This is a genomic window from Luteolibacter ambystomatis (assembly GCF_018137965.1).
Lineage (GTDB): Bacteria > Verrucomicrobiota > Verrucomicrobiia > Verrucomicrobiales > Akkermansiaceae > Luteolibacter > Luteolibacter ambystomatis.
On record NZ_CP073100.1, the window covers coordinates 115,344 to 173,014 of the forward strand.

General features: G+C 62.2%; 51 protein-coding genes (2 of these 51 cut by a window edge). 16 read left to right on the forward strand and 35 right to left on the reverse strand.

The genetic code is table 11. From position 1 onward, the window contains the following. The 9 genes from KBB96_RS00400 to KBB96_RS21120 form a co-directional block, all read right to left on the reverse strand. Window positions 1-760: the 5' portion of a 4-hydroxy-3-methylbut-2-enyl diphosphate reductase gene (locus KBB96_RS00400; RefSeq protein ID WP_211631513.1), read on the reverse strand. Its footprint begins 470 nt before the window's first position; 760 of the gene's 1,230 nt are visible here — the first part of the coding sequence; its start codon is at window positions 758-760; the stop codon falls past the left edge of the window. Window positions 761-800: 40 nt separating this feature from the next. Further along, a complete protein-coding gene (locus KBB96_RS00405; protein WP_211631514.1) occupies window positions 801-1,493 on the reverse strand; it encodes a YwaF family protein in 693 nt (230 codons plus the stop codon). 46 nt (window positions 1,494-1,539) lie between these two features. Continuing rightward, window positions 1,540-4,143: an MGH1-like glycoside hydrolase domain-containing protein gene (locus tag KBB96_RS00410; protein WP_211631515.1), complete on the reverse strand. Its 2,604-nt coding sequence runs from the start codon at window positions 4,141-4,143 to the stop codon at window positions 1,540-1,542. 3 nt (window positions 4,144-4,146) lie between these two features. Next, complete coding sequence (locus KBB96_RS00415) at window positions 4,147-4,557, reverse strand: hypothetical protein (RefSeq protein ID WP_211631516.1); 411 nt, start codon at window positions 4,555-4,557, stop codon at window positions 4,147-4,149. 174 nt (window positions 4,558-4,731) lie between these two features. Further along, a complete protein-coding gene (locus KBB96_RS00420) occupies window positions 4,732-5,604 on the reverse strand; it encodes an SDR family oxidoreductase (protein ID WP_211631517.1) in 873 nt (290 codons plus the stop codon). Between the two features lie 98 nt (window positions 5,605-5,702). Then, window positions 5,703-6,032, reverse strand: coding sequence for a zinc ribbon domain-containing protein (locus KBB96_RS00425; protein ID WP_211631518.1), 330 nt, complete (start codon window positions 6,030-6,032; stop codon window positions 5,703-5,705). Window positions 6,033-6,107: 75 nt separating this feature from the next. After that, window positions 6,108-6,539, reverse strand: a complete 432-nt coding sequence (locus tag KBB96_RS00430; protein ID WP_211631519.1) for a hypothetical protein — start codon at window positions 6,537-6,539, stop codon at window positions 6,108-6,110. A gap of 7 nt (window positions 6,540-6,546) precedes the next feature. Continuing rightward, on the reverse strand, window positions 6,547-8,199 hold the full coding sequence (gene abc-f / locus KBB96_RS00435; RefSeq protein WP_226373603.1) for a ribosomal protection-like ABC-F family protein: 1,653 nt from the start codon (window positions 8,197-8,199) through the stop codon (window positions 6,547-6,549). Window positions 8,200-8,233: 34 nt separating this feature from the next. Continuing rightward, a complete protein-coding gene (locus KBB96_RS21120; RefSeq protein WP_264176981.1) occupies window positions 8,234-8,359 on the reverse strand; it encodes a hypothetical protein in 126 nt (41 codons plus the stop codon). A 135-nt stretch (window positions 8,360-8,494) separates the two neighbouring features. Between KBB96_RS21120 and KBB96_RS00440 the strand changes: the two genes are divergently transcribed. After that, entirely contained in the window at window positions 8,495-9,523 is a 1,029-nt protein-coding gene (locus tag KBB96_RS00440; RefSeq protein ID WP_211631520.1) for a serine hydrolase domain-containing protein, read from the forward strand. Between the two features lie 3 nt (window positions 9,524-9,526). On the opposite strand, the gene KBB96_RS00445 is transcribed toward KBB96_RS00440, so the two are convergent. Together KBB96_RS00445 and KBB96_RS00450 are read right to left on the reverse strand one after the other, a co-directional pair. Then, window positions 9,527-11,140 carry a sensor histidine kinase gene (locus tag KBB96_RS00445; RefSeq protein WP_211631521.1) on the reverse strand — a complete coding sequence of 538 codons (1,614 nt, stop codon included), beginning with the start codon at window positions 11,138-11,140 and terminating at the stop codon, window positions 9,527-9,529. Further along, window positions 11,137-11,790, reverse strand: a complete 654-nt coding sequence (locus KBB96_RS00450; protein ID WP_211631522.1) for a response regulator transcription factor — start codon at window positions 11,788-11,790, stop codon at window positions 11,137-11,139. The genes KBB96_RS00445 and KBB96_RS00450 overlap by 4 nt, the downstream gene beginning before the upstream one ends. 110 nt (window positions 11,791-11,900) lie before the next feature. Here KBB96_RS00450 and KBB96_RS00455 point away from each other — a divergent pair, with 110 nt between their 5' ends. The 3 genes from KBB96_RS00455 to truA all read left to right on the forward strand — a co-directional run bounded on the left by KBB96_RS00455 (window position 11,901) and on the right by truA (window position 16,375). Next, window positions 11,901-13,634: an MbnP family protein gene (locus KBB96_RS00455; protein ID WP_211631523.1), complete on the forward strand. Its 1,734-nt coding sequence runs from the start codon at window positions 11,901-11,903 to the stop codon at window positions 13,632-13,634. Window positions 13,635-13,680: 46 nt separating this feature from the next. Beyond that, entirely contained in the window at window positions 13,681-15,486 is a 1,806-nt protein-coding gene (locus KBB96_RS00460) for a YHYH protein (protein ID WP_211631524.1), read from the forward strand. 109 nt (window positions 15,487-15,595) lie between these two features. Beyond that, a complete protein-coding gene (truA, locus tag KBB96_RS00465) occupies window positions 15,596-16,375 on the forward strand; it encodes a tRNA pseudouridine(38-40) synthase TruA (RefSeq protein WP_211631525.1) in 780 nt (259 codons plus the stop codon). 61 nt (window positions 16,376-16,436) lie between these two features. On the opposite strand, the gene KBB96_RS00470 is transcribed toward truA, so the two are convergent. The 8 genes from KBB96_RS00470 to KBB96_RS00500 all read right to left on the reverse strand — a co-directional run bounded on the left by KBB96_RS00470 (window position 16,437) and on the right by KBB96_RS00500 (window position 24,201). After that, window positions 16,437-17,411, reverse strand: coding sequence for a TauD/TfdA family dioxygenase (locus KBB96_RS00470; protein ID WP_211631526.1), 975 nt, complete (start codon window positions 17,409-17,411; stop codon window positions 16,437-16,439). A 17-nt stretch (window positions 17,412-17,428) separates the two neighbouring features. Beyond that, window positions 17,429-17,680: an acyl carrier protein gene (locus tag KBB96_RS00475; RefSeq protein ID WP_211631527.1), complete on the reverse strand. Its 252-nt coding sequence runs from the start codon at window positions 17,678-17,680 to the stop codon at window positions 17,429-17,431. A 69-nt stretch (window positions 17,681-17,749) separates the two neighbouring features. Then, entirely contained in the window at window positions 17,750-19,228 is a 1,479-nt protein-coding gene (locus tag KBB96_RS00480; RefSeq protein WP_211631528.1) for an AMP-binding protein, read from the reverse strand. After that, window positions 19,225-20,370 (reverse strand): MBOAT family protein, encoded by a 1,146-nt coding sequence (locus KBB96_RS00485; RefSeq protein WP_211631529.1) that lies wholly within the window; start codon window positions 20,368-20,370, stop codon window positions 19,225-19,227. The genes KBB96_RS00480 and KBB96_RS00485 overlap by 4 nt, the downstream gene beginning before the upstream one ends. A gap of 1 nt (window position 20,371) precedes the next feature. After that, on the reverse strand, window positions 20,372-20,506 hold the full coding sequence (locus KBB96_RS21125; RefSeq protein ID WP_264176982.1) for a hypothetical protein: 135 nt from the start codon (window positions 20,504-20,506) through the stop codon (window positions 20,372-20,374). 1 nt (window position 20,507) lies between these two features. Next, window positions 20,508-21,578, reverse strand: a complete 1,071-nt coding sequence (locus KBB96_RS00490; RefSeq protein ID WP_211631530.1) for a hypothetical protein — start codon at window positions 21,576-21,578, stop codon at window positions 20,508-20,510. 223 nt (window positions 21,579-21,801) lie between these two features. Beyond that, the gene (locus KBB96_RS00495; protein ID WP_211631531.1) at window positions 21,802-23,337 is read right to left on the reverse strand and encodes a YifB family Mg chelatase-like AAA ATPase; all 1,536 of its coding nucleotides are present in this window, start codon (window positions 23,335-23,337) and stop codon (window positions 21,802-21,804) included. Window positions 23,338-23,400: 63 nt separating this feature from the next. After that, window positions 23,401-24,201 carry an AraC family transcriptional regulator gene (locus KBB96_RS00500; RefSeq protein WP_211631532.1) on the reverse strand — a complete coding sequence of 267 codons (801 nt, stop codon included), beginning with the start codon at window positions 24,199-24,201 and terminating at the stop codon, window positions 23,401-23,403. A gap of 234 nt (window positions 24,202-24,435) precedes the next feature. Here KBB96_RS00500 and KBB96_RS00505 point away from each other — a divergent pair, with 234 nt between their 5' ends. Both KBB96_RS00505 and KBB96_RS00510 read left to right on the forward strand, forming a co-directional pair. After that, a complete protein-coding gene (locus KBB96_RS00505) occupies window positions 24,436-25,299 on the forward strand; it encodes a sugar phosphate isomerase/epimerase family protein (protein ID WP_211631533.1) in 864 nt (287 codons plus the stop codon). A gap of 12 nt (window positions 25,300-25,311) precedes the next feature. Then, window positions 25,312-26,499 (forward strand): Gfo/Idh/MocA family protein, encoded by a 1,188-nt coding sequence (locus KBB96_RS00510; protein ID WP_211631534.1) that lies wholly within the window; start codon window positions 25,312-25,314, stop codon window positions 26,497-26,499. A gap of 9 nt (window positions 26,500-26,508) precedes the next feature. Here KBB96_RS00510 and KBB96_RS00515 read toward each other — a convergent pair whose 3' ends face one another. Further along, on the reverse strand, window positions 26,509-27,246 hold the full coding sequence (locus KBB96_RS00515) for a hypothetical protein (RefSeq protein ID WP_211631535.1): 738 nt from the start codon (window positions 27,244-27,246) through the stop codon (window positions 26,509-26,511). A 723-nt stretch (window positions 27,247-27,969) separates the two neighbouring features. On the opposite strand from KBB96_RS00515, the gene KBB96_RS00520 reads away from it, so the two are divergent. The 5 genes from KBB96_RS00520 to KBB96_RS00540 all read left to right on the forward strand — a co-directional run bounded on the left by KBB96_RS00520 (window position 27,970) and on the right by KBB96_RS00540 (window position 38,140). Next, window positions 27,970-28,926 carry a hypothetical protein gene (locus tag KBB96_RS00520; protein ID WP_211631536.1) on the forward strand — a complete coding sequence of 319 codons (957 nt, stop codon included), beginning with the start codon at window positions 27,970-27,972 and terminating at the stop codon, window positions 28,924-28,926. A gap of 347 nt (window positions 28,927-29,273) precedes the next feature. Continuing rightward, window positions 29,274-32,228 carry a choice-of-anchor D domain-containing protein gene (locus KBB96_RS00525; protein ID WP_211631537.1) on the forward strand — a complete coding sequence of 985 codons (2,955 nt, stop codon included), beginning with the start codon at window positions 29,274-29,276 and terminating at the stop codon, window positions 32,226-32,228. 10 nt (window positions 32,229-32,238) lie between these two features. Further along, window positions 32,239-32,877: a hypothetical protein gene (locus tag KBB96_RS00530; RefSeq protein WP_211631538.1), complete on the forward strand. Its 639-nt coding sequence runs from the start codon at window positions 32,239-32,241 to the stop codon at window positions 32,875-32,877. Window positions 32,878-33,130: 253 nt separating this feature from the next. Beyond that, window positions 33,131-37,555 carry an Ig-like domain-containing protein gene (locus KBB96_RS00535; RefSeq protein WP_211631539.1) on the forward strand — a complete coding sequence of 1,475 codons (4,425 nt, stop codon included), beginning with the start codon at window positions 33,131-33,133 and terminating at the stop codon, window positions 37,553-37,555. A gap of 69 nt (window positions 37,556-37,624) precedes the next feature. After that, window positions 37,625-38,140 (forward strand): hypothetical protein, encoded by a 516-nt coding sequence (locus KBB96_RS00540; RefSeq protein WP_211631540.1) that lies wholly within the window; start codon window positions 37,625-37,627, stop codon window positions 38,138-38,140. 3 nt (window positions 38,141-38,143) lie between these two features. Here the strand turns inward: KBB96_RS00540 and KBB96_RS00545 are convergent, their stop codons facing one another. The 11 genes from KBB96_RS00545 to KBB96_RS00595 form a co-directional block, all read right to left on the reverse strand. After that, window positions 38,144-39,469 carry a glycoside hydrolase family 183 protein gene (locus KBB96_RS00545; RefSeq protein WP_211631541.1) on the reverse strand — a complete coding sequence of 442 codons (1,326 nt, stop codon included), beginning with the start codon at window positions 39,467-39,469 and terminating at the stop codon, window positions 38,144-38,146. A gap of 35 nt (window positions 39,470-39,504) precedes the next feature. Beyond that, entirely contained in the window at window positions 39,505-39,969 is a 465-nt protein-coding gene (rnhA, locus tag KBB96_RS00550) for a ribonuclease HI (protein WP_211631542.1), read from the reverse strand. An 84-nt stretch (window positions 39,970-40,053) separates the two neighbouring features. Further along, window positions 40,054-41,250, reverse strand: a complete 1,197-nt coding sequence (gene kbl, locus KBB96_RS00555) for a glycine C-acetyltransferase (protein ID WP_211631543.1) — start codon at window positions 41,248-41,250, stop codon at window positions 40,054-40,056. 84 nt (window positions 41,251-41,334) lie between these two features. Beyond that, window positions 41,335-42,162, reverse strand: a complete 828-nt coding sequence (locus tag KBB96_RS00560; RefSeq protein WP_211631544.1) for a DUF4328 domain-containing protein — start codon at window positions 42,160-42,162, stop codon at window positions 41,335-41,337. A 40-nt stretch (window positions 42,163-42,202) separates the two neighbouring features. Next, entirely contained in the window at window positions 42,203-43,471 is a 1,269-nt protein-coding gene (locus KBB96_RS00565) for a glutamate-5-semialdehyde dehydrogenase (RefSeq protein WP_211631545.1), read from the reverse strand. A gap of 67 nt (window positions 43,472-43,538) precedes the next feature. Continuing rightward, the gene (gene proB, locus KBB96_RS00570; RefSeq protein WP_211631546.1) at window positions 43,539-44,312 is read right to left on the reverse strand and encodes a glutamate 5-kinase; all 774 of its coding nucleotides are present in this window, start codon (window positions 44,310-44,312) and stop codon (window positions 43,539-43,541) included. Window positions 44,313-44,327: 15 nt separating this feature from the next. Then, window positions 44,328-44,729: a PIN domain-containing protein gene (locus tag KBB96_RS00575; RefSeq protein ID WP_211631547.1), complete on the reverse strand. Its 402-nt coding sequence runs from the start codon at window positions 44,727-44,729 to the stop codon at window positions 44,328-44,330. Window positions 44,730-44,732: 3 nt separating this feature from the next. Beyond that, the gene (locus KBB96_RS00580) at window positions 44,733-44,969 is read right to left on the reverse strand and encodes a ribbon-helix-helix protein, CopG family (RefSeq protein WP_211631548.1); all 237 of its coding nucleotides are present in this window, start codon (window positions 44,967-44,969) and stop codon (window positions 44,733-44,735) included. A gap of 49 nt (window positions 44,970-45,018) precedes the next feature. Next, window positions 45,019-46,704 carry a putative manganese-dependent inorganic diphosphatase gene (locus tag KBB96_RS00585; protein WP_211631549.1) on the reverse strand — a complete coding sequence of 562 codons (1,686 nt, stop codon included), beginning with the start codon at window positions 46,702-46,704 and terminating at the stop codon, window positions 45,019-45,021. Window positions 46,705-46,738: 34 nt separating this feature from the next. Continuing rightward, a complete protein-coding gene (gene argS / locus KBB96_RS00590) occupies window positions 46,739-48,484 on the reverse strand; it encodes an arginine--tRNA ligase (protein ID WP_211631550.1) in 1,746 nt (581 codons plus the stop codon). A gap of 21 nt (window positions 48,485-48,505) precedes the next feature. After that, window positions 48,506-48,988 carry a PTS sugar transporter subunit IIA gene (locus KBB96_RS00595; RefSeq protein ID WP_211631551.1) on the reverse strand — a complete coding sequence of 161 codons (483 nt, stop codon included), beginning with the start codon at window positions 48,986-48,988 and terminating at the stop codon, window positions 48,506-48,508. A 190-nt stretch (window positions 48,989-49,178) separates the two neighbouring features. Here KBB96_RS00595 and KBB96_RS00600 point away from each other — a divergent pair, with 190 nt between their 5' ends. Beyond that, on the forward strand, window positions 49,179-49,646 hold the full coding sequence (locus KBB96_RS00600) for a hypothetical protein (protein ID WP_226373604.1): 468 nt from the start codon (window positions 49,179-49,181) through the stop codon (window positions 49,644-49,646). A 40-nt stretch (window positions 49,647-49,686) separates the two neighbouring features. Next, window positions 49,687-50,682 (forward strand): hypothetical protein, encoded by a 996-nt coding sequence (locus KBB96_RS00605; RefSeq protein WP_211631552.1) that lies wholly within the window; start codon window positions 49,687-49,689, stop codon window positions 50,680-50,682. 12 nt (window positions 50,683-50,694) lie between these two features. Here the strand turns inward: KBB96_RS00605 and KBB96_RS00610 are convergent, their stop codons facing one another. Beyond that, complete coding sequence (locus tag KBB96_RS00610) at window positions 50,695-52,080, reverse strand: tetratricopeptide repeat protein (protein WP_226373605.1); 1,386 nt, start codon at window positions 52,078-52,080, stop codon at window positions 50,695-50,697. Window positions 52,081-52,296: 216 nt separating this feature from the next. On the opposite strand from KBB96_RS00610, the gene infA reads away from it, so the two are divergent. Next, window positions 52,297-52,593 carry a translation initiation factor IF-1 gene (gene infA, locus KBB96_RS00615; RefSeq protein WP_211631553.1) on the forward strand — a complete coding sequence of 99 codons (297 nt, stop codon included), beginning with the start codon at window positions 52,297-52,299 and terminating at the stop codon, window positions 52,591-52,593. A gap of 78 nt (window positions 52,594-52,671) precedes the next feature. Here the strand turns inward: infA and KBB96_RS00620 are convergent, their stop codons facing one another. Continuing rightward, complete coding sequence (locus tag KBB96_RS00620; protein ID WP_211631554.1) at window positions 52,672-53,451, reverse strand: segregation and condensation protein A; 780 nt, start codon at window positions 53,449-53,451, stop codon at window positions 52,672-52,674. Between the two features lie 100 nt (window positions 53,452-53,551). On the opposite strand from KBB96_RS00620, the gene KBB96_RS00625 reads away from it, so the two are divergent. Beyond that, the gene (locus KBB96_RS00625) at window positions 53,552-55,198 is read left to right on the forward strand and encodes an AsmA family protein (protein WP_211631555.1); all 1,647 of its coding nucleotides are present in this window, start codon (window positions 53,552-53,554) and stop codon (window positions 55,196-55,198) included. Window positions 55,199-55,215: 17 nt separating this feature from the next. Here KBB96_RS00625 and metF read toward each other — a convergent pair whose 3' ends face one another. Continuing rightward, window positions 55,216-56,118, reverse strand: coding sequence for a methylenetetrahydrofolate reductase [NAD(P)H] (gene metF / locus KBB96_RS00630; protein ID WP_211631556.1), 903 nt, complete (start codon window positions 56,116-56,118; stop codon window positions 55,216-55,218). 103 nt (window positions 56,119-56,221) lie between these two features. Here metF and KBB96_RS00635 point away from each other — a divergent pair, with 103 nt between their 5' ends. Next, a complete protein-coding gene (locus KBB96_RS00635) occupies window positions 56,222-57,088 on the forward strand; it encodes an EF-hand domain-containing protein (protein WP_211631557.1) in 867 nt (288 codons plus the stop codon). Window positions 57,089-57,176: 88 nt separating this feature from the next. Here the strand turns inward: KBB96_RS00635 and KBB96_RS00640 are convergent, their stop codons facing one another. After that, window positions 57,177-57,671 carry the 3' portion of a hypothetical protein gene (locus KBB96_RS00640; RefSeq protein ID WP_211631558.1) on the reverse strand. Its footprint extends 198 nt past the window's final position, so 495 of the gene's 693 nt are visible here — the last part of the coding sequence; the start codon falls outside the window, past its right edge — the gene reads right to left on this strand; the stop codon is at window positions 57,177-57,179.

The following is a 57,671-nucleotide window of genomic DNA, read 5'->3' on the forward strand; positions in this document are numbered from 1 at the left end:
TCGTCTGGTTCGCCACACCCACGTGGGCGAGGTGGGCATCGGGATCGAAGCCAGGCGAGATGGCGTCCTGGAACTTGGCGAGGAAGGCTGCCTTGTCCACCTTGCCGCGGATGTAGTCGCAGACGTAGTCGGTATCGGCCAGAGTAAGAATGATGAGGTAGTGGCCCTTGCCATCCTCGCCTTGGGCGCGGGAGGCGGTCGCACGGGTTTCCTCGTGGCCGGCCTTGCCATGGATGATGGAGGTCACTCCTTCCTTGGCGTAGCCGCGGACGCGTCGCCAGACCTTCATCACGTCTCCACAAGTGGTGTCCACGACGTAGCAGCCCTGTTGCTCGATCTTCTCCATGAAGGAGGTGGGGGCGCCGAAGGCAGGGACGATCACCACATCATCCGCGGTGAGGTTGTCGTAGCTGCCGTTCATTTCCTGCCAGGGCAGTGAGACGATGCCCATGTCCACGAGCTGGCGGTTGACCTCGGGGTTGTGGATGATTTCCCCGATCAGGAAAATGCGGCTCTCCGGGAAGACGCGGCGGGCAGCGTAGGCGAGGTCGATGGCGCGTTCGACGCCGTAGCAGAAGCCGAACTGCTGGGCGAGGCGGACGGTGGTGCCGCCCACGGTGAGTTCGCCGCTGTGGTTGCGGATTTTTTCGACGATGCTGGATTGGTAGTGGCGCGCCACTTCGGCGGCGACCAGTTCCATGACCTCGGGACGGCGGACATTGACCCGGGGGCGTTTCGATTTCTCAGCGGCGTCGCTCATTGCTGCGGGGGATATAGACCCGCCCGGGCGGGTCACCAACTCATTTTCCGCGGGGTTTCCGCCCGAGGAAGGGCAGGGAAAGGAGCAGGAACAGCAGAAAGGCAATCCCTTGGAGAGAAAGGAGATACCACGGCCATGGTCCCAGATGGTCGAGCAGGCTGGGATTGGAGGGCTTGCGGGAAGCGAATCCGAAGTTGGAGCCCAGCCAGGTATTCACGCCCAGCGCGCAGAGAATATACACATTCGCCCACATCCACGCCCGGGCCGGACTGCTCCACCACGGGGTACGGGGCCGCCAGCCGTCCGCCAGCGGCAGGAACAGGGCGGTGGCGACAATGGCGAAGTGCTGGATGAAAAAGACCACGAACGGCCATGAGGGAAACCCGATCTGGAGGGCAGGGGTCAGTAGCGCCTGGGTGGTGGCGGCGAGCCCCCAGAAATACGTCAGGTCGCGCAGCGTGCGGCGGTGGGTGAGCAGTGCCAGTCCGGCGATAATGGCTGCCAGATCGCAGAGCTGGAATGGCAGCATGTTGTCGATCCCGGGATCCGCGTGGCCTTTCCACGCCAGCCGGACCATCACGTAAGCGGAGAGGTTGAGGACGGTCAGGATGCCAATCGCGATCCGCTTTGGCTTTCCGCCTTTTCTTCCGGCGATGATCACCGCCGCCGAGATCACCGCGCCGATCGCGAGTGCGATGAAGTGCTGGACGGTGAAGGGGTGGAAGACGGGCACCGGTCAAGCAAAGCGCCTGTTGCGGGCGGTTGCAAGATCCCTGCCGCTAGGACTCCGGAGGAACCGGTGGCTTGCACAGAAACCGGGTGACCAGAGCCGTCCAACCGGTCTGATGGCTGGCTCCGCAGCCGCGGCCGGTATCGCCGTGGAAATACTCGTAAAACAGCACCAGATCCCGCCAGTGGGGATCTTCCGCATAGCGGGCTTCTCCGCCGTGGCAGGGGCGGTGTCCATTGGCATCCGGCAGGACAAGGGAGGCGTGGCGGTGGCTCAGGTCGTCCGCGATTTCCTGCAAGGTGTGCATCGCTCCCGAGCCGGTGGGATACTCCACCTTGAAATCATCGCCATAGAAGTGGTGGTAGCGTTCCAGCGCCTCGATGAGCAGGTAGTTGATCGGAAACCAGACCGGCCCGCGCCAGTTCGAATTCCCGCCGAAGATGTGGGTCACTCCTTCGCCGGGCGCGTAGTTGACCGCGTAGGAGCAGCCATTCTGCTGATGGATGTAGGGATGGTCGCGATGGATTGCGGACATCGAGCGGATGCCATGGGGCGAGAGGAACTCCGCCTCGTCCAGCATGTAGCGGAGCGTGCGGGTCAGGCGCTCCTGCGAGGGGATGGCCAGGAGGCGCTCCTTTTCATGGGAGCACATCGGGCACAGCGTGCTCTGCTGGACCAGCTCCGGATGGTGGTCGATGAACCACCGCATGCGCTTGGTGAAGGAGGGCAGCTTCCGGAGTTGTTCTTCCTCAAGCACCGTGACGGCAATGATCGGCAGCAGGCCCACCAGCGAGCGCACGCGCAGCGGGATGCTGTGGTCACCGAGATTGAGTTCATCGTAGTAAAATCCATCCTGCTCGTCCCACAGGCCCTTGTCGTCGAAGTTGTTGATGGCTTCCGTGATGTGGACGAAGTGCTCGAAGAATTTCGAGGCGAGATCCTCGTAGACGCGGTTTTCCTGTGCCAGCTCCAGCGCCATCGAGAGCATGGTGATGCAGTAGAACGCCATCCAGGCGGTGCCATCGGCCTGATCGATGTAGCCGCCTCCGGGGATGGGCTTCGAGCGGTCGAACACGCCGATGTTGTCGAGCCCGAGGAAGCCGCCCTGGAAGAGGTTGTTGCCCTTCTCGTCCTTGCGGTTGACCCACCAGGTGAAGTTCAACAGCAGTTTCTGGAAAACGCTTTCGAGGAAAAACCTGTCGCGGCTGCCGCGCTGGCCGGTGATCTTGTAGATGCGCCACGCGGCCCATGCGTGGACGGGCGGATTGACCGCGGCGAAGTCGTATTCATAGGCGGGCAGTTCGCCGTTCGGGTGCATGTACCATTCCCGTAGTAGCAAGCCGAGCTGCCACTTGGCGAAGTCCGGATCGATGTCCGCCATCGGAATCATATGGAAGGCCAGATCCCACGCGGCGAACCACGGATATTCCCACTTGTCCGGCATCGAGAGCACGTCGTGGCAATAGACGTGATCCCAGTTGCAGTTGCGGCTCTTGAGCCGGGCGGCGGGTGGTGGCGGCCCGGCGGGATCACCTTCCAGCCAGTATTTCACCACGTAGTGGTAGTACTGCTTGCTCCAAAGCAGTCCGGCATAGGCCTGGCGGGCTTCGGCTCCGGCCTTGGAGTAGAATTCGTCCGCCTCGCGGATGCGGTCGGTGAAAACGGTTTCCGCATCCGGAGCGGGCTCGCCATCGAGCGTCAGGCGCAGGTGGACGACACGGGTTTCACCGGCCGCGAGTTCGAAGCGGAAGTGAGGCGCGCACTTGGTGCCGGTGTTCGCGGAGTTTACCGCGCCAGCTTCGCCGTGGATGACATGACGGTGGAAAGCATCCTTCACGTGCGGAGTCCGATTCGGTTGATCCCACAGGCGTTGTGCGTTCGTGTCGTTTTCCGTGAACAGCACCGGCACGTCCGCATCGAAGGTGAAGCGGTATTCGCCGAGAGTCGCATGGGAGGCGCGGATCACGCCCGGGCTCTCCAACCACAGCCGGGGCTTGGGCGGCGGCTCCTTCCAACCCCAGCTCCAGACATTGCGGAACCAGAGGTTTGGCAGGAGGTGGAGCGTTGCGGCTTCCGGCCCGCGGTTTGCCAGCGTGATGCGGATGCAGATGTCGTCCGGGCTACCCTTCGCATACTCGATGAAGACATCGTGATAGCGGTTTTCATCGAAGACGCCCGTCTCGGAGAGTTCGTATTCGCGCCGGATCAGTTCATCGCGGCGGCGGCCGTTTTCCTGGACGAGGGCATCGTAGGGAAAGGCGGCGTGCGGATACTTGTAGAGGGCTTTCGCGTAGGAATGCGTGGGCGTGGAATCGAGGTAGTAGTAGCACTCCTTCACATCCTCGCCGTGGTTGCCCTCGAGCCCGGTGAGGCCGAACAAGCGTTCCTTGAGAATCGGATCACGGCCATTCCATAGAGCCAGTGAGAAACACAGGCGGCATTCGCGGTCGGTGAAGCCCAGCAGGCCGTCTTCACCCCAGCGATAGGCGCGGCTGCGCGCGTGATCGTGAGGGAATGAATTCCACGCCTCGCCGTCCGCGGAATAGTCTTCGCGCACCGTGGCCCATTGACGTTCGCTCAGATACGGACCCCAGCGTTTCCAGTTATGGATGCGCTTGCAGTCTTCATCGAGTCGGATCTCTTCGGCGGACATGGGTCAATGAGGATAGATCAGCAGGACGATCCACAGGGCGAGAAAGATCGCCGGGATGAAAACCGGCGCGGCAAGCCCGAGCAGACGGATGGGGGCATGATTGATGATCGGCAGATCCTCCGGACCGCAGATGGCGTTCGCCTCCCGGCGCAGGATCGACAGTGACCAGATCGCACCCCACAGCGCCAGCCAGATGAGGGAGATGCAGGCGATGCCACCGAGCGGGATCACACGGACCAGCAGATGGTTCGCCTCCAGATAACCGCCACCGGCGAACTCCTTCGGGGCATTGAGCGAGATCGCGAACGCGCTGAGAAGAAATGCCTGAGAACTCACCAGCCACGACAGGCGCTGGTTGATCAGCGAGTGCTCGTTCTCGATGCGGCGGCGGATGGCTTCGAGCTTGGGGTTCATGGAAGAGGGACGCCGTGCGGGCGGAACGGTGGTCTGAGGAACTTTACTGGGATGACCACTGATTACACTGATTGTACTGATTTTGAAGACATCTGCCGGATTCTTCTCTTCATCAGTACCATCAGTGGTTTCAGATCCAAATCAGATCGGGGCCGTCAATCACAGGAAGAGAATTCAGCCTCCGGTTTCAAATCCCGGGTAGAGGGTCATGCCGCCATCCACGAACAAGGTGATGCCGTGGACATAGTCGGAGTCGTCGCTGGCCAGCCACACGGCGGCGCGACCTATGTCCACTGGTTCGCCGATGCGCTTGTAGGGCACCAGCTTCATCAATGCGGCGTAGTGCTCGGGCGTGTCCCACGCGGCGGTGTTGATCGGCGTGCGGATCGCACCGGGCGCGATCGAGTTCACACGGATGCGCCAAGGCGCGACCTCCTGTGCGATGCTTTTCATCATCAGCATCACGCCGCCCTTGGAACTGGCGTAGTTCACATGTCCTGCCCACGGGATCACTTCGTGAACGGAACTCATGCAGATGATTTTTCCGGCGGCGCAGGAGATTTCCGGACGTACGCCGCGTTTCTTGAATTCACGCACCGCCTCGCGGGCGCAGAGGAACTGGCCGGTGAGGTTCACGTCGATGACCTTCTGCCACTGGGCCAAGGTCATGTCGATGAACGGCGAATCCACCTGGAGTCCGGCGTTGTTGACCAGGATGTCCAGCGTGCCGAACTCGGCACGGACCGCGTCGAACATCGACAGCACGTCCTCCTCCTTGGAAACGTCCGCCTTCACGGCGAAGGCATGCGAACCGGACGATTCGATTTCCTTCACGACTTCCAAGGCGGCGTCTTCCTTGGACGAATAGTTCACGGCGACATTCGCCCCGGCCTGGCCGAGACAGACCGCCACCGCGCGACCAATGCCGGAGCTGGCTCCGGTGACAAGGGCGGTCTGGCCTTCGAGGTGACGCCGGGGCGGCACATTGGGTGCTACGGCCCGGGGATAATCCTGATGATGCGGATGGGGTGGGACGGGATCCGACATGCGGCACCCCTACACATGGAACCGCGGAAAAGCGAGGAGGGTTTGGTTAGAAAGCCGTCAGATTTCCGTCGGAGGTTTGTCAGGGGATGAAGCGGGACTCAGCCGAGAATGTAGGTATCCGTCCCCACATTCATGCCACACGAGTAGCAAGCCTTGGCATCGCTTGCGATGAGCGTACCGCAGGAAGGGCAGTGCAATGTGTGCTCGGCCTCCTGTTTCGGATGTTCCTTGGAGAGTTGTTCAAGGAACGCCTGAGGGGACAGGTTCGATTGGTCCGCGAGGTGTTCGATCAGGGCCCGGTTCAGGGCTCGCAGATGTTCGACCTGGGTTTCGAGGCTTTGGATGCGGCTGCCGACGTCGGTGAGATCGGGAGCCGAATGATTGATTTGGATCTGTTTGTAGACCTCCGTCAGGGACGGGCGGAACATTTTCATGCCCATGTCCGGAGGGTCTCCGGAAACAAGGATCTCCGCAATTACAAGGATCCGGAAATTTGCCAGCCGTTACTTCACCTCCGGAGCGGGGACTGGTGCCGGTTTGCCGGTGGTGAATTGGAGCAGTTCGGGAGGCGCTTTTTTCCAGAGATCGGGAACGGAAGTGCTGGAGACGGCGCGGAAACCGAGATCGGTTTTTTCGTAGAGATGCAGGACCGAGCGGCCGTCGTAGACCCAGATCTCGGACGGCGGTCGGAATTGCACGGCCCACTGGCCCGGCTTGACCGGCATGCCGGAGGTCGAGGTGCCAGTGGTGCTTTCACGGCCCTCCGAGACGAACGTGACCTTCACGCCGAGGGCGTCGTCCTTGATTTTCGTCAACTCGATCCTGGTGCCGGACTTGGCCTCGGTGGTGGTGCCGAAGTCGCGGAGCAAGGGTTCCGCGGCGTGGCTGGGAACACACGCCAGCAAAATTGGCAGAACGATGGCGAAGGGTTTCATCCTTGGTTTACGCCGTCACCGCGCCGCGGTCGTCGTTCAGCCCGCTCTTCTCGAGGAAGTAGTCGTAGCCGCCGGCGTAGCGGGTGACGGTGCCGTTGTTGATGTGCAGCGTGGTTTCCGCGAGCGTGCGGATGAAGTGAACATCGTGGGAGATGAAGACCAGCGTGCCCTCGTAGCTCTTGAGCGCATTCACCAGCGAGTCGATGGAGAGGATGTCCAAGTGGGTGGTCGGCTCGTCCATCAGCAGCAGGTTCGGCGGATCGGTGAGGAACTTCACGAGGTTCAGTCGTGACTTTTCACCTCCGGAGAGAACGCCGCAGCGCTTCTCCACATCGGTGCGGCGGAAGAGGAAGGAACCGAGAATCGAGCGGGCTTCGTCTTCGCGGAGGGTCGGGCAGGACGCCATCACCTCTTCCAGCACGGTGTTGTCTTCATTGAGGGACTCCGAGCGGTGCTGCGAGTAGTAGCCGAGCTTGGTGGCGTAGCCGACTTCGCGCTTTCCGCCGTTGATCGGCAGCACTCCGGCGAGAATCTTGATGAGGGTCGATTTACCCGCGCCGTTCGGGCCGACGAGTACGATCTTTTCGCCGCGCTCCAAGGTGAGATCGAGATCCTTGTAGATCTGCTTCTCACCGTACGCTTGGGAAACCTTGGTGAGCTCCATGACCTTCTGGTTGGAACGCTGTGGCTGCGGGAAGGCGAACTTGAAGGGCTTCCGTGGAGCACGCGGCTTTTCGATGCGCTCCAGTTTCTCAAGCTGTTTCACACGGCTCTGGACCTGTGCGGCCTTCGACGTGACCTGGCGGAAGCGGTCGATGAACTCCTGGGTTGCCTCGATTTCCTTCTGCTGGTTCCGGTAGGCTTGGAGCTGCTGCTCGTAGCGCTGCTCGCGCTGTTCGAGATAACTGCCGTAGTTGCCGGTGTAGGTGATGAGCTTCTGGGCATCCGGGTCGATCTCGACGACGCTTTCGACGAGCTCGTCCATGAAGTCGCGGTCGTGGGAGATCATCAGGATCGCGCCGGAGTAGTTCCGCAGATAGCGCTGGAGCCAGAGCAGGGAGAGCAGGTCGAGGTGGTTCGTCGGCTCGTCCAGCATCAGCAGGTCCGGCTCCATGACCAGGAGGCGGGCGAGATAGGCGCGCATGATCCAGCCGCCGGAGTATTCGCGGGCGGGCTTGTGGAAATCCGTCTCCTTGTAGCCGAGGCCGGCGAGGATCTTCTTCGCCTTCGGCTCGAGCTGGTAACCGTTGAGGTGGGTGAACTGGTCCTGGGCGGCAGCGTAGTCCGGGTGGCCGTGGTCGCCCTTGGCCTCATGCTCGCGCATGGTGCGGAGGATATTCACCATTTCCGGGGTGATGCCGATGGCGATCTCCAGAATGGTTTCATCGCCCGGGTCGCCAGCTTCCTGTTCGAGGTAGCCGGTGATGGCGTATTCGTCACGCTCGATCGTGCCTTCATCCTGGCTGTCCTCGCCGAGGATCATGCGGAAGAGGGTCGATTTGCCGGCGCCGTTCGGACCGACGAGGGCGACGCGTTCGCCCCAGTTGATGGTCATTTCGGCTCCGCGGAACAGGGTGCGTCCGCCGAGGGTCTTGGTGAGCTTGTGAATGCTGAGCACGGCGGGGATGTAGGGCCGGGCGGGCCGGGTGCCAAGTTTCAAGTTCCGCCGTGAGAAATCCGCATGGGATTGGAAATCAGTTGTCGTCCTGGTGGCTGGAGCCTCGGGTATAGGGATCGGACGGATCCGGGAACGACGAGAAGATGTCCCCCACGGCTCCGGCGATTTCGAGGATGAGTTCCAGCAGGGGCTCCAGTGTCATGGCGGTTTCGTTATTGTCCCGGGGAACACCGTGGAACCATTGGAAATCCGGCCCGCGATTCCACGGGCGTCTCACAGTTAGGCGGTCCGGACGGATTTTGGATTTTCATCCCGGGTCCAAATGCCAAAATGGGGGATGCAGACACGTCGTGAATGGCTGAAACTCACGGGGGCCGGACTTTTCACCACCTTGGCCGGATGCGCTTCCTCGCAGGCCGCAGATGCCCCTGCGGCGGGCGGTCTGGGCGCGGTGGCGACCCGCAATGGGGCCAAGGGCTGGGCGCTGTGGGACGGTCATTCCAAGGTTGCGAGCTGGCATACGGATGAACGCAGTGGCTCGCTCAGCATCACGAAGACCCTTGCCGGTCTTGCCGTGACCAAGGCGGTCTCACAGGGGAAAATGTCTCTGGATGAGCCCGCCTACCACACCCTGACCGAGTGGAAGGGCGATGCGGCCAAGCAGCAGATCACCCCGCGCATGCTGCTCCAGCAGGTCTCCGGTCTTGAGAACGGTGGGAATGCCCTCTACCGCCCGGTCGTTCAGGACAAGGGCAAGGCTGCACTCAGCCTGAAGGTGGTGAACCAACCCGGCACGTTTTTCCGCTATGGGGCTTCCCACTGGGAAGTACTGGCGGAGTATCTGAACCGCCGTCTCGGCGGCGGGAACGCTCTCGAGAAGCACCTGAGCCGCAATGTGCTCAATTCGATCGGTCTGGAATCCCCCGAATGGCGGTCGGACCTGAAGGGGCGCTTCTACCTCTCCACCGGCACGAAGTTCACCGTGGAGGACCTCGGGCGGCTCGGTCGGACCTTGGCGAAGTTGTTGCGCGGAGAGAATGCCGATGGCTTTGATGCCGGGGTGTTCGCCAATGTGACACGCCCGTCGAATGCGAATCCGATGTTCGGTGGCGGCCTGTGGAGGAATGTCCAGGTGCGGCGCGGTGGCGCGCACGGGATCGAGGTGGAGGACTCCATCGAACCGGCACCGGCAGGTGGTTTCTGGCCGGGGGCCTGCCTTTCCACGCGGAATCCGGCGGATCTGGTCGGCCTGATCGGCTCGTCCGGCCAGCGGGTGTTCATCTGGCCCTCGCGGAACCGCGTGTTCGCACGCCTTGGTGGCTCGCGGACCTGGAAGGACCGTCCGCTGCTGGAGACGCTGGCGTGAGCCTCACCGTACCGGCGGCATCCGCAGGGTGAAGGTCGTGCCTCTGCCGAGCGTGCTATCCACTGTGAGGGAAGCTCCGTGGGCATCCGCGATACGTTTGCAGATGGCCAGCCCGAGACCCGCGCCGCCGGTGGAGCGGTTGCGCGAGGCATCGGCGCGGTAGAAGCGCTCGAACAAATGCGGCAGATGCTCGGCGGCGATACCAGGGCCGGTGTCGCTGATCGTGAGAATCGCGCCGCCTGCATCCAGACGGGTGCGGACGCGGACCTCCGCGCCCTCCGGGCTGTACTTCACCGCATTGGTGAGCAGGTTCATGATGATCTGCGCGAGCTGGTCGGAATTGCCGCGGCAGGGGGAGGAGCAGAGATCCTCCGATAGACGGATGTTTTTCTCCGCGGCCATCACTTCCATCAGGTGGATGTGATCACGGGCCAGATCGGCCAGATCGCAGGAGCGTACTTCCGTTTCGTGGGGAGCGGCATCGAGGACGGAGAGTTGCAGCAGCGATTCGATCAGGCCGTGCATGCGCTTCGCGGCGCGCTGGCAGATTTCGAAGGCCGCCTTGTAGTCGCTCGGGCTGCGTTCCTTCGAAAGCGCGAGCTGGGCCTGGCCGAGGATGATCGAGACGGGGGTGCGGAGTTCATGCGCGGCGTCCGAGGTGAAGCGGGCCTGCTCGTCGAAGGCGGTATCGAGGCGTTGGAAGGTCGTGTCCAAGAGGGTGGCGAGCTTGCCGAGTTCGCTTTCGGTTTCCTCGGTGCGGATGCGTTCATCGAAATGACCGGCGGCAATACGGGTGGCGGCCGCGCTGATGTGGGCAATGGGGCGCATGGCCCGCGACGCGATCCACCAGCCGATGGCGAGTCCGGCGACGAGCACGCTGCCGCCGGTGCCCGCCAGCTTCCAGGCGAAGTCGTTCATCTCACGGTGGATGCCCGCCATCGAGATGCCAGCCAGCAGACATTCGCCGGGCGGAGTAAACAGGAAAGCCTCGCGGAATCCTTCGCGGGTGCGGATGCCCTTCGCGAAGGCAGGATCATCGGCGGGAGGCCGGATCACTCCGGTGGGCGCGGCGGCGGAGGTATCCAGCAGCGAGCCATGTCTCGTCCATGTCACATAGTAGTAGGGGAGGGCGTCCTTCGGATTGAACAAGGCGTTCATCTGGGCGTTGCGGAATCCCGGCGGAGGGCCCGCAGGTCCACGGTGCTCATCGGGTCGGCCATCGCGCTTGGGAGGCGGGTTGCGGTTCGGATCGTCACGCGGTGGCCCGCCCTCCATGCCCGGTTCATCATCGAGAGGCAGCCATTCCTCATCGTCGGGGCCGGGCTTGTTGGCTACGGCGGGAAGATTGCCATCGTCGGGGCGGGGGCCTTGCCCGCGAGGCTGGCGGCCATCCATAGGACCCGCACCACCCCGTGGCGGACCATTGCCTCCGCCGCCGCCCTGCGTCAATGCGGAGCCGAGCGCGGAGAGGCGGAGTTCCAGTTCATGATCCGTCATCCGCAGGAGATTCGCATGCTCCAACCGATAGGCGGTCACACAAAATCCACCGATGACGGTGAGCAGCAGCAGGCCGTGCCATGCCTGGATGCGCCAGCGGATGGATTTTCTCAAACTCATGCCTCGATGCTGTAGCCTTGGCCGCGGAGGGTGGTGATGAAGGCGGCTCCGAATTTTTTCCGCAGGTTGAAGACGTGGACATCCACGAGATTGGACATCGGGGTGTCATTCTCATCGTGGAGGTGCTCGTAGAGATCGGTGCGGCTGACGATCTTGCCGCGGCGGGAAACCATGAACTCCAGCAGCGCGTACTCACGGCCGGTGAGGGCCACGGGTTGCCCGCCCAGCGTGGCCTTGCGCGCGGAAGTGTCCACCTCCACCTCGCCCACGCGGATCAGGTGGCTGGCATCCCCCTGCGAGCGGCGGATCAGGGCGCGGACGCGCGCGGCCAGCTCATCCAGATCCACCGGCTTGAGAATGTAATCGTCCGCTCCACTATCGAGGCCTTGGATGCGGTCGTTCACTTTGGTCCGGGCGGTGAGCATCAGCACCGGCGTTTTTTTCTTTTGGCGGAGGCGCTTCAGAACCTCGAAGCCATCCATGCGGGGCAGCATCACATCGAGGATGATGGCGTCGTAGTCCCATTCGACCGCCTTGTAGAGGGCCTCCTCGCCATCGGCGGCTTCATCCACGGCATGGCCTTCCTCGCGCATCGCCTGGACCAGGGTGCCGAGGAGGTCGGGTTCGTCTTCAACAACAAGCACTCGCATTCGGGGCGGACTGTATCAGGGCTCCATTAAGACACGATGAATATGTGGGGAGCGGCAGCGGGCCCCGTTCACGCTGGCTTAATGAACCCTGTGGCAGGGTAGCGGCGTTCGTGAAAGTTCCCTCCATCCTTTTCACCGCCATCCTCGCGGGGTTGTCCTGCGCGGAGGCCCAGCACCGGCTCGACGTGGAAGTCATGCCGTGCTTCGGCCCCGCGCCGCTCGCCTTCGACACCCTGGGTCTGGAAACCGGGACACACAGGAGTGTTTCCGTGACCCGATGTGACCTGTTGTTGTCCGCAGCCGCGTTGCAACGCGAGGATGGCGGCTGGATCGGCATGGAGAAATGGTCCGCGTATCTCGGCATGCGCGAGGGCAAGACGCGCTTCGCGCTGCCTAATATCCCGGAGGGGAAGTTCAAGCGGCTGCGGTTTCACATCGGCCTCTCGTCGCAGATGAACCATGGCGATCCCTCCCGGCATGCACCGCGGCATCCGCTCAATCCATTGGTCAATGGCATGCACTGGGGATGGCAGGGAGGTTATGTGTTCGCTGCTTTGGAAGGACGCTGGCGTGGTGCGGATGGAGCGATGGGCGGCTATTCCTATCACCTCGCGAACGACGAGCATCTGATGACGGTGGAGCTACCGGTGACGCTGGATCTCACCCGTGATCAAACGCTGCATTTGACGCTGGATCTCCGGGCCGTGCTCAAGGATGTGGAGATGGCCGAGGACAACTCGACCACGCATTCGCGTCCCGGCGATGGTCTGGCCGGTGAGATATGCACGAAGTTGTCCGCCGCGTTCAGCGTCGGGAACATTTCTCCGACACCGAGCCGTGCGGAGGTTGCGACCAAGGTGAATGCCCGCATCGCCGAGGGAGCCACACCGTATCGCTTCACCTATCCCGCCGGATTCCCGCGGCCGGATCTGCCGGTGGACAATCCTTTGACCGAGGAGGGCGTCGTGTTTGGAAGGAAGCTGTTCCATGACACGCGGCTCAGTGGCAATGGCACACAGTCCTGTGCCTCGTGCCACATCGCGGAGCAGGGGTTGAGCGATCCCCGGCGGTACAGCATCGGTGCGTTCGGTGACAAGGGCACGCGCCAGGCGATGCCGTTGTTCAATCTCGCGTGGAAGTCTTCCTATTTCTGGGACGGGCGTGCGCCGACTCTCCGGGCGCAAGTGCTCCAGCCGATCGGGAATCCGATCGAGATGCATGCGTCGCTGCCGCAGGTTGTGGGACGATTGTCCGTGGATGCCGAATATCGTTCGATGGCGCTGGCCGCGTTCGGTTCGGAAGCGATCGACAGCGATGCGGTCGCGCGGGCTCTGGAGCAATTCCTGCTGACCCTGGTATCCGCCGACTCGAAGTTCGATCGTGCGATGCGGGGAGAGGAAGTGTTGACGGAGGAGGAAGAGCGCGGCGCGCGTCTTTTCAACACGGAATACGACCCAGGCCGCGGTCGGCGCGGTGCGGACTGCTTTCACTGCCATGGCGGCCCGATGTTCCAGAGCATGGCCTTCGCGAACAACGGCCTTGATGCCGGACCGAAGGATGCTGGACGTTCGATGGTCACGGGCTTTTCGGGAGATCGCGGCAAGTTCGCGGTGCCGACGATGCGCAACATCGCGCTCACCGCGCCCTACATGCATGACGGACGCTTCGCGACGCTGGAGGAAGTGATCGGGCATTACAGCCGCGGCGTCGCCCGCAGTGACACGCTCGATGCGAACCTCGCGAAACATCCCGTGGGCGGCATCGATCTCTCCCCCGCGGACAAGCGCGCTCTCGTCGCCTTCCTCCGGACTCTAACTGATGAACATTTCCCAACAGGAAAATGAGCCGTTCACGCTGGCTTAATCGTCCTTCTGACACACTCACGACAGCATGAAGACACTTTCCACCGCAGCTGTTTTCGGACTCACCGTTCTGGCCGCTCGGGCCGATCCGCAGCTCACCTCATGGATCACGGCGTATTCCTCGAAATACGCCCGCATCCATCGCACGGATGCAGAAAAGCTCGCGGGCACGACCTACACCACCTGGACGAATACCCGGAACATCCAGAGCCTGCCGGTCTATTGCGGCATCCAGACCATCACCTATTCCTCGGGCTGGATCTATTTCAATACCTCCGATCTCGCGCCCTACACGATGGGGCCATGGTACGACAACGCGGCACGCACCACCGAATTCGTCAACCTGCCGGTGAACCAGAATCTGAACTACCGGATTCCCCGTACTTCCACGCTGCCCACGCCGCCCGCCACGAAGACCTCCACCAAGGGGATGGAGGATTCGATCGGGTTCTATGTGGACGGGGTGTCGATGTTCGATCCCACGGACGGCTTCACCTACTCCGGTGGCGCCGAGGCCAGTCCCGGTACCGGCCAGTGGCACCGCGATGCCTACTTCAACGAGAGCATCACCTTCGATCCCGGCAACACCCACCAGCAAAACACGGGCAAGTATCACAACCACGCCAATCCGATCGCGCTTCGTTATTTGCTCGGCGATCACGTGGATTTCAACTCCGCGACCAAGACCTACAGCGAATCCACCGCCGCACCTGTGAAGCACTCTCCGATCATCGGCTGGATGCGGGATGGCTACCCGGTTTACGGGCCGAACGGCTATTCAAGTGCGCTGGATTCCAGCAGCGGCATCCGCCGGATGACCGGTGGCTTCGTCAAACGGGATGGTACCACCACCGGCGTGGACAACATCACCACGACGGGCCGCTCGCTTCCCACCTGGGCCACCCGCAACAATGGTGGCATCTCCGCTACCGGGCCGACCGTTTCCACCACCTATCCGCTCGGCCGCTACAATGAGGACTGGGCGTATCTGGGAGATCTCTACAAGTCCGGCTCCACGAAATACGCGCAAGGCGTCGATTTCGACCTGAACGAATACAATGTCCGCTACTGCGTGACGCCGGAGTTCCCCGGCGGCACCTACGCCTACTTCCTGTGCCTGAATGCGGCCGGAGTCCCACAATTCCCCTACAACTCGACGCTCTACTTCTTTGGAAATCCCACCGGTGGCACCGCGACCGCAGCGGAAACCGTGACCTCCTATTTCAACAACGGCGGAGCGAATCTGGTGGAGAAAGCCTCCGTGCCCACGACCAACAGCGGCAATGGCAATGTCACGCTCACCTGGACCAGCGTGGAAGGCGGAACCTACAAGGTGGAGGCCAGCGACGACCTTGCGGCTTGGGCGACCCTGACCTCCACCCAGGCGGCGACCAGCGCCAGCACGACCACCAGCTACGTGGAAGCCGGAGCCGCCACCGCTCATCCGAAGCGTTTCTATCGCGTCAGCCGCGCCGCGCTGGCCAGCTATGACGGTGGCACGGGAACCGGCACCGGTGGAGGCACCGGCACCGAAGGCATCTCCACGGTGAGCCCCACCAGCGGCAATCGCGGCACCCAGGTCACGCTGACGGTGACCCTCAATACCTCTTACAATCCGGCTCCGCCTCCGACCAACGTACAGCCGACTTCGGCAACGCTGGCCAAAACCGGCGCCACCACCATCACGGCCACCAGCTACACCCGGAACACCACCACCGGCATTGTGACCCTGGTCTTCACCATCCCCGCCAATGCCACCACCGGCACCTACACCGTGAACTCCACATTCGGCCCGAATACCTGGTCGTTGGCCAATGGATTCACGGTGAAGTGACCCACGGGTTCCCCCCAAGCTCCGGATCAAGCTCCCCCGCGGTTGCATCGCGTCTTGATCCGGAGCTTTCGGGATGGGCAAGCGGGCGCATGCATGGTTTGAAGTCCCTGTGTCCGCCCTGAAGTTCAAACTCACGATCGCCTTCGACGGCTCCGCCTACCAGGGCTGGCAGTCGCAGAAATCAGGACGGGGGGTGCAGGACCAGGTTGAGGCGGCTTTGGCGCGCCTGTTTCCAAGCGCACCGGGAGTACAGGGATCCAGCCGTACGGATGCGGGCGTGCATGCGCTTGGCATGACCGCGCATTTCGAAGTGCGGCGTGTGGAATTCCGGATGCCGGCGCGGCATCTGGTGTTGGCGATCAACGCATGCCTGCCAGAGGACATCCGTGTGTTGTCCGCGGCAAAGGCCCCTGCGGAGTTCAACGCGCGTTTCGATACGACCGGAAAGCAGTACCGTTACGAAGTGTGGAATCATACGGTGATGAATCCGCTGGAGCGCGCACGCGCCTGGCATGTGCCGCGTCCACTCGACCTGGCGGCGATGCGGGAGGCGGCCGCGCATTTCGTGGGGCGGCATGATTTCCGCTCCTTCACCGCGAACCGCGGTGACGTGCTGGAAGATGCGGTGAGAACCTTGAGCCGCTGCGAGGTGCGGCGGACGGGAGCGCGGATCACCTTCATCATCGAGGGCGAGGGATTTCTCTACAAGATGTGCCGCGGCATTGTCGGTACGCTGGTGCAGATCGGCTATGGCAAGTATCCGCCTGCCGAGGTGAAGGAGATGCTCGCCCGGGAGGACCGGCGGGTGGCCGGGATGAATGCTCCCGCGCACGGGCTGGTCCTGTGGAAGGTGTTTTATCCGCGGACTCAAGTACGATCCCGCCCGTAGATCATTTCCCGATGGTTCATCGGGCGGCTGCCACAAAGCCCGGGGATGCGTTCCACGCGGATCAGCCGAGGGCGACGTAAACCTTGCGCTCGCCGGTGAAACTGCGGCGGCCATGTGAAACGAGGAAGTTGTCGCAGATCAGCACATCACCCTTCTGCCAGGTGAACTGGGTGGTTTCCTCGCGGACGATCCCGCGGACGAGTTCGAGGTCGGACTCGGCGATGACCGATCCATCTCCATAGGTGACGTTCATCGGGAAGTCTTCTTCCGCGAGGACCTCTGCCAGCTTCGCGCGGGTCCCGTTGCTCAGGCCGGATGGATGCCAGTGATCGGCTTGGTTGATCCAGAGCTTCCGCCCTGTTTCCGGATGCGGCAGCAGGGCCGCGCAGCGCAGTACGGTGCGCAGGCTGCCATCCGCCTTCCATTCCCATTCGTAACCGTTTTCCCGCAGCTTGGCTTCCACCTCATCACGATCCCCGCTTTCAAACTGGGCCTGCCAGGTTTTGCCAAAGCCGAAGTGGTTCGGGAGATTGTTGAGATAGAGCAGTCCTTTTTCCTCGAAGCGGGCTTTCAGCTCCTCCGGCAAACGGGCGGTGACGCGGCGAGCATCCGCCAGAGGTGTTTCTCCACCGGTTTCCGACGGCAGGCCGCAGAGAAAGCCGATGATGGCGGGCATCGCGGGCGTGTAGGCGCTCTCATGATGTTGGGAGATCTCGTAGTGCGCCGCCATGTCGGTGGACGTATAGACGAGTCCCTCGACCTTGGTTCTGCGCGAGGCCCCGCCCTGATAGGTTTGCAGGGAGGTGAAGGCGGAGACGAAGGTTTGGAAATCCTGGAGGGCCTCGAAACCGAAGCCGCGGAAAAGCAACGCTCCATGCTGCAACCGCAGCTGGCGAAGCCGGGCGGCCTCCTTGCCCACCCACGCGGTGAGGGATCCGGGCTTGTCGCCGGTATCTCCATCCGGAGTGATCAACAGGGGCAGCGAGTGCTCGCGCGTTGCGGGCACAGGCAGGGAGGCGGCGACGGTATCCATCATGACGATTCGTGCATCGGTCAGGAAGCGGACGCGCCAAGAAAATTGGCGATCCGCTGTGGGCTGTCGAGATTCTCCAGGTTGATCTCGCCCGGCTTGATACGGCGGCCGGATGTCTTTTCGAGCACCGAAATCAGTTCCACCAGATGGAAGGAATCCAGAAGCCCGCTGGAGAACATGGGGGTGTCATCCGCGAGCTCCGCCGGATCGAGTCCGAACTGATCCGCGATGAGGGTGCGGACGGTTTCCGTGCCAAGGGTGGGGGTGGACATGACGGAAGTTAGACTGGAAGATAGGAGTCCGGAACAAGGCAAAAAGGCCTCCCCGCAGGCTTCGTGGAATCATTCCGATCTTGCTTCCACTTCCAGCAGCCAGCGGAGGATTTGCGTGCGGTCCAGTTTGCCATTGGTGTTCAAGGGCATCTTGCCGGGCCAGAGATGGATGGCGTGCGGTTGCTGGTGGCTGGAGAGCGTCCGGCGCAGGGTCGGGCGGATGAGGGAAAAGATTTCATGCCGGGCGGATTCGGTTTCCACTGCGGCGATGATCCGTTGCCCCAATACCTCGTCGGGAACGCCGCCGACCACGGCGTGAACCACTCCGGATATCCCATGCAGCGCATCCTCGATCAAGGTGGCGCTGGTGCGGTAGCCGCCGGTTTTGATGAGTTCATCCTCCCTGCCTTCAAACCAAAGATAGCCCTCGGCATCCCGCCTGACGCGGTCGCCGCTGTAGTGGACCGGGCTGTTTCCGAGGAACGCTTCATGACCGGGGCGGACGTTGAAGACCTCGCGTGTCAGCTCCGGCTGCCGCCAGTAACCCTGCGTGACACAGTCGCCCAGATGCACCAGTTCGCCGGGTTCATCGGTGCCGGCCGGGGTTCCGTCGGCACGTAGGATCTCGATGCGGACGCCGGGGCAGGGTTTGCCGAGAGAGCCCTTCAACCGCTCGAATTCTCCCGCGGGAAGGACCGTGGTGCGGAAGGCTTCGGTCAGGCCATAGGTCATCCACACTTCGGCGTTCGGGAAAACTTTTGGAAACAGATCGAGGATGCGGCGCGGCAATGCCCCACCGGAGGTGGTCACGTAGCGGAGACCGGGCAGGGTTTCCCGGCGGGAATCGAGGTAGTCGACGAGGGCGATCCAGGTCGGAGGGAGTGCCGCCAGTCCGGTGACGCCCGCCGCATGAATGGTCTTCGACAATTCCGAGGCCATCGCGATCGCCGGTGGAAGCACGATGCCGGCTCCCGCACGGCGGGCCATCTGCCATTGGAGCAGGCCCCACGGGGAATTCAATGGCATCAGGGACAGCAGCCGATCGTGCGAGGTGTGCCGTAGATAAGATTCGATGCGTCCAACGGCACCCGCGAGATTTTCGTGGGTGACCATCACGCCTTTCGGTCTGCCGGTGGAACCGGAAGTATAGCACAGCGCCGCGAGACCGTTTGGAGAATGATGGTCCGTGGCTTTTGGTGCGTGTGCGGAAGCCAGCGCCGGCCATTCGATCCATGGTCCATCGCCGAGGCGTTTCCGATCGCCATTCCGGCAGACCGCCAGAACAGGTCCGGCGTCCCGGACCAAGCCTTCAATTTGGTCCGGAGCGGTGTGGCGGGGGACGCTCACCCACACCGCGCCGAGTTCGTGGACTGCCTGGCAGAGGGCAGCTTCTTCCCATCCGCGCGGCAGCCATGCGAGCACGTGTTCACCCGGCACCACGTTTCGCTCGCGCAGTGCCTGAGTGAGTGCGCTCACGCGGTCACGCCATTCCTCCGTGGTGAACAAATGTCCACCCGCGGGGCTGATGACATGGAAGGTGTCGCTCATCGGTTCAAGCCGAGCATGCGTCCGAGCAGTGCCAGCGAATCCAACACCGGTACGGTTTCTCCATGGAGCATGAAAACGTAGCTGGCGACGACGAATGTCTGTGTCATGGCAATGCTGGCGAGCTTCCAGCCGAAACCAGCGCGCCACGTTCCAGTCTTCGGCCGGCCCAGCCGCTTCTGCCAGGTGATGAAGACCAGCAATCCGCCGACCTGCCACAGCGCCCAGGCGACCCGGTTCCATCCCAGCCCGTGCCACAGGCCCATCACGATGAAGCTGGCCAGCATCGGCACCACCACGCTGCGCATCAGTCCCATGACCGGCAGATACACGCAGTTCGCGCACCATTGCGCGATGGAGATGTGCCACCTGCGCCAGAAATCAGCGGGTGTCGAGGCTATCACCGGCCAGTTGAAGTTCTCCATCGGCCGGTGGCCCCACAGCAGGGCCGCACCGACAGCGATGTCCGAGTAGCCGCTGAATTCCGCGTAGATCTTCAGGTAGGCGTACGCACAGGCCTGCCAGATGTCCGCTGTCCCGGGATGGGCTCCCATCGCATCCGGAACCACCCAGCCGCTGTGTTCGGCGAGGGCGGGCAGGATCAGATCGGCCACATACATTTTTTTCAGCAGTCCGATGACGATCCGCCACAGGCCGGTGGAGACGCGCACACCTCGGCTTTCTTCCACCGGCTTGTCCCAGTGGTCCCAGCGCTCCAGAGGACCGGCGACGAAGAGAGCGGGAGTAAACAGGAAATGGATAAACTCCATGAAGCCGGGCGGGCGCTGCCACGCACCACGCCGCGCATCCACGATGAATTGGATCAAGCGGAAGACGAGATAGCTCAGGCCGAGAGGTGAGATCCACCCGGCGTGGGTGTATTGCTCGGTGGCCTTGCTGGCCACCAGTCCGGCGGCCAGGGTCGTGACCGCCACCGTGGCCGCGGCGAGACCGCTTTCACGCCGCACCAGCCACCAGACCAAACAAGCGGCGAACAAGTAAACGATCGCGACGACAGGGGCATGTCCCACCACCAGCGAGAAAGCCAGCAGGGCAAGCCCGGGTTCGCGCCAGCGTGCGGGTACGTAGCTGGCCCATATCGCTCCGGCCAATAGAACGAGCCAATATGGCGATCCGCCCAGCACGTCAGAATCCTCCGTAGCGGAATGTCAGCTCCGTGCTGCTGCGGAGCAGTTGACCAAGCACCGCCGCTGTCGCCAGCGCCAGTGCGAGCGCCTGCACGAGGCGGCCGAGATGATAAGCTATGGAAGGAGAGGGCATGTCAGCGGGTGAGGAGTTCGCGGGTGACGGTTTCAAGAAAGTGCCGCCTGAGATCGGCGGAACCCAGGTGACGGGTATCGGAGAAATCCGCGGCGGTCGCTTGGAGGTGGTTGGGAGTGGAGATCCATGTCACACCATTCGCCTCCGACCACGCGGCCATTTTGCTTTGGTACGTGGCTTCGTCCATCCGCCACTGTGCGGTCTGCATCGAGGGTGTGAAGGAATCGACCCACGGTGTTTCCACCAAGGCAAGCTTGGCCCGCCCGGCTTTATGAATCCGTTCCGCGGTCTCCTGTAGCAGGACCAGATGGAGATTCAGCATGTTCCCGCTGAAGGAGGGCATGTCCGCCGCCACGGGATCGGAGGGAATGGGGCGGGCGGGGAGATAGGGGAAGTAGGGGGCTTTCCCGGAAGCGGGCCGCTCCATCCCCAGTTTGCATTGATAGAAAAACGCGCGCCGGTCCCACGCTTCCAAACCGGTTTCACGCTCCTGGGGATCTCCCATCCAGCCGGACCCTTTCCTCAGTATTCCGGAGCTGAATCCAAGCACGCGCGATTCACGGCGGTGAAAATCGTGATCCTCCTGTACGTATTCCCTGCCGATCAAATGCATGCCCACTCCGATGACAAACCAACCGTCGAAGTCCGAGCCGAAGCGGTCGATCAGGGCGGAGGTGAAGGAATAGCTCTGCTTGTTCGCGCACATCGACAGCACCTTCACCGGTGTCCCGGCAGCGGATGAGGCGATGCCCGCCGTGTCATCCGGATGCGGCAGCCAGCAGCGTAGCGAAGACGGACCGACGAATACGAGGGTCTTTGCGGAAGCATCTGTCTCGCGGGAGGCTCCGCGGACCGCCATGATGGAGGACCGGCTGAAGTCATCCTCAAAGCTCTGCCACGGCACTGCTCCCGCTTCGACCTGTTGCCGGAAATGGCGGGCTTTCAGCGCCACCGCACCCAACAGCAGAAGGAGGAACAGGGCGGCCAGTTTCAGAACTCCCGGGCACGGTGTCGTCAATCCGCGCCAGAAATCGCGGATGAAGGAATTCGCCGTCGGGTGGGTGGAAGCCATCGGGATTGCAGCGCAGGAGTGATAGGCACCGGGTCTGCATCAGGGAAGCGTGATGTGATACCCGCCTGATCATCTGCCATCCCCGGCAACACTGCTCCGGACGCGCTGGCTTTCGGGTGGAATGAATTCGAACACCTGCGTGCGATCCCCTGCGAGCCACGGATGGAGAAAATCCTCAACGAAGGAGGATTGAACGATTGACGCTGCCGCACGAAGGCACGGATCAAGCGAACAGATTCCGATCCAGCGTACGGTATTGGATCGCCTCCAGCACGTCGTCCGGCCGGATGTGTTCGCTGCCGCCGAGATCGGCGAGGGTGCGGGCGACTTTGAGGATGCGGTCGTGGGCGCGCGCGGAGAAGTTCATCTGCTCCATCGAGTGCTCCAGATAGCCGGCTCCCACGCTGTCGAGCCTGCAATGCTCGCGGACGAGGCGTGCGCCCATGGCGGAGTTGGTGGAGGTGGATCTGCCCTTGAAGCGGCGGCGCTGGGTTTCGCGGGCGTGGGTCACGCGCTCGCGGATGGTGGCGGAGGATTCGCCGCCGTTGGTCGTGGAGGACAGCTCGCGGTAGTCCACCAGCGGCACGTCCACGTGCAGGTCGATGCGGTCGAGCAAGGGGCCGCTGATCCGCTGGCGGTAGGTCTCGATCTGGCGGCTGGTGCAGCGGCACTGTCTCTTACTATCTCCATAGTAGCCGCACATGCACGGGTTCATCGCGGCCACCAGCATGAAGCGGGCCGGGAAGGTCAGAGATCCGACGGCGCGGGAGATCGTCACGTTGCCATCCTCCAGGGGCTGGCGCATGACCTCCAGCGTCTGGCGGCGGAATTCCGGCAGTTCATCGAGGAACAACACGCCATGATGAGCGAGCGATACCTCGCCGGGGCCGGGATTGGTGCCACCGCCGAGCAGACCGGCGTCCGAGATCGTGTGATGCGGCGAGCGGAACGGGCGGGTGGTGAGAAAGGCGCGCTTCGGATCGAGCAGTCCGGTGATCGAATGGATTTTGGTGGTTTCGATCGCCTCGTCTTCCGTCATGTCCGGCATGATCGTGGCCATACGCTTGGCCAGCATCGATTTGCCGGTGCCGGGCGGTCCGATCATGAGCAGGTTGTGACCACCTGCCGCCGCGACTTCGAGCGCGCGCTTCACGTGGTGCTGGCCCTTCACCTCATCGAAATCGACTTCATAGCGCCGGTGGGATTCGAAGAAGGCGCGGCGGTCGAGGGTGAACGGCTGGATCGTCTCCTCGCTGCGGAGGAATTTCCATGCCTGGTGCAGCGAACGGATGCCGATGACCTGGATGCCTTCGATCACGGCGGCTTCGGGCGCGTTCGCTTCCGGAACGAGCAGCCGCGTGCGGCCCCGGCGCTTTGCTTCCAAGGCGATGGAAAGCACGCCTTTCACCGCACGTACGGTGCCGTCCAGTGCCAGCTCGCCCACGATGCAGCAGTCGTCCGTGGCCAGAGGGGCATTCTCGCTGGCGGAGGCCATGGCCAGGGCGATCGGCAGGTCGAACGAGGGGCCTTCCTTCTTCAGGTCGGCGGGCGCGAGGTTCACCGTCTTGGTGCCATCCGCCAGAAAGAGCGCGGACGCGCTGATGGCGGAGATCACCCGTTGCGAGGACTCCCGCACGGCGGCATCCGGCAGTCCCACGACGATGACCAGCGGCTTTTCCGAGCCGCGGACATTCACTTCGACTTCGACCTCCTGGGCATCCACGCCGCGCAGGGCCGCCGAATAGAGACGGGTAATCATGTGAACAGCATGACAACCCTTGTGGCTTCCGCCGACAAGTCAAAATGGGATGGCCGCCGCTGCTTATCTCCGGGTAATTTGGTGCGCCTTCGGATTCGGCGCGCTGAGACGGTCGGCGGCGGCGAGGTTGCGGCGTTCCGCGCGGTATTTGGAGGCGGACTGGCCCATGTGGCGGAGGAAGTGGCGGGCGAAGTCGCTGTGATCGTAGAAGCCGGATTCCAGCGCGATGTCAGTGATCGGGAGATTGGTGCGGGCCAGCAGTTCACAAGCCTCGATCACGCGCATCCGGATCAGGTACTCACGCGGCGTGGTTTGGAAGGTGGTGCGGAACTTGCGTTCGAACTGGCGCACGGACAGGCCGGCCATGGCCGCCAGACGCGGGACATCGAGCTTGTCGCGGAAGTTCTCCTTCAGATGGTCCGCCACGGTGGCGAGCTCCAGGTAGGGCTGGATGGCGGCGCGCTGGGCCTCGATGCTGCGGACGGTGCCGCAGACTCCGCAGACCTTGCCGTTGAGATCGTAGAGCGGGAGCTTGTCCGTGACGTACCACTCCGGCTTGCCGTCCGAATTCGGGAACAGCTCGATGATGCCGAGGATGGGACGGCCGCTTTCCATCACTTTCTCGTCGTCACGGCGGTACTTCGCCGCGAGGCGGGGCGGGAAGATGCGTTCGTCGGTGATGCCGATCATCTGCTCCTCGCTGCTGAAACCGCAGCGGCTGACGAAGGCGGGATTCCCCGCCATCAGATGGCCGTCGCGGTCCTTCGCAAAGAACAGCGTGCCCGGCAGATGATCGAACAAATGCCGGAACTGCCCCGGTGGAAGTTGGCGGAGCCACGATTGTCGGGAGTGGTCTGCATCCATGCGGCGCAATCATACAGCAGGTCGGCGGGCGCATGCAATCGAATAGAATCATGGAGGCCGGGAGCGGAGGATCACCTAACAGAGTAAAACCGTTGGAGTGGCGGACTTTGTGTGGATTCCGAGGAATTGGAGGAAATTTTCCAAGATCCGCCGGTATTGGCGCAAAGATACACAAATTGGGCGGGTCCTTACAAGAAATCCATGAACAACTGTGGCACCTTCGGGGTAGTTTCTATGCAACCGACTTTTGGCGCCAGCACCTGGCTTTGGACTTCACCCTTCGATTCCAAGCAGACCGCACTTATCGAAGCCATCGCCGCTCTCGGCTTCGAGGCGGTCGAGCTTCCCATCGAAGACCCAGCCTTGGTCGATCCGGCGGTGCTCGGGCCGGTGATCGAGGCCACGGGGCTCAAGGTGCATATCTGTGGTGCCTTCGGGCCGGGCCGCGACCTTACCGATCCGGACGCCGCGGTCCGCGCCTCCACCCGCGGGTATATTTCCTCTCTCATGAACATTGCGGAAGGACTTGGTGCGGATTTCGTGGCCGGGCCGATGTATTCCCGGGTCGGCAAGGCCCGGCAGCTTCATCCGGACGAGCGGAAGCGGGAATGGGATCTCGCCGCCAGCGAGCTGCGTACCGTGGCCCGGGAGGCCGGGGATCGCGGATTGGCTCTGGCGATCGAGCCGATCAACCGCTTCGAAACCGATCTGGTCAACAACACCGCGGACGCCTTACGCCTCGTTCGGGACATCGACCACCCGGCGGCGAAGGTGATGATCGACAGCTTCCATATGACGATCGAGGAGGCCGATCTCGGCGCGGCCATCCGTTTGGCCGGGGAGGACCTCATCCACGTGCAGGTCAGCGAAAACCACCGCGGCGTGACCGGCACCGGTTTGACCCACTGGACTTCTTTTCGCGACGCCTTGCGGGAAATCCGCTATACCGGCTCCGTCGTTATCGAATCTTTCACCCCCGACAACCGCGACCTGGCAGGTGCGGTGTGCATCTGGAAGCGCTTCACCGCGGATCAGGACGAATTCGCGTCCCGCGGTCTCGCCTTTCTCAAAACGCTCTTTGCTCAACCCCAACCATAACCAAACCACCTCATGTCCGGTATCAATATCGCCATCGTGGGCCTCGGCTTCGGAGCCGAGTTCATTCCGATCTACCAGCGCCACAAGGACGCGAACATGTATGCCATCTGCCAGCGGACCCAGTCCAAGCTGGATGAGGTGGGCGACAAGTTCGGCATCGAAAAGCGCTACACCAGCTACGATGAGTTGTTGGAGGATCCGGACGTTCACGCCGTTCACATCAACTCGCCGATCCCCGACCACGCGGCGCAGACGATCAAGGCTCTGAAGGCCGGCAAGCACGTGGCCTGCACCGTGCCGATGGCGACCAGCGTGGAGGACTGCCGCCAGATCGTGCAGCTCATCAAGGAGACCGGCTTGAAGTACATGATGATGGAGACCGTGGTCTATGCCCGCGAGTTCCTGTTCATGAAGGAGCTCTACGACAAGGGCGAGCTCGGCAAGGTCCAGTTCATCAAGGCTTCCCACCAGCAGGATATGGATGGTTGGCCGGGTTACTGGCCGGGTCTTCCGCCGATGCACTACGCCACCCATTGCGTGGGTCCGGTGCTCGGTCTGACCCGCGGCGAGGCGGAGTATGTTTCCTGTTTCGGCTCCGGTACGATTCGCGAGGAGATGCACTCCTGCTATGGCTCTCCGTTCGCCGTGGAGACCTGCCACATCAAGTTCAAGGACAGCGATCTTTCCGCTCAGGTCTATCGTTCGCTTTTCGATGTCGCCCGCCAGTACCGCGAGTCCATCGAGGTCTATGGCTCGAAGAAGTCCGTGGAATGGCCGCTCATCGAGCACGAACCGCTGGTGATGCACACCGCGAAGCTGCCGGAGCCGGAGATTCCATCCCGCGTTGAGACACCGGACTTCGCCCACTATCTGCCGGAGGAAATCCAGCTCTTCACCAAGGGCGGCGTTTACGGTGGTGATACCGGTGAGGATCACCTTTCCTTCACGCAGGGTGCCGGCCATGGTGGTTCCCACCCGCACCTCGTCCACCAGTTCGTGAACATGCTGAAGACCGGCAAGGATTCCTATCCGAATGCCATCGAAAGCGCGAACATCACCTGCACCGGCATCCTCGCCCATGAGTCCGCGCTCAAAGGCGGTGAACTGATCCGTCTGCCGGAGTGGTCGTTCCGTTCCCCGGGCACCAATGGTGCGGCCAAGGGTGCGGGACACGCCCACGCCGTTCCGGCTTCCGTTTGATTTTCCGGGTTAACGCGTGCCTGCGGGTTCTTCATACGGGCCGGATTCCCGGAGGAAGAATCCCGCAAGAGTGGAGGCGATCGTGTGGTGGATTTCCACCGCCGGTCGCCTTCCTGCTTTGGCGAGGCGGGGGATGGGGCAGAGGAAGACGCGGTCGGTGAAAGACTCATGGCGTGTGCCGTCCATTTCGAGTCGTTGGCAGCTGGGGGCTTTGGCGGCTTCCAAGGTGAGTTCCTCGGAGCGCCGGATCAGGGATTGCTCCGGTGTCTCCCCGGCTGCGGCCGGTTGCTTGAGCCATGTGGGGATCTCGTCATCGAAATAGAGGAACGGTCCTTTGGAGCGGCCCGTATCAAGAACGAGTCCATCTTCATTGGCTCCCGTTTGAAACCACGGATCATTCGCGCAAAGACGGATGGCCGTGGTGCCTCCGAATGAGAACCCGAACACGCCGCCATGATCGAGCCGCAGGCGGCCCTGCCATTCCGGAACGAGATTGGCCGCAAGTGCCTTTCTCACGCGCGCCAGATCATTCGCCCGCTCCATCATGCAGCGTTCGGCCTCGGCTTTGAAGGTGGCGACGGCTTGATCGGAAGAAAGATCCGGTGGGGAGATCAACCTGCCGGCTGTTCTCGAACCATCGGCGTAGCGGATCGTCGAAGCCTGGCCCGGATGATCGACGGCAATCACGACGAAGCCGTTGTTCGCCAGAAACTCCACTTGGGCGACGTTTTCCGCACGATGGCCCATCCACGCATGTTCGTAAAAAAGGATGGGGAACGGGCGGGGGAGCTTGATCAAAGGGACATTGCTCCAGGAGCGGGAGGAGGCCTTCCCGAGCCGATGGAATGGGAAGGATGGAGCAAGAGCCGGGTCCGGCAACCATGGGGCCAACTCCCTCCCGGAACTTTCCGCCGGGTACCAGACCTGGAAGCACAACTTCGGGGCATCTCCTTCGGCGGGTATTTCGAAAATCCTCGTGCCCACCTTGTGAGGGCCGCGCAAGGGAGGCATGGATGGCTCGGGAAACAGCCAGCAGAGTCCCGCGCCAGTGGTCAGCAGGGTCAGGGCGGCTGCAATTTTCCATTTGGAAGGAAACTTGAACAGCGGGAGGAGAGTCGCAGCGAGAGGAGGCAGGAGAAACGCCCCGGCGCTTCCTGTTTTTAGAACGACAAGGATCGCGATGGTTCCGGGGAGGGTCCACTTCCAGCCCCGTTTCATTGCGATTCCGATGGAGATCGCAGCCATCAGGCAGGCCGACCATTCAGGCCAAGGGAAGTTCACAGGCTTTTGCTAACAAGTTCAAAGCCCTCCCTCAAACGCATTCCCGTGACGTTGTTTGGATTTACTCCAATGTTTGATCGTGTTCGCGGGAAACGCGCGGCGTTCGGTCAAAAATTCAACCGTAGCCCGATGTTGGCTAGAACTCCCGGACCCGGGGCGTAGCTTGCTTCGAATCCGTTTGTCCGTCTTATGAAGATCCGTCCGCTTGTTCTCGCCGCCCTTGCGGCCTTCACTCCCGTCGTCCGGGCTGCCGATGCCGCGGTTGAAACCGCTCCGGCTGAAACCGAAAAGCTGCCCGGCCTGCCATGGCATATGGTGAATCTCTGGTGGCATACCAAGGGCGAGGTGCGGGATTTTTCGGAGTTTTCCGTGGATATCGATATCTCCACGGACATTCCCGCGGACCAGTACAATCTCTACATCTCTCCATTCTGCGGTTCCATCAATGGCTCCATGATCTACGGCGGCATCCAGACGAATTGCAACGGCTGGGATGCCATGCAGCCCGGAGATCACAAGCGGCTTCACGGCGGCCACGGTTTCATTTTTTCACGCTGGAGTGACAAGCCGGATCTCACGCTTGCGGACGTGCGTGCCACGCCGGGAGGTTTTGTCGAGGCCGCGGACTATGAGGGGAATTTCGTTTCAGGCCGCCGTCCCTATCCATGGACTGCAGGCAAATATACCTTCTCCCTCCGCCGTCTCGATACCCAGATCACGGATGGAAAGCCGTTCACGTGGGTGGGCGCGTTCGTTCACGAACATGCCACCCACAAGGACGTCTTCGTGAACGCCCTGCGCTTCCCCGGAGACAAGCTCGTTCACAATGGCAGGAATGCCGCCTTCCTCGAATTCTATTCCACGGAGAAACTCCACAAGCGTCCGGACATCGCCGCCCTGCCACCGCTGGAGGTGAAGTTTTCCAATCTCCGCTTCAATGGTGCTCCCGCGGATCTCAGCAAGGTGGACACGGCCTTCATCCGCCAGCAGATGAAACGCTCCGATGGCCTCGGTGCGCCGATCTCTCCGAACCTGATGCGGGTTTCCTCGTCGGAAGACGGACGGGAGATCACCTGCCGCCTGCAGAACAAGATTTTCCCGGATGCCGAGGAGCCGAACCGGACGCTCTGGCCGGTGAAGAAATAACACCGCACACGGAGAGGGTTCCTCGAACTACTGCCGTCGACGTAGATGTCGGCGGCTTTTTCGTGCACATTGCACGTGATGTCCGGGAATCCCGCATGATCGCGTATGTTAGATTCGATCCATGGCTATTGACAGGTTGCGGATAATAGTTAAACGATCTTAACTATAAATAGTGGCTAACGGATAGTATCCGCCCCCGGCCCGCCCCCCAATGATGGATTGCAGCGGTTTTTCCGCGCTTTCGTGCCCTCCCCCCAGGAATCGGCAGAAGGCGTGGAAAACCGCGGAATTCGTGATGGAAACCCCCATAGGAACTACCCCCGATGATATTCTTCAAACGAACCGCCTTGTTGTCCCTTTGTATGGGATTCGCGGCCGCTGGTCTGGCCCAGATCGCGGCTGCGGCACCGGAAATCAAGGTCACCGGCAATTCGGTGACGATCAACAACAACGACCTGACCCCGTCCTCCGTGGATGGCACCGACTTTGGTTCCGTGGCGCTCGGCAGTTCGCCACAGACCCGGGTGTTTTACATCTACAATGACGGTAGTACTCCGTTGACGATTTCCTCGCTCACGGTTTCCGGTGCGGCGTTCAGCCTTACGATCTCGGCGTCCAGCACCGTGGCCGCGGGCGGAGCATCCAGTTTCGAAGTCAGCTACCAACCGACCGCCGCGGGCCTTCAGACCGGTACCGTGACGATCGGCAACAATGACTCCGACGAGGGTACGACCACCTTCTCCATCCAGGGCTTCGGTCTCGCGCCAAAGGCCCGCGTCGCGGGGAAGGGGACCACGATCGCGAACAACGACACGACGCCGTCCACCGACGACAATACGGACTTCGGCTCTCTGACCGTCGGCAGCGACATCTCGCGTTCCTTCTCCCTCTACAACGATGGAGATGCCCTGCTGGTCGTCAGCAGCATCCAGGTCAGCGGCACTTCCTTCACGCTCGATGGCGGCTTTGCCGGTTCGATCGCTCCCGGTGGCACGCAGACCTTCGGTGTGAAATTCGCGCCCACCGCCGCGGGCACTACGACCGGTACGGTTTCGGTTTCCACCAACGATCCGAATGGCGCGACCTACAGCTTCCAGGTGAAGGGCCTCGCCACCCAGCCGGAGATTGATGTGCTGGGCAACAGCCTCTCCATCGCCAGCGGCGACACCACCCCGGCATCCGCTGATGGCACGCTTTTCGCCACGATCTCGAATGGTTTCCCCGGCGGCGTGTCCCACTTCACCGTGAAGAACACCGGCAGCGGCAATCTGCTGCTGCGCTCCATCTCGCTTTCGGACAGCACCAACTTCACCGCGGACTTCACCGGCAGCCCCGCTCCGATCGTGGCTCCGGGCGGTACCGCCGAGCTGAACCTGCACTACATCCCGAAGTCGGCGGGCACCCACACCACCATCATCACCATCCAGAACAACGACCTTGATGAAGGCTCCTACACCTTCACCGCACAGGGCGCGACTCTCGCTTCTTCGATGGACTTCGGTGGCGTGACCAATGGTGATACGACTCCCGATTCGTCCGACAAGACCGCTTTCGGCAATGCCTTCGTCGGTGGCACTCCGGTGACCCACAACTTCAACGTCACCAACGCCGGTCCCGGCGTGTTGCTCATCACCTCGGTGGACATCAGCCCTGACACCCACTTCTCCTTCACCGGCACTCTGCCGGCGACGATTCCCGCCGGTGGTTCGCTCCAGGTGCCCATCGTGTTTTCTCCGCAGGCGATGGGCCTTCACACCGCGCTGGTCACGGTGCGCACCAATGACACCAGTCGCGATCCCTTCACGTTCCAAGTCAACGGTACCGGCCTTCAGCGCAGCCTGATCATCGGCGCGGCGGGCAATGTCATCGTGAATGGCGATGCCACTCCCACCACAACGGACGGCACGGACTACGGCTCGATTGCCGTGGATGGCAGCCAGCTCGATCACACCTGGCCGCTGCGCAACAATGGTAACGTGCCGCTCTCGATCACGTCCGTTACTTCCAGTCTCTCCTCCGATTTCACCATCGTGGCTCCGCAATCCGGAGACATCGAGGCTGGTGGCTCCGTGAACCTCATCGTGCGCTTCAATCCCTCCGTCATCGGCGCCCGCACCACGGTGATCACGGTAAACAGCAATGATCCCGCTTCTCCCTATTCGTTCACCGTTACCGGCCGTGGCGCGCCGCGCATCGGCCAGCCGATTGATGATCCGGAAGGTCCGGTCATCATCGAGTGCCCGTTCGATCCCACCTTGGCCGGAGACTTCACCGGCACCATCATCGAGGATGACGGTCACGGCAATCCCGGCGACACGATCCGCGGTGGCTTCGACAGCTTCAAGCTGACATCCAAGGGCGGCTTTACCGCGAAGGGCAATGTCGACGGCCTGGACATCACGCTCAAGGGCACCCTCAACCCGGATGGCTCCTACGAAGGAACGACCAAGCTTTCCGATGGCAGCACCGCTGTCATCAAGTTCCGCACCTACCAGGGTAGTGATGGGTCGAACCGCATCATCGGCACGCTCGTTCACAATGGCGAGACGCTGCACATCGATGTGATCCGCTCCGGCGCGGTCGCCCTGCCCGCATCCCTCACCGGTGCCTATACCATGATCATCCCGGGCAATGACGCGGCTCCGCCGACCGAGCCGCATGGTGATGGCATCGGCTTCCTCACCGTCCGCATCGATGGTTCGGTGCGCTGCCAGTACATCATGGGGGATGGCATCACCTCCACCCGCTCCACCAAGGTCAGCCCGCGCTACGTCTGGCAGTTCCAGTTCCCGATCAGCGGCGGATGGAAGAAGGGCTACGTTGCCGGCCGCATGACTTTCCGTGATGTGCCGGGAGTCAGTGACTTCGATGGCTCGGTGTTCTGGAAGAAGTATCCGACGAACAACAGCAACGACTACTATCCGGGCGGCTTCGCGGTAACCCGCAACTGCGTGGGCGCGAAATACACCGCTCCGGCCAAAGGCCAGTCCGCCATGCCCGGCATTGTGGCGGGCACGGACAACGCCGAGTTCAAGATCGGTGCCGCTGCGGAAGGCGTGCCAGCCCAATCGCTGTTCTTCACCTGGGGCTTGGATGACAAGATCAAGTCCGGCACCAGTCCGAAGCTCGATCTCCGGGTGGTCCGGAACACCGGCAGCATCTCCGGCACCTACACGGATGCCATCAGCCGCTCGAAGGTCCGCGTCTATGGCGCGATCCTGCAGAAACAGCGGCTTGTCGGCGGCCTCTTCAAGGGCTACCAGATCACCGGCTTCGTGACCATGGCTCCGAAGGCGAACTGATCTCTCCCGAGTGTCCCGTTCCCGGCTCATTCTCCTTGTTGCAACGACGGCGCTGTTCATCGGTGCCGTCGTTCTTTTCATGCGTGGCAAGGACGCCGCCGCCAAGGATACCGCAGCGGCCACGGAGCAAGCCAAGGCCCACGCCACGTCCACCCGTGCCGCGCGGTCCAATCCTTCCACTCCGGAAGGGCCAGCCGCCCGCGATCCGCGTCCGGAACCGGAGCGCACCTTGGATCAGATCAACGCTTGGTTGGCCGACGATTCCCTGCCGTCCGAACAGGCGGCCAGGAACCTGTGGACCGTCTTCTCCGATGCCCGCCAGACCAAGGAGGTGCGGCAAGAGGCTCTGGAGCATGCGCTGAACCTCACCACGGACAAGCAGCTCGTTGCTGAATTCATCCAGATCTACGGTCAGCCCGGCTTGTGGTCCGGCCAGATTGGTGAAACCGCTCTGGACGAACTCTACAACCGGGGCAAGGCGGCAAAGCTTTCCGCCAGCGCCGCATTGCTCGTGCATGCCACCGGCGAATTCCGCGACCATATCCGGGAACTGCTGCGCTTTGAGGTGGATGATCCGGAGGCCGACGATGCGACGCTGATCCGGAAAGCACACGAGAAGCTCACCGCTCAGCCACAATCCGGACAATAATAATCATCCTGCGTCTTTTTTAGGCGCAGATTGTTGCAAATGTAACAGTTTCGACGCGGATTTTTGTTCCCATTTTTTCTGGGAGACATAGCTCTGGAGGATGGTCATTGCACTACCCCGTCCCCTCACTATCAGCAGGTTCTGTTGGGTCGCCCTAAGTCTGGGCTGTCTTTTTTCCAGCAGCTTGCGTGCCCAAACCGGCGGTTTGGACGCTCCTCAATCCGTGGGAGCTTATTTCAATGGCGTTTTTCCCGTGACCTCACCCGGTTCCGCGACCGGTTGGACCACGGCGAACGCGTTTCCGAACCTCACCTTCGTCGATCCGTTGATGCTGACGGAGATTCCGGGGACCACCAATTTTCTGCTTGTGGGCAAGGATGGCCGCCTTTGGCGGTTTGCGAACAATCCCGCGGTCACCCAGGCGCAGGTGGTGCTGGCGCTCGATTGGGCGTCCAAAACCCAGACTTCGGAGGACCAGGGATTTTACAGCCTCGTCTTTCATCCCCAGTTCGGCCAATCTGGATCGCCTAACGCGAACTACGCCTACGTTTGCTACAATCACAAGCCGGCCCTGACCGGCGCGGATTCGAACCACTCCTATTGGCGGGTGTCCCGGTTCACCTGGCTGCCTGCTTCCGGCACTCTGGATCCGAACAGTGAGTTCGTGCTCATCAACCAGTTCGACCCCGACCTGTGGCACAACGGCGGCGCGATGTTCTTCGACAACGACGGTTTCCTGAACATCACCTGCGGCGATGGCGGTGACAGCATCGGTCTCTCCCAGGCGCTGGCGAACACGCAGAAGATCGACGGCGGCTTTTTCAGCGGCGTGTTCCGCATCGACGTGAATAACGACCCGGCGAAATCCCACGCGATCCGCCGCCAGCCGACGAACCACGCCTACAAACCCGCCGCGTGGCCGAACAGTTCGACACAGGGCTACGGCATTCCCAATGACAACCCGTGGCTCGACACCCAGGGCAGCGTGCTGGAGGAGTACAATGCCATCGGCCTCCGCAGCCCCCACACCGCGCACTACGATACGGTCACCGGCGATGTCTGGATCGGTGATGTGGGGGAGGGCGCGCGCGAGGAGATCACGGTGCTGCCGAAAGGAGGCAACGCCCAGTGGGGCTTCAAGGAAGGAACCATCACCGGGCCGGGGACCAAGCCGACCACGGTCATCGGCACGGAAGTGGCACCATTCTACGACTATGGTCGTACCATCGGTTCCTGCGTGATCGGCGGCATGCGCTACCGTGGCACGAAGTGGAACACCTACTTGGGTGGCAAGGTGCTCTTCGGCGATCACATCCGCGGCAAGGTGTGGACCGCTACGATTGGCGCGGGTGGCGCGGCACCGGTGATCGAGGAAATCATCACGGGATTCCACACCGGAGCGAAGGCGGGGCTTGCGAACTTCTGCACGGACAGCACGGGAGAGGTCTATCTGATGGACATCAACGGCACCAATCAGACTGGCGGCGTGATCCGCAAGCTGGTGCTTCAGGGAGCCTCGGTCGAGCCGCCCGCATTGCTGTCGCAGACGGGGGCGTTTTCCAACCTGTCCACTCTGGCGACCGCTCCCGGGTTCGTCCCCTTTGACGTGAACACGCCGCTGTGGTCGGACGGCGCGCACAAGCTGCGCTGGATCATGGTGCCGAACAATGGCTCCCACGATACCGCCGCGGAAAAGATCACCTTCAGCGAAAAGGGCAACTGGGTGTTCCCCGCGGGCACGGTGTTGATGAAGCATTTCGAAATGCCGCTGGATGAACGGAATCCTTCCGTCACGCGGCGCTTGGAAACCCGCTTCATCGTCTGCACCGCGAATGGCGGCAAATACGGCCTGACCTACCGGTGGAATGCCGCAGGCACGGACGCGCAACTGCTCACAAGCGGAGAGTCGCTGGACTACGACATCACCCTGAACGATGGCTCGACCGTCCAACGCCGGTGGGATTTCCCGTCACGATCGGACTGCGTGTTCTGCCACAACACCACCAGCGGGCAGGCGCTCGGTTTCCGGACCCACCAACTCAACAAGAACTACACCTATCCCGCCACCGGTCGCACGGCCAACCAGCTCACCACCTTCAATGCGCTGGGAATGTTCGACCGCACGCTGACGGCGGACGAGGTGAAGAACTTCCTGCAATCGAGGGCCATCGATGATGAAACGGCGCCGATGGAGCATCGCGTGCGTTCCTACATGGATGCGAACTGTTCCCACTGTCACCAGCCCGGTGGGCTTGTGGATTACTTCGATGCACGGCTCAACACGCCGTTCAATTCCCAGGGGCTGATGGACGTGGCGGTGCAGGGTCACTTCACCGATCTGGGAGTGGACGGCCGCTATCTGAAACCCGGTGATCCGAGTCTCTCCGCCGTGCATCTGCGCATGTCCCACTCCGGGGATGGCGTGGCGATGCCTCCGCTGGCGAAGAACGTGGTGGATGAGGATGCGGTTGCTTTGTTGGAGAACTATCTTGCCGGCACCACGCCCTCCGAGTTCCAAACCCAGGTGCTGCTCCAGGCACGCTACCTGCGCCTGACCTCCACGGCGGAGGTGAATGGCAACCCATGGACCTCGGTGGGCGAGCTTTCGATTCTCGATGACAAGGGCGTGGCGATCCCGACCAACCAGCTTTCGGTGGCAGCGGTGGACAGTGAAGAGACCGTGGATGAAACCGCCCCCGCCATCCGGGCCATCGATGGTGACGTGAACACCTTCTGGCATACCGGCTACGGCACGGGCGGTATCGCCGCCCTACCCCACTACATCACCATCAATCTCGGATCGACCCGGCCTGTTGGCGGGTTCGTCTATGTGCCGCGGCAGGGCAACCAGAACGGCCGCATCAAGAACTACCAGGTCCACACCAGCACCGATGGCGTGAACTGGACGCTGATGACTTCCGGCACCTGGCCGAATACGACCGACACCTTCCGTTATGATCAGCTGGCGAACTCGCGCGCGGCCCGCTGCAATATCGCGGGTCCCACGGGAGTCGTGAACGGTGCCTTTGAAACGACCATCACCTTTGACATGGATGTCACGGACTTCACCGCGGCGGATGTGCAGGTCACGGGTGGCAGCCTTCTCGGACTGCGTGGCAAGGGGCACTACTACGTGGCGACCATCTCGCCCTCCACATCTCTCGTGACGGTGCAGGTGCCGCAGAACGCGGTGAATCCGAAGAGTCTCGGCAGCACCGCTTCCGCGACACTCCAGGTCGACTTCCACGACACCCTGCCGCCGATACCGCGCTTCACCAATGTCCCGGTGTCAGTGGCCGGGACTTTCCAGCTTGGCCTGACGTTTGACGAGCCGGTCACGGGACTGACCGCGTCCGACTTCAATATCACCAATGGAACGCTGATGGGCATCGCGGCGGATGGCATGGACTATCTGCTCACCATCACGCCCGGTTCGCCGGGCACCGTAGGGGTCGAGATCCGTTCCGGTGCGGTCGTCGATACTGCGGCGAATCTCATGGGCGCGGGCACTTCAATCTCGCTGCCTTACTCCAGCTACATCCTCGCCCGTGAAGCGGAGCAGGGCACCCTGGCGGGCGCGTTCGTGCAGGTGGCGGATGCCGCGACCAGCGGTGGCTACTACATCTGGGTGCCGCAGGGCACCCGCGGTGGCTCGACCGCGCTCGATACCAACATGAAGGCCACCTATACCTTTGTGGTGCCGCGTGCCGGACAGTACCGGGTCCGCGGCCTCGCGAGATCGGACGACCAGAGCAGCGATTCGTTCTACGTCGGCTTCGATGGGGCGACTCCCTCGGATTGGCATACCAACCAGACGGCGGGCCAGATCGGATCGTTGCAATATTACTGGGATCTGGCGAACAGCAGTCGTGATCCGGTGAACAATCCCTCGCTGTTCACGTTGACCGCGGGCAGCCATACCATGCAGCTCTATGGCCGGGATGACGGCACGCGCATGGACCGCCTCGAGCTCCAGCCGGTGAAACCTTTCCCGATGTGGAGCGGTCCGGCCGTGGCGGTGAATGGCTCCTTCAATCTGAGCCTCAGCTTCACCGAGTCGGTCACCGGCCTCACGGTATCCGATATCACGATTACCGGCGGCCAGGTGCAGTCGATCACCGGCAGCGGCGCGAATTATGTGGTCTCGGTGTCGGCCACGTCCTCGCCCGTCACCTTGTCGCTGCCTGCGAACATGGTCACCAGCGCCTCCGCGAATGGCAACGATGCGTCCGATCCGATCAGCGTGATCTACCGTACCGCGTTCGAGCAATGGGCCTTCTCGCACGATACGGACGGCTCGCCGGGTTCGCGCCTGGCGGATGATGATGGCGATGGCGTGCCGAAGCTGCTGGAGTTCTCCTTCAACCTTGATCCGACTCTTTCGGATCGCAGGTCGCTCGATCTGACATCGTCGCCCACGGCAGGATTGCCGCGGATGATCGTCAATCCCGAGTCCGGCGGCCAGCGGCTGTGGTTGCAGTATTTGCGCCGCAAGAACGTTGCCGGGCTGACCTACACCCCGCAGTTCGGCTCGTCATTGAATGACTTCTCGGACGCCACCGGCTCGTCCATAGTGGAGAGTCTGGATGCGGATTGGGATCGCGTGAGGGTGCCGGACATGGCTCCCGCCAGCTCGGGCAGACGCTTCGGGCGCGTGAAAGTGACATTGTCGCCTTGATTGATCGGATCGTCACCGGGCGGCCAGCTCCCAGCTTGAAGCCGGCCGCCCGCCGTGAGAGACTTGAGGATGATCTCATGGAAGAACATCCTCCTGCCGGTGGTCGTCGTGTTGATGGCCGCCTGTCACTATGACAAGCCTCTGGGCGCCGTTACCGGCACGGATTCCGCTGAAAATCTGGTGGGCCGTTGGAAAATGGCGGCCAGCGAAGCGGACAGCCGGGACGAGGATCAGTATCTTGTGGTGCACCGCACCGCGGACAAGAAGCTGGTGGTGGATTATCAGGTCAGTGCCACCGAACACTGGTATTTCACGGGCTATCCCTGCTTGTCCGGCCATCCGGAGATTCTGGAGCTCCAGTTCCTCGGAGATTCCACCGGCAAGCCGAATACCGAACACCGCTTCATGATCGTGAAGGCGAAGGTGGATGGGGATTCCCTCCAATGGGCCGCCATGGATCCGGACAAGCTGAAGCCTTCCGATGATGTGGACGCGTTCCGCAAGGCGGTGCTGAAGGAGGTCGAAGGAAACGGCGATTTTTTCGCGAAGACCCAGAAGGGAACCCGCGAGAAGACCGAGAAGTAGCTGCTATTCCTGTGCCACTTTCATCCGTGGATCTGCCAAATCCAGCCGGTAGAGGATCTGGTTGTAGTCGTGACGCGGTGTTGGATCGGGATTTCCTGAGAAGGTCGCGGTGTAGGTACCCTCGAACCAGATCACGCGACCGTTGTCTTCGGAAAACTCCGGATGCTGGACCGGGTTGTAGAAGGTGTAGTGCTGGTGGGTGATGATCTTGATGCTCTTCCGCCACGGACCTTCCGGAGCGTCCGCTTCGGCGTAGCGGATCTCACCGAGCGCCGAAGTGCCTCCGCTTTCCGTGAAAATGCTGATCCATTTCTTGCGCCACGGATTCCACTTCACGGAGCCGTTGTGGGCCTTGATCGCCTTGCCGGTGGCGGCATCGGTGAAGGCGATGTCGCAGGTGACGGCCTTCCATTCGTTCGCATCGAGCCAGCTTTCATAGCGGTCCGGCATGCGCAGGTTCGGCGTCGATTGGCCGAAGTAGATCTGATCTCCGCTGCGGAACGCGTGACCGCTCGGGAAGAGTTTTGAATCCAGGGGGATCTCCCGCACTTTCTTGAAGAGCTGTTCCTTTCCGTCGAACTCGCACAGGCCGCGCTCATAGACATCCATCGGCGGCTTGATCTTCGCATAGGTGGCGACGAGCCGGGGTTTGCCATCCTTGTCCTTCAGCGAGATCATGGAATCGAGCCACGTTGGGCCGGCACCTGGAATGGGAGCGATGCCTTTGACGAAGCCATCCGGCTGGGTGAAGTAATTGTAGGTGATCGGGCCATTCGGATCGAGCTTCAACGGCGTGGTGGCGAAGGTGGTGTTGAAGTTGCCGAGCGGATAGGACGGGCGGCTGGTGTCGCCCCACAGCCAGTAGCGTTTGCCCTCGTGCTCGGCCGTGTCCACGGTGTCGCAGCCGAACACCAGTCCGGCGGGCGGGGGAGTGGCAGTGCCATCGAAACGATGCTGGTGATAGAGCAATCCTCCGCCGGTGAGACGCTGGATGCGCTCCGCGATGTTCACGCGGGGGATCTCCACCGTCTTGCATTCGCCGGGCTTGGGCGTGACCCGCACGCCGCGGTTGCCGAAGCCATCCGCCTTCAACTCATAGCCGTGACCTGAAATTCCGAACCACACCTCGCGACCCAGCAGATCCGGATCATCGAAGGTCACCATACCCGCGTTGTCCGTGTAGTCGCTGAGCTGATGGGTCGTGGTGACGCGGATCAGCGGAACCGGCCGCTTGGTGGTGGCATCGATGATTTTCAGCGCGAAGGGCTGCTCCGCAAACGCGGTGGGAGCGAGGAACAACAACACGCCGCAGAGTGCTTCGATCTTCATCTGCGCAAGCTAACGGGAGACGGCCGCGGCCTCTTTCAGCCGTCGAAACCGGCGTCTTCCGGCAGATTGCGTTCCCTGGCGGCAGCCACGGCGAGCACGTCGCAGCGCTCGTTCTCCGTATGGCCCGCATGACCACGAACCCATTTCCACGTCATCTTGTGGGGCGCGGAGGCATTCACGAGGCGCACCCACAGATCCTGGTTTTTCACCGGACCGCCGGTGGAGGTTTTCCAACCCTTGGCCTTCCAACCCTTGATCCAGTTCTTGATCAGGGCGTCGATCACATAGCGGGAGTCCGAATGCAACTCCACCTCGCAGGGTTCACTGAGTTCCTCCAGCGCCGTGATGGCCGCGAGCAACTCCATGCGGTTGTTGGTGGTATGGGCGTAGCCTTGCGAAAGCTCGAGGCGGTGTTTGCCATAGATCAGCACCACGCCATAGCCGCCGGGCCCGGGATTGCCCCGGCACGCGCCATCGGTGTACACGGTTACCCGTTTCATTCAGCAGTCGGAAGGGTGTTGAGGGGGCGGGAGCTTGTCCCGGCGGATATCGTCCCTCAACACCCAACTTTCAATTCAAGGCTCTCAAATCACGCCGAGATCCTTGCCCGCCTTCACAAACGCTTCGATGCCCTTGTCGAGCTGCTCGCGGGTGTGGGCGGCGCTGATCTGGGTGCGGATGCGGGCGGTGCCCTGCGGGACCACCGGGTAGAAGAAACCCACGGCATAGACACCGTTGTCCAAAAGCTTCTCGGAGAATTTCTGCGACAACGCGGCGTCGCCCAGCATCACCGGCGAGATCGGGTGATCCTTGCCCGCGATGGTGAAGCCGGTGCTGGCCATCGCCTCGCGGAAGTAGCGGGCGTTGTCCTTCACTCGGTCGGCGAACTCGGTGGACGCTTCGAGCATCTCGAACACGGCGAGCGAGGCGGCGACGATCGGCGGCGCGATGGTGTTCGAGAACAGATACGGGCGGGAGCGCTGGCGAAGCAGGTCGATGATTTCCTTCTTGCCGGAGGTGTAGCCGCCGGATGCACCGCCGAGTGCCTTGCCGAGCGTGCCGGTGGTGAGATCGATCTTGCCGAAGAGTCCGCAGTGTTCGTGCGTGCCACGGCCGCGTTCACCGAGGAAGCCGGTGGAATGGCAATCGTCGAAGTGGACGATGGCGCCGTACTTCGCGGCCAGTTCATGCACCTTGTCGAGCTGGGCGATGATGCCATCCATCGAGAAGACACCATCGGTGGTGATGAGCTTGAAGCGCGCGCCGGCGGCATCGGCTTCCTGGAGCTTGGCTTCGAGGTCGGCCATGTCGTTGTTGGCGTAGCGGAAGCGCTTCGCCTTGCAGAGGCGTACGCCATCGATGATCGAGGCGTGGTTGAGCGAGTCGGAGATCACCGCGTCTTCCGGGCCGAGCACGACCTCGAAGAGTCCGCCGTTCGCATCGAAGCAGGACGGATAGAGAATGGTGTCCTCGGTGCCGAGGAAGGAGGAGATTTTTTCCTCAAGCTGCTTGTGCAGGGTCTGGGTGCCGCAGATGAAGCGGACGGAGGCCATGCCAAATCCCCAGCGGTCCAGCGATGCCTTGGCGGCTTCCACGACCTGCGGATGGTCGGCGAGTCCCAGGTAGTTGTTCGCGCACATGTTGATGACCGTGCGGCCGTCCTTGAGGCGGACGGTGGAGTTCTGGGTGGAGTCGATGAGACGCTCGCGCTTGTAGAGACCCGCGTGGTCGATCTCGGCGAGGGTTTGCTGGAGATGGGAAACGAAGCTGTCCGGAAACATGACGGGCCGAGGATGAACCACGAAGCCCGCCCGATGACACGAATTTTTTCCATCCGGCGGGGATTCCGGTTGGCTGCAACCTGTTCAGGGCGGAGGAGTTTCTCCTTCAGCCTCCGGGCGTCGCGGAACCGGAGCATTCGGGTGCGGCTTGGAAGGAGCCGCTTTTTTCTTCGGCTCCGGGACGGGGGCATCGTGGGATTTGTGGCGGGGAAGATTGGCCAGAGGAAGTCCGGCTTCGATCGCGGGCAGGGGGGAGTGACGCAGTCGTGAGTGACCGTCGTCCGGCAGATGCAGGGGTGCCCGAATGGTGGACTGGGCCGCACCGAGATTCAGAATGATCGCCGTGAGAAAGGCGGCGGAGATCGTCATGCACGCGAGCGGGAACCACCAGTATTCCGAATCCTGCATGAAGCGGGAGGAGAGGTTGAACGTCACCCAGCCCAGCCACCAGTGCATCACCAGGCCCTTGATGCTTTTCCGGTCGGTGTGGCGGTAGGTGACCTGGATGATCTCCCGCATCGCGAGGCAGGGACCGGCGAGGTTGTAGAAGGGAATGAAATAGGATCCCACCGCCATCCCGGGCTTGGTGTCCATCCGCTCCAGACGCCAGGCATTGGATGAACAACGATAGGTCCACATCAGGAAGGTGATCACCGTGCCGATGAACGTCAGTCCGGTGCCCACGGCCGGAAGTTCGGACTGTGCCGCATCCTCCATGTAGAGACCGGACATCCCGGCTTCCATCCACCCGAATACGATCCGGCAGAATGCATAGAGCCAGAGGAAACCCACCGCCAGCCATCCGAGCGTGCGGGGATCCTGCAACTCCTGTCCATCCGCCCGCAATATCGCTCCGGTCGGAGCGTCGGTGGTGGCCGGAGCGGCGTAGGGATTGTCCGGGAGTTCGGCCATGCTCCTTCAGCATGGCCGAAAAGGTTGGAAGCCGCACGCGCTATTCGATCCGGCCGCGGGTTTGGCCTTCGCCGCGGATACGGTATTGGTAGCTCGTCAGCTCGCGCAGCCCCATCGGTCCACGGGCGTGGAGTTTGTCCGTGGAAATGCCGATTTCCGCGCCGAAGCCGAACTCGCCGCCATCCGCAAAACGGGTGGAGACATTGTGGAAGACGCAGGCGGAATCGACTTCGCTCAGGAAACGCTCCGCTGCGATCTGGTCGGCGGTGACGATGCAATCGCTGTGATGCGAGCCGTACTTGTTGATGTGGGCCACGGCTTCATCGAGCGACGCCACCACCTTGATCGAAAGGATCAGGTCGAGGTATTCCGTGCTCCAGTCTTCCTCGGTGGCGTGCGCCACTCCGATGATCGCGGCAGTGCGGGCACAGCCGCGCAACTCGACACCTTTCGCACGCAGCGTCTCTGCAACCTTCGGGAGGAAGGTGGGCGCGATGGTTTCGTGGACGAGCAGGGTTTCCAGCGCGTTGCAGACGCCGGGCTTGTGGGTCTTCGCATCCACGGTCAGGTGAACCCCCATATCGAGATCCGCCGCGGGATCGATGTAGAGATGGCAGATGCCGTCGTAGTGCTTGATGACGGGCATGCGTGCCAGCGAGACCACGGTCTCAATGAGGCCCTTGCCGCCGCGGGGGATGATCAGGTCCAGCCACTTGTCCATGCCCGCGAGGATGCCAACGCTCTCGCGGTCGGTGAAGGGGATGAGCTGGATCGCATGCTCGGGCAATCCGGCATGCTCGCCTCCGGCCTGGAGTGCGTTGGCGATGGCTTGGTTGGAATGAAGCGCTTCGCTGCCGCCGCGCAGGATGGTGGCATTGCCGGTCTTGAAGCACAGCACCGCTGCGTCCGCGGTCACATTGGGACGGCTTTCGTAAATGATGCCGATGGTGCCGATGGGCACGCGGATCTGCTCGATGCGGATGCCGTTGGGGCGGGTCCAGGAATCGAGCACCTCGCCGACGGGGTCAGGCAGCGAGGCCACCTGGTCGATGCCGGCGGCCATCGCTTCGATGCGAGCGTCATCAAGCTTCAGGCGGTCGAGCATCGCCTTGGACAGACCCTTGGCTTCACCGGCTTCGAGGTCCACAGTGTTCGCGGCGATCAGTTCCGGCGCGCGCAGGCGCAGTTCACCCGCCATCGCGTGAAGGATGCGGTTCTTCGCCTCCGATGGCAGCAGGGCCAGGCGGTGCGCGGCGGCACGGGCTTGTTGGCCCATCTGGTGGATCGTCTGGCGGAGCGCTTCGGACATGGCGGGAGTAAACGGCGGATTTGGAAAAACCCAACCCCGAATCCGCGATCAAGGCTGGCGTGGAAAATCAGAGCTTCGGCAGGAAACGGGTCGAGAGACCGTTGCCCGCGAGGATTCCGGCCAAACGCTCCGGATGACGGCCGTGGGCGATGTGGGTCTCGATGCCGTTTTCCACCGCGAGGCGGACGGCGGCGAGCTTCGAGGCCATGCCACCGATTGAGAACTTGCCGCGGTCATCGCGAACGTGGCCCAGCACGTCGTCAATGTCCGCCACTTCCGGCACCACTTCGCTGGTCTGCGGATGTAGCAGACCGTCCACGCTGGTGAGCAGCACCAGACGCCTCGCTCCGGCGAGCACCGAAACGCGGGCGGACAGCATGTCGTTGTCGCCGAATTTCAGCTCTTCCACCGCCACCGAGTCGTTCTCGTTGATGATCGGCAGAATGCGCTTTTCCGCCAGCAGGCGTCGCAGTGTGTCGGATACGTAAGCCGCACGCTCCGGAGTGGAGAGATCGCCCGCGGTCAGCAGCACCTGGGCGACGGTGATGTCGAAGTTCGCGAACAGGCTGCCGTAAACGTGCATCAGGCGGGCCTGACCCACCGCCGCGCAAGCCTGGCGGGTGGCGGTATCGGACGGGTAGGCATCCAGTCCCAGCGCGGAAACACCGGAGCCGACGGCACCGGAGGACACCAGCAGGCAGCGGTGACCGGCATCGATCAATCCGGCGATGCCAGCGACGAAGTGGACCAACTGGGCGCGGTCGAGCGTGCCATCGGACGATTTCGTCAGTACGCCGGTACCGGCCTTGAGAACGGTGAGATCGGGAAGCAGGGAAGACATGGCAATAGAGGGAAATCAGCGGTGCCGTCCGAGATACTTCTCGGGAGACAGAGCGGGTATGGGGGATTTGGTGAAATCCTTGAGATTGCGGGTAATGATGAAATCCGCTTTGCAGGCTGTTGCCGCGGCGGCCTGAAGGGCATCTTCGAAGTCCTTGAAGTCCCATTGGAGCGCCAGTTTGGCATGGGCCTGTCCCGTTTCGGAAATACGTGCCCAATCGAGAAGGCCTCCGACTACCGCGGACACCTTCTTTTTGTCCTCTCTGGCAACGAAGTATGCCAACGTGGCCAAGGTGTGCCAGGCAATCCACCCTTCGTCAGGACCGGAACAACGTCTGATAATCTCAGCGGAAGTTTCCCTGCCAGCGCGATCGAGGAGGACATCGAGGAGGATGTTGAGATCGACAAGCAGGCGCACGGTTCAGCGGACGTGTTTGGCGATGATGTGTTCCATCCGGTCGTCACCCATTGCCTCGGGCTCGGAAAGGGCACCGCGGAAATGATCCACCCAGGCGGTGGCTGCTCCGGGAGTTTCCCGTGAAAGCAAGTCGATGACGGCGGCACGAACCACGGCGGATTTTGAATCGTGCCGTTCCCGGGCCAAGGCCTCCAGGCGGTCATCAAGTTCATCCGGAATTTTCAAGGTGATCGTCCTCACGAGTCGAGAGTAATACCGAAGGTTGAAAAAGCAATACCGGGATGGGGGATTACTTCGCGTGCTGCAGCGCCTCACTCACGGCGGGGAATATCTGCTTCTTGCGGCTGACCACTCCGGGTGCATCGAAGAGCGTCTCGTCCACCGGTGCGAACGGCAGCTTGGCGAGGATGTCCGGATCACCCGCGGCGAGGATGATGCTGTGGTGGCGGGAGACATCCGTCACTGCGAGCACGGCGAGGTTGTAGCCATTGCTGATTACGAGCTGGCGCAGGGCCGTTTCGACTTCCTCACGGCGCGGGCCGAAGCCGTGCAGACCGCGTTCCTCAACCTGGGAGATGCTGACCTTGTGGCCGTCATCGGTGAACTCCTTGCGGTCCGCGTTGAGGATTTCCCCCGCGGTGCCGGTGGCGATCAGCGAACCGACGGCGAAGAACTGCTCGGTGAAGGTCTCGGCCTCGATTCCGGCGATGCCGGTGAGCCATTTCAGCATCTCGCGGTCGAGATCGGTGGTGGTCGGGCCGGTGAGGCAGAGGGTATCGGAAATGATGCCCGCACTGAGGCACATGGCCACGCCGGATTCAGGTGCCAGTCCGCGGTGGACGAACTTGCGCGCGACCAGAGTGGAGGTGGAACCGACCGGTTCGTTGAGATAGCGGATCGGCTCTCGGGATACGAGATCGCCCGCGAGGCGGTGGTGGTCGATTACCTCCACGACTTCCGCTTCCTCCACGCCATTGACGGCCTGGGCGTATTCGTTGTGGTCCACCAGCGCCACGCGCAGGCGCGGCGGATCGACGAGGTCGGACTTCGAGATCACGCCCTTCATCGTGCCTTCGCGCGGGTCGATCACCGGGAAAAGATCCTGGTCTTCCGAGGCGAGGCGCTTGCGCAGCCGGGACATCGGCTCGGACGGCACCACGGTGATGAACTTCGTTTCCATCACATGGCGCACCGTGCGCGAGCAACGGATGAGCGTGGAGCAACTCGCCGTGTCGTGATGGCAGGTCAGCACGACCACACCCTTTTCGGCGGCGAGTTTGGTCAGCGCTGGATCGATGAGGTTGTCCCCGGTCACCAGCAAGGCGCGGGCACCGGCTTCGATAGCGTAGCGCTGGACGATCGGGCGATCGCCGCAGATGACCAGCACACGCCCGATGCGGCCTTCCTTGGCCGCGCTTTTCAGGCGGGCGTTGACCGAATTCTGCGACGAGGCGCCGACGAGGAGGATGATGTCTTCCTCGTCTTCTCCTGAGATCGGCGCGCCGAGTGATTCGGCACCGAGGGTGTCCGCGATCTTCAGGAACGAAGCGCGTACCGTGCGGAAGGCCATTTCCTGGGCTTCGTTCGGCAGCAGCAGTTCCAGCAGGTCGATATAGCGCAGGATACCATGGACGTGGCCGGTGGCGTCCGTGACCGGCACGCAGCGCACGCCGCTGGAAAGCATCCGGCGATAGGCGATGAGGAAGGTGTCGGACAGGTCCGCCTGGATGACCTCGCGGCGGCAGATCATGCCCGCGGTGGTGCGCACGTCGGTCACCAGCTCCGGAGCTTCCATCCCCGCCTTCTCCAACACCCAGGCCGTGCGTTGCGGTACATCGCCACAGCGCGCCGCGGTTGCGTCTTCCTCACCGGTGGCACGCAGCAGGGCGGCGTGGCCGATGGCGGAACAGATCGCGTCCGTGTCGGGATTCTTGTGGCCGATCACATAGAACGGCAGTCGGGTGCGGTCGGACATGACTTGGGGCAATGAGCAGTGGAGCGGGAACGCCTCACATGCGCTCCGGCACCTTGATCCCGAGCAGGCCGAGACCGGTGGAGAGCACGCGGGAGGTCAGATCGCACAAGGCGAGACGGCTGGAACGGACGGGTTCGTCCGCCTTCAGCACCGGACAGGCTTCGAAGAACGAGTGGAACGCGCGGGCGAGTTCCAGCAGGTAGTTTGCGAGAAGATTCGGGCGATGGTCGTCGATCACCGTCGGCAACACCTCGGCGAAACGAACAATCAGGCGGGCAAGATGGATCTCCGCCTCCTCGCCGAGTACGATGGATGCCGTAGCAACATCGAACGGCGTCTCCAGCTTGCGGAAGATCGAGCGGATGCGGACGTTGCTGTATTGCAGATACGGAGCGGTATCGCCCTGGAGCGCAAGCATGCGGTCCCAGGAGAACACGTAGTCGGTGAGACGGTTCTGCGAGAGCTCCGCGAACTTCACCGCGCCGATGCCGACGGTCTCCGCGATTTGCGCGGCTTCGTCCGCAGGGATCTCCGGATTCTTTTCCGCGATGGCTTTGGCGGCGCGCTCGACGGCCTCCTCCAGCACGTCGATGAGCTGCACGTTGTCGCCCGAGCGGGTCTTCATCAGCTTGCGGTCCTCGCCGAGGATCGAGCCGAAGGCCACGTGGCGGTAGTCGCAGTGTTTGCCCCAGCGTTCCGCCGCATCGAAGATCTGCCGGAAGTGCAGCGACTGCGGCACGCCGACGACGTACCAGATGTGGTCCGCCTTCCAGGTGTCGGTGCGGTATTCCAGCGTGGCGAGGTCGGTGGTGGCGTAGAGGAAGCCGCCGTCCGCCTTGCGGATGATCGCGGGATTGTCCGTCCAGCCGTCTTCCTTGTGAACGCGGAAGGGGTCCTGCTCGTCCGGCAGTTTGCCGGAGGCGAAGATGCACGTCGCGCCATCGCTGACGCGGGCAATGTCCCTGGCCACGAATTCTTCCACGAGGCCGGGGAGGCGGTCGTTGTAGAAACTTTCGCCCAGCCAGTGGTCGAAGGTGACGTCGAGGCGGTCGTAGATTTTCTGAAGGCCCTGCTTCGAGACCTCGATGCACTGGTGCCAGATGGAGGTGTTCTGTTCGTCACCGGCCTGGAGCTTCACCAGTTCCAGCTTGCAGGCATCGAGCACCGTGGGATCGGCCTTGATGAGGGAGTTCACCTCGCGATAGACGCGCAGGAGTTCGGCGATCGGATCGGTGACGATCGCGGCATTGTCCAACAGGTTCTTCCACCCGTAGAGGATCATGCCGAACTGCGTGCCCCAGTCGCCGATGTGGTTGTCGGTGATGACATTGAAACCGAGGAAGCGCGCAATGCGGGAAAGCGAGTCGCCAATGATGGTGGAGCGGATGTGGCCCACGTGCATTGGTTTCGCTACGTTCGGTGCGGAGAAATCGACGACGACGGTTCGGCCTGCACCGACATCCGGCACGCCGAGCTTGGCATCGCCCAGCAGGCGGGTGACCGCCGCGGCATAGGCTCCGGGGAGGATGCGGAAATTGAGGAAGCCGGGGCCGGCGATCTCGGCAGTGGCCAGGCCGGCCAGATCCACGCGGTCGATGATCTCCTGGGCGAGGGCGCGCGGATTCGTCTTGCGCTGCTTCGCCAGCACCATCGCGGCATTCGACTGGTAGTCGCCGAATCGCAGGTCGGTGGCGGCGGTCACGGGCGTGGCGGCGGACTCGCCGATCACGGACGCGACGGCGGCGGAGAGGCGGGATTCGAGGTCCTGCTGGAAGGTCATGGCGATGGATCGCGCGGAGGATCAGTTCCCGGGCGCGGGCACACGGGACGATTTTGGATCGAGGATGGCGAGAATTTCCTCACGGGAATCCGCGGCCGCGATCTGTCGGCGGATTTCGCCGTTGGTGAACATCTTGGCGATTGCCGCCAGTGTCCGCAGGTGCAGGTGGTAGTCCTTCCGCGGCACGATGAAGAGGAACACGAAATGGACGGGAGCTCCGTCCAGCGCCTCGAAATCGATGCCCTCCTTCGAGCGACCCAGCACGGCGATCACCCGGTCCACATGATCTGAGAAGGCGTGGGGGATGGCCACGCCGGAACCGATGCCCGTGCTCACCAGTTCCTCCCGCACTTTCAGGGACTCCAGGACCTCGTCATAGAGGGCGTGGTCGAGGTGCCCGGAATCCCGCAGGTGATCCACCAACTCCACGATCGAGGGCCAATGATCCCCCGCCCGCATTTCGGGCAGGATCTGATCGGCGCTGATGAGGTGGCTCAATTTCATGAAAGAGCGGGGGAAATCGGGTGGGGATGCGTTTGGGAGGTCGGCGATTACCGATGTGATCCGGGCTTGGCAAGCCCATTCGCGGGGCGGGGAAGATGCTGGTTTGTAGAGGTGTTTGCAACTTGCAGATCTCCGGGGCGCTTGGCTAGCGTCCGGCATGGTTCGTACCGTCTGCCGTTTGCTTGCCTTGGTGTCCGCATGCACCCTGCTCACTCACTGTGGAGCCCCGCTGGGTACCGGCAACATGGGAGGACCGACCCAGGAGGAGCGGTCCGCGAAGATTGCCGCCGAGCCGTCCGGGGATTTCTTCTACGGCCGCCGCTATTACGTGCAGAAGACCCGCTTCTGGGGCTACCTGCGGAAGCCGCACGAATCCTGGAACCGCGCGAAGCTGGTGGTTTTCAATGAATCCCAAAAGACCAATCCGGACCGTTTTCCGGAAAACGGCCCTGCGGGCCAACGTTACGGCTTCGACAACAACTTCGACTACCGCATCCGGGGCAATTACACCGGCCGCCAGATCTACGAGCCCAACAGCAACCAGATCCTGCCTGAGTTCAAACTCACCAGCTATGAGGTGGTCGATCAGAATCCGGGCTGGCTCTTCCGGCCGGATGACCGCTATGATCCCACGAGGATCACCCTGACTCCACGTTGATCGGGCTGACGACGTTTTCTCCCCCGAACGTTCCGCTGCCATGGAAATCCGCTCCTACCCCCGCCCCCCGAAGGAGGCAACCGGCGTCAAACTGCCGGAGGAGGCTCCCAGGATCATGGACTCTCCAGGCAGGGGGCGTGAGAGGATTCTCCGGCGGCGCAAGGTGCGGAAGGAGAGCCGGGCCAAGCTGCTGATGGTGAGGACCATCGCCTTCGGGACCCTGACCGGCGTGGGGCTGATCCTGTTCGTGATCATTGGCATCCTTCGCACGAAGGACGATGGGGGCGAAGGTTGGAAGGACCCGAACGCTTCCCGCTACCAGGTTTACAGCGGAGCGAAAAAAGCACGGGAGTTTCCCTCTCCATCCAGCGAGGAAGTGGTCGCGACGGTCCGCAAGGTGCTGGCGATGCGGAACGCCGGTGACTTCCGTGATCTGGTGCGCCTGAAAGGCATGAGCGAGGCGGAGGCCGTGGACTTCCTCACCCGCCTGACGGCGAAGATGGGAAAAATCACCCAGGTCACCTGGCAGAGCGCCGACACCGTCAATGGCCTGCAGTTGGAAAGCGCCCTCGTGGAATTCGCGAATGGAATGCCGAGGGTGGCCTACCTGACGCCGGATGGCGCGGGGACGTGGCAGATGGATCTCGCTTCCTTTGCGAGCCATGGTTCGGTGAACTGGGATGAACTTTATGCGGGGGGTGCCCGAACTGCGGAGCTGCGGGCGGTGGCAAACAAGGACAGCTATTACAACGGATCGTATACGGACGAGAGCACGTGGTCCGCTTATTTGCTGAGCCGCCCGGATGAGGAGCGGGCGTTCATCGGCTACTGCAAAAAAGGTGGCTCCGCCGACAGAGCCTTCGAGCGTGTCTTGAGGGAAAAGAGAGTTTTCCCGGTGGTGGTCCAGATTTCCAAGACCACCGGAGAGAACAGCCGCCAAGTGGAGATCCTGTCCGTGCTGGCCGAGGGATGGGTGCTCACGAACACACCCTTCGACGAGGCTTTCCTTTCGGAAGCCCCGCCGGAGGGAAAGTAGCGGCTGCCGGAATCAGCCGGCGTAGGAAGATTCCACGCGCTGGGCCACGTCACGGTAGCCGTAGTCCACTTCGTAGATCTGCTTGAAGCATTCGAGCGCGGAGGGCAGGTCGCCCATCTCGGTGTGGATCACACCCTTCTCGTAGAGGACTTCCTTCTTGGTATTGTCCATCGCGTGCAGGTCGGCGAGGGCATCGCTGAGCTGCTTGATGGCCAGGTCGAACATGTGCTTCGCCTTGAAGGTGCGGCCCAGCAGCAGCAGCACCTTGGTGCGGATGTGCGGGTTGCGGGTGGCCTGCTGGAGGTGGGGGATGGCGGAGGTGTAGTCGCCGGTGTTGTAGAGTGCGTTGCCGAGGTCGTAGCGGAGCTGCGGGTCGGTCGGGTTCTGCTCGACGCGGCGCTTGGCCTCCTCGACCTGTTCGGCGAGACGGGCGGCCTTGCGCTCCTGTAGCTGGGCCTGGAGGTCCGCATTGCCGGGGTCCTGGGCGGCAGCTTCTTCCAAGGAGCGCATGTGGGCCTCGTTGGCCCGGTCGTTCATTTGGGAAGCCTTGTTCTGAAGCGCCACGTCACCGTTGCTGAGGGTGTGGGCCCAGGAATAAAAGGCATGGGCGTTGGCCCAGTCTTCAAGCTGCTCGTAAACGCCGGCCAGTTCCTTGACGGTGCCGAGGTGGTTGGTGTCTTCGTTGTACTTGAGGACGATCTTGTCGCGGCGTTCTTCGAGCTGGTCACGGGTCAGGCCGGTACGGGCGGCCTTTTCCATTTCCTCGAATTGGGCCTGGTCGCGCATGAGGTCGCGCATGCTGGAATTTTCGTCCCACTTCGCCTTCTGCATGGAAGCGCGGGCGGCACAGTCTTTGGCACCCTTGACGGCCTCCGAGTCGGTGGGGGCGATCTTGAGAATGTCACTATAGACCTCGCCGGCCTGCTGCGGCATGTCCCGGCTGAGATAGTGCTGGGCGAGCTTGTGAAGGAGCTTCGGAGTTTCCGGAGGACCCTTGCGCACCGTTTCCAGTGCGAAGGCGGCGCTGTCCGGCATCTCCATTTTCATGAAGCATTCGAACAGGAGATCGTTGGCACCCTCGTTGAGAGGATCCTTTTCCAGTTCCTTCTCCAGAGCCACGACGGTGCCGGCCGGATCTTTCTTCACTCCACCCGAGTACTTCATCGCGCTGAAACCACCGCCGCCGAAGAGGCCGCCTTTCTTTTTCGCGCCGCCGGTGTTCTGGATCTCCACCTTGCGGAGCACTTTGCGACCATCGAGGAATTCAGGCAGATCCTTGAGAATCGCTTGGAGGATGCTGATCGCGTAGGGAAGATTCTGGGTTTGGATGGCGCTGAGAGCTCGCAACCACAAGGCTTTCTGGGCCTGTGGCAGATCCTTTTCAGTGATTTCAGGCATGGCTGGCTTTTGGATTTAGGAAGGGTTTTCCACCGCACGGACGAGGCTTGGCGTCTGCGGTGCTGGAAAATGAGACGGATATGATGGATTGGCAAGCGCTCCCTTCGTATCCGCAGGTGCGTTTTTTTGGGATTGATGCTCCCGAACCTTCCGGCATCATCGGCGTGCGGGAGCATCCGTGCTCCGCTCCTTCTTTTTCCGCTTTACCGATACCTCATGCCACCTCGTCCCAAGAAATCTTCCGGCCCCCGTCGTTCCAACCGCAGCGGCCCCGGTCCGCGCCGTCCCGGAAAAGAAAACGATGAAAAGGCGGTGGAGGTCGAGGGCGAGATTTCGGCGGTTCTCGCCGGTACCATGTTCCGTGTCCGCATGATCAGCGGACACGAGGTGCTCGCCCACATTTCCGGGAAGATGCGGAAGCGCTTCATCCGTCTCGTGGTCGGGGACAAGGTGAAGATGGAGATGTCTCCGTATGACGTCTCGAAGGCCCGCATCGTTTACCGTCTGGGCTGATCCCGGATCGGATGAGTTTTCCAAACGAAAAAGCCGCGGCAGATGCCGCGGCTTTTTCGTGCTTGGAAATGGACGGGATTACTCCGCCGAATCCGTTTCCTCCATCTCCAAGGCGCTGACAGCTCCGGGCGTCCGGCGTTCCACCACGATCTCGCCCAGCGTCTGGCTCTGCCGGATCATGAACTGGTTCAGCTTCATCAGTTCCAGGACCGCGAGGAAGGTGACAATCACCTCGGCCTTGGTGGTGGCGCTGTCGAAGAGATCCTCGAAGCGCCGTGCCTGTCCGCAGGTGAAATGTCCGAGAAGGAACTCGATCTTGTCCGCTACGGTGTAGCGGTCGTCGACAATATCGCCGAAGTCATGAGCCTCTTCGAACCGCTTCAGGACGTTCTGGAAGGCGCGGATGAGGTCGAAAATGGAGACTTCCGCCAGCGGGGCGGGTGACGTTTCCGTTTCTTTTTCCGGCTTGTCCGCCTGATGGGCGAAGCTGCCCTCCTGCTCGATCTCGCGGAGCGAGAGGAAGCCCGCCGCGTCCTTGAATTTCTTGTACTCGATGAGCTGGCGGATCAGTTCCCAGCGCGGATCGTCCTCCTCCGCATCCTCCTCGGGCGGTTGCTCGGTCCGTGGCAGCAGCGTGCGGCTCTTGATGTACATGAGGTTGGCCGCCATGACGATGAACTCCGAGGCGAGGTCGATGTTCAGCAGCTTGAAGGTATCGATGTAGTCGAGGTACTGCCGGGTGATCCGCTCGATGGAGATCGTATGGATGTCCACCTCGTCCTTTTTGATGAGGTAAAGAAGGAGGTCCAGCGGGCCCTCGAAAATCTCCAGTCTGACCTTGTAGTCGGCGCTTTCCACGGGGCGGTAGGTAGGACATCCCTCCGCCCCCTGCGAGGGAAATTTCGGCTGGCTTGCAAGGGGGGAGGCCGCTTGAATGCCGCCGCCCGGCGGGTCCCCCATGGAAACCGAACAACTCCAGTCCTTCAACGAACGGCTCAGCCAGTGGATTTCCAGCCAGGGCTTCTGGTTCCAGCTCCGCTATTCGATGGCAGGGGGCAGCTATTCATCCGCCACCTACCATTTCCTTCGGCTGATGTTCCGGATCTTCCTGTTCCTGCTGGTGGTGGGACTGGGATGCGGTGTCTATCTGGTCAAGCGGGTGGACATGAAGAATTTCCCGAAACAGCTCGCCGCCGCCATTGGTTCGAAGCTGGACGCTTCGGAAGCGAAGGTGGAGGGCTTCCAGCGCGTGCAGGGGCGTTTCAATGTCCGCAGGCTCAAACTCACCGGAGGGCCCAATGCCTACTATTCATCGGTATTTGCCTCCAATGTCCGCTGCGACATGGGGCTTCTGGATGGCCTCATCGGCACATGGAAACCGGGGCCCGTGTCCGTCACCCGCCTGGATGCGGAAATCCGTGCGGGTGCCGAGGATGCGGCGGAAGCCTCCCGCCATGCGGAATCCTTTCTCAGGGTTTTCCCGTCGTTCGACGTGACATCGGTGGAGGTCGCGGATGCGACGCTGCGCTGGGGCTACTCCGAACACACCCGGGGACGGATTGAAAACAGCCGCCTCACCGCCCAGCGGGTGGCTGAGGGATGGCGTCTGGTGTTCCGTGGAGGCCGGTTCACGCAGAATTGGCTGCGTGGACTGGAAATCGAAAAACTCTCCGTGCTGGCTACGGCTTCCGGCCTGGAGGTGGAGGAAGGGGTGCTGAATGTGAAGCAGCGCGACGATGCGGGCTCCACCGGCACGATCACCTTCAAGGGGGTCACCGTGGGTGCCGGAGACCGGCCGGCTGTTTCCGGCACCGTTCATCTGCAGCGTGTGGATCTGGAAGCGTTGCTGCCGGAGCGCCTCGGAGGATTCATCGAAGGCTCCATCTCCGGGGATTTCAAACTGTCCGGTTCCACCAATTCCCCCGATGGCATCGGCTTCGCCGGACAGGTGGCACTCGATGGCGGGGACATGGTGACGCTCCGCGACCGCCTGCCGCTGCTCAGCGCCCTGACGCATGTGGATGCCTTCAACAATTACCGGAAGGTGCCGTTCACCGAGGGTTCATTCTATTTCAAGTCCGGTGGTAGCAATCTCGATATCCGCGATGTGAAGCTCAAGGCGAAGGCGGACCTCATGACCCTCGTCGGCCGCATGCGCGTTCGTCCGCCCACGGATGCGGAAATGGAAGCCGACTTGAGCCGCAAATCCTCGAAAGAGCTGGCGCCGGTGTTCTCGCGGAATGACGTGGATGAGCATGCGGACGAGGAAGTGGAGCGGGCGGGTGATTCCAAGGCCGCGCCCGCTAAAAGCGCGAACGGTGCGCCGCTGGATACCGGCTATTTCGCCAACGGCGGCCAGGTGCAGTTCGAGGCCAAAACCGTCAGCAAGGGCAAGGAGGCCCTGGCCCGGACCCTTCGCTACGAGGGCGATTTCCAAATCACCATCCAAGGTGATTCCTTCGCCCGTGCGCCGGAATTGAAAGCCCTCTATCCTTCGGACCCCGCCACCGGCCGGATCAAGCTGGACGTGCCCCTCAGTGGGACGATCTACGATCTGACCGTGAAGCAGGCCGAGGAGCTCGTTGTGAAGGGGCGGCGGGATTGAGCCGCCGCCACCCGGGATCAGACGCCCGCGGGCAGGCCGAGCGACTGGTAGATTTCACGGGTCGCCCGGCTCTTGTTGAGTGTATAGAAATGGATGCCGTGGACACCGGCATCCAGGAGACCGGCACATTGTTGGGCGGCGTAGTGAATGCCCACCCGCTCCACCGCTTCCGGCCCGTTCGCACGATCCAGGGCGCGCAGCAGGGCTGCGGGGAAACGGGCTCCCGCAGCCAACTCCGCCATGCGCTTCATGCCTTGGATGGAACTCACCGGCATGATGCCCGCCAGGATCGGAACCCGCACGCCGATCAGGTCGCAGCGGTCGCGGAAGTCCAGGAAGTCGCGGTTGTCGAAGAAGAGCTGGGAGCAGATGTAGTTCGCGCCCTCGTCGATCTTCGCCTTGAGATGGTCCAGTTCGAGGAGGCGGTTGGGTGTGTCCGGATGGCCCTCCGGAAAGCCCGCCACGCCGATGGCGAATCCGCGCGGGTCGGGATGGCGGCCGCTTTCGTTGAATTCCCGGATGAAGCGGACAAGATCCGAGGCATGACGGAAATCGCCCTTCGACCAATCGTAGTCGGGCTGGTCGCGCGGCGGGTCTCCGCGGAGTGCGAGGATCGCCGTGACTCCGGCGGCGGCGTAACGTGCCAGCAGCGCGTCGATCTCCGCACGGGTGTGACCCACGCAGGTAAGGTGCGGCACCGGAGGGATGTCCGTGGTTTCCTTGATCCGGACCACCAGATCATGAGTCAACTCGCGGGTGCCTCCACCCGCGCCATAGGTCACGGAGACGAAGGTGGGATTGAGCGGTTCCAGCTCGCGGATCGTCTGATAGAGATCCTCGGATGACCCTGGCGTGCGTGGCGGGAAGAACTCGAACGAGAAACCGGGGCGGCGGGTGGCGAGCAGGTCGAGAAGATGCATCGGGTGGAATGGGGAAATCGGACGAGGGCCGAAACTTCCGGGGATTTTCGGAGTTTCAACTTCGAATCCCCCGGTCGCCGGGCTAGAAAAACGCCGAACACGTATGAAGACAATCCCCGTTTCGCTGGTGCTGGCCGGTTCCATGCTCACCGCATGGGCGCTCCCGGCACCCCCGGAAGCGTCTCAGCCCGGTGCGGGCGATCCGCCGATGGCGGCCGAGAAGCGTCCCGGCCCGCCGGATGGCGAGCGCCGGTTCAAACGCCAGGGAGCCGAATTCTGGAAACGGGCGGACAAGGATGGAGACGGCTTTGTGTCCAAGGAGGAGTTCCTCGCCCTCGAGCGCATCGCCAAATTGCCGGAAGAGAAGCGCGACAAGCTCTTCGAGCGGTTCGACAAGGACGGGGATGGCAAACTTTCCAAGGAAGAGCTCATGAAGTTCGGAGACGGGCCGCCAAACGGCTTCCCGCGTTTGCCGGAGCTGGATGTCGATCACAGCGGTGGTGTCAGCTTCGAAGAGTTCAAGGCTTCCGAATTCGTCAAAAAGCTGCCGCCCGAGCGCCAGGAGGCCCTATTCAAGCGTCTCGACAGCGATGGTGACGGCCAGATCACGCCGAAAGATCGTCCTGCCGAACCCCCGCATCGCGATGGCCGCGACGGTGAGGGTGGGGGCGGTGGTCCGGATGGCGGGTTACGCCAGATTCTCCGCACTCTGGATGCGAATGGCGATGGAGCGGTGACTTTCGAGGAGTTCCAGAAAGCCCCCTACGCCGAGAAAATCGGCGAGGATGCCTTGGAGAAGCGCTTCGAGAAGCTCGATCGCAATGGCGACAAGAAGCTCAACGCGGAAGACGCGCCGCCCAGGCCGGAGAAGCCGGATGGGGACAAGGCGGATAAACCGGAGATGCAGGATCGTCCGCATCGTCCCGGACCGCCGGGACCTCCGCCTGCTCCGGCTCCTGCGAAGGAATAAGGCATCACCCGGGCCACTTCATTTGCCCCGTCATGATTCGTCGTGACGGGGTTTTGTTTTGAGCTTTGAGGCTGCCCGCATGTGAATCTCAGAAATTCGCCTCGAACCAGAGGCCACCGTACAGCCGGTTGGTTTCCGGATTGGCGTCCATGGGAATCGAAACGCCGATGAAGGGGGTGAACGAGATGGTTTTGTTCAATGCGTAGGTGAAGGATGCGCGGGCGTAGAGGTCATTCCAACCATCGCGGCCGTAGTAGTCGCTCACGAAGCTGGTGCCGCCCTGGAGGGTAATGAAGGAGGAGTCCGTGACCGGCTTCGACCACTTGCTCTCCACCCAGCCGTAGAGGCCGTCCGCGCCGGTGTCGTAGGCCGCGCCTGCGATCAGGTCGAGGTCCTTGGTGGCGTGCCAGGTGAAGCTCGGGGAAAAGTCCACGCCGCTTTCCAACAGGGGGTGGTCGAACTCATGGCCGGTGATCGAGAAGCCCGCGGACCATTGTTTCGTGTCGTAGTTGAGGTCCACGAACACCGTGGCCTCGGAGTTGTCCCCATGGCTGGCTTCGGTGGCGAAGGTGCCGCCCACGTC

Excerpts from the sequence above, each read along its gene's own strand:
- KBB96_RS00410 (WP_211631515.1), bottom strand. The coding sequence starts at position 4,143 with ATGTCCGCCGAAGAGATCCGACTCGATGAAGACTGCAAGCGCATCCAT.
- KBB96_RS00415 (WP_211631516.1), bottom strand. The coding sequence starts at position 4,557 with ATGAACCCCAAGCTCGAAGCCATCCGCCGCCGCATCGAGAACGAGCAC.
- KBB96_RS00420 (WP_211631517.1), bottom strand. The coding sequence starts at position 5,604 with ATGTCGGATCCCGTCCCACCCCATCCGCATCATCAGGATTATCCCCGG.
- KBB96_RS00425 (WP_211631518.1), bottom strand. The coding sequence starts at position 6,032 with ATGTTCCGCCCGTCCCTGACGGAGGTCTACAAACAGATCCAAATCAAT.
- KBB96_RS00430 (WP_211631519.1), bottom strand. The coding sequence starts at position 6,539 with ATGAAACCCTTCGCCATCGTTCTGCCAATTTTGCTGGCGTGTGTTCCC.
- KBB96_RS21120 (WP_264176981.1), bottom strand. The coding sequence starts at position 8,359 with ATGACACTGGAGCCCCTGCTGGAACTCATCCTCGAAATCGCCGGAGCC.
- KBB96_RS00440 (WP_211631520.1), top strand. The coding sequence starts at position 8,495 with ATGCAGACACGTCGTGAATGGCTGAAACTCACGGGGGCCGGACTTTTC.
- KBB96_RS00445 (WP_211631521.1), bottom strand. The coding sequence starts at position 11,140 with ATGAGTTTGAGAAAATCCATCCGCTGGCGCATCCAGGCATGGCACGGC.
- KBB96_RS00450 (WP_211631522.1), bottom strand. The coding sequence starts at position 11,790 with ATGCGAGTGCTTGTTGTTGAAGACGAACCCGACCTCCTCGGCACCCTG.
- KBB96_RS00460 (WP_211631524.1), top strand. The coding sequence starts at position 13,681 with ATGAAGACACTTTCCACCGCAGCTGTTTTCGGACTCACCGTTCTGGCC.
- KBB96_RS00470 (WP_211631526.1), bottom strand. The coding sequence starts at position 17,411 with ATGATGGATACCGTCGCCGCCTCCCTGCCTGTGCCCGCAACGCGCGAG.
- KBB96_RS00475 (WP_211631527.1), bottom strand. The coding sequence starts at position 17,680 with ATGTCCACCCCCACCCTTGGCACGGAAACCGTCCGCACCCTCATCGCG.
- KBB96_RS00480 (WP_211631528.1), bottom strand. The coding sequence starts at position 19,228 with ATGAGCGACACCTTCCATGTCATCAGCCCCGCGGGTGGACATTTGTTC.
- KBB96_RS21125 (WP_264176982.1), bottom strand. The coding sequence starts at position 20,506 with ATGCCCTCTCCTTCCATAGCTTATCATCTCGGCCGCCTCGTGCAGGCG.
- KBB96_RS00490 (WP_211631530.1), bottom strand. The coding sequence starts at position 21,578 with ATGGCTTCCACCCACCCGACGGCGAATTCCTTCATCCGCGATTTCTGG.
- KBB96_RS00495 (WP_211631531.1), bottom strand. The coding sequence starts at position 23,337 with ATGATTACCCGTCTCTATTCGGCGGCCCTGCGCGGCGTGGATGCCCAG.
- KBB96_RS00500 (WP_211631532.1), bottom strand. The coding sequence starts at position 24,201 with ATGGATGCAGACCACTCCCGACAATCGTGGCTCCGCCAACTTCCACCG.
- KBB96_RS00505 (WP_211631533.1), top strand. The coding sequence starts at position 24,436 with ATGCAACCGACTTTTGGCGCCAGCACCTGGCTTTGGACTTCACCCTTC.
- KBB96_RS00510 (WP_211631534.1), top strand. The coding sequence starts at position 25,312 with ATGTCCGGTATCAATATCGCCATCGTGGGCCTCGGCTTCGGAGCCGAG.
- KBB96_RS00515 (WP_211631535.1), bottom strand. The coding sequence starts at position 27,246 with ATGGGCCATCGTGCGGAAAACGTCGCCCAAGTGGAGTTTCTGGCGAAC.
- KBB96_RS00520 (WP_211631536.1), top strand. The coding sequence starts at position 27,970 with ATGAAGATCCGTCCGCTTGTTCTCGCCGCCCTTGCGGCCTTCACTCCC.
- KBB96_RS00540 (WP_211631540.1), top strand. The coding sequence starts at position 37,625 with ATGATCTCATGGAAGAACATCCTCCTGCCGGTGGTCGTCGTGTTGATG.
- KBB96_RS00545 (WP_211631541.1), bottom strand. The coding sequence starts at position 39,469 with ATGAAGATCGAAGCACTCTGCGGCGTGTTGTTGTTCCTCGCTCCCACC.
- rnhA (WP_211631542.1), bottom strand. The coding sequence starts at position 39,969 with ATGAAACGGGTAACCGTGTACACCGATGGCGCGTGCCGGGGCAATCCC.
- kbl (WP_211631543.1), bottom strand. The coding sequence starts at position 41,250 with ATGTTTCCGGACAGCTTCGTTTCCCATCTCCAGCAAACCCTCGCCGAG.
- KBB96_RS00560 (WP_211631544.1), bottom strand. The coding sequence starts at position 42,162 with ATGGCCGAACTCCCGGACAATCCCTACGCCGCTCCGGCCACCACCGAC.
- KBB96_RS00565 (WP_211631545.1), bottom strand. The coding sequence starts at position 43,471 with ATGTCCGAAGCGCTCCGCCAGACGATCCACCAGATGGGCCAACAAGCC.
- proB (WP_211631546.1), bottom strand. The coding sequence starts at position 44,312 with ATGTCTTCCCTGCTTCCCGATCTCACCGTTCTCAAGGCCGGTACCGGC.
- KBB96_RS00585 (WP_211631549.1), bottom strand. The coding sequence starts at position 46,704 with ATGTCCGACCGCACCCGACTGCCGTTCTATGTGATCGGCCACAAGAAT.
- argS (WP_211631550.1), bottom strand. The coding sequence starts at position 48,484 with ATGACCTTCCAGCAGGACCTCGAATCCCGCCTCTCCGCCGCCGTCGCG.
- KBB96_RS00595 (WP_211631551.1), bottom strand. The coding sequence starts at position 48,988 with ATGAAATTGAGCCACCTCATCAGCGCCGATCAGATCCTGCCCGAAATG.
- KBB96_RS00605 (WP_211631552.1), top strand. The coding sequence starts at position 49,687 with ATGGAAATCCGCTCCTACCCCCGCCCCCCGAAGGAGGCAACCGGCGTC.
- KBB96_RS00610 (WP_226373605.1), bottom strand. The coding sequence starts at position 52,080 with ATGCCTGAAATCACTGAAAAGGATCTGCCACAGGCCCAGAAAGCCTTG.
- infA (WP_211631553.1), top strand. The coding sequence starts at position 52,297 with ATGCCACCTCGTCCCAAGAAATCTTCCGGCCCCCGTCGTTCCAACCGC.
- KBB96_RS00625 (WP_211631555.1), top strand. The coding sequence starts at position 53,552 with ATGGAAACCGAACAACTCCAGTCCTTCAACGAACGGCTCAGCCAGTGG.
- metF (WP_211631556.1), bottom strand. The coding sequence starts at position 56,118 with ATGCATCTTCTCGACCTGCTCGCCACCCGCCGCCCCGGTTTCTCGTTC.
- KBB96_RS00635 (WP_211631557.1), top strand. The coding sequence starts at position 56,222 with ATGAAGACAATCCCCGTTTCGCTGGTGCTGGCCGGTTCCATGCTCACC.